The organism is Kitasatospora sp. NPDC002551, from assembly GCF_040296005.1.
In the GTDB taxonomy this organism is placed as follows: Bacteria; Actinomycetota; Actinomycetes; order Streptomycetales; family Streptomycetaceae; genus Kitasatospora.
In genome coordinates this window covers 56509-111386 of sequence record NZ_JBEOWI010000019.1, presented here as the reverse complement: position 1 = coordinate 111386, position 54878 = coordinate 56509, and the positions used below count along the sequence as shown (strand labels likewise).

The following is a 54878-nucleotide window of genomic DNA, read 5'->3' as shown; positions in this document are numbered from 1 at the left end:
CGTCGGGCTCGCCGGTGTCGACGGTGTCGGCCAGCTCGCGGGGCAGCCGTTCACGCAGTGAGCGGACCCGGGTGCCGAGGCCGGCCGCGGCACCGTCCCAGCCGAGCAGGGCGCCGAGCTTCCAGCGCACCGCGAACAGGAAACGGGTGGCCCGGGACTGCCGGGCCGAGCCCCCGCCCGCCCGCATCGCGGCGAGCATCACGTCGAAGTCCTCCGGCCCGGCGCCGGGGGTGCGGAAGGCCCAGACGTCCTCGGTGCGGAAGTCGGGCGCGAACTCGTGGACGCGCCACGGCCGACGGGTGTGGGCACTGCGCGGAAGTCGCATGCCGGGGACCGCCTCTCTGCGCGGGGCACCGCCTGCGGGCCCCGTCCGTGTGCCAGCGTATATGAGCAGATCAGGCGTCACACGGGGGTGGGTGTGCGGGGGCCGGGTGAGCCGGAGCATGGCCGCTCCGACCCGGCCCCCGGGCCTGCGCGAGGCCTCAGAAGTCCGGCAGGCACTCCTCGGCGAACCGGCCGCCGAACACCCGGTGCGCGTGGGTGAGCATCCGCCGGGCGTAGACGCCGTCCCGGGCCAGGCAGGAGTAGCCGTCCAGTTCGACGGTGATCACGCCGGAGGTGTCGGCCAGGTAGACGTCCAGCCCCGGGTACATCAGTTCGACGCTGGGGATGTCGTCGACGTCCAGGGCGAACACCGGGTACTCGCCGTGCTCGTCGCCCGCCCCGGTCGCCAGAACGCGGCGCGAGTCCGAGCCGCCCGGGAGCAGGAAGCACTCGTCGAAGCGGTCCGAGACGGTGGCGAAGCAGGAGCCCCACAGGTCGCCCAGCTCGTCCCGGGCGAGGTCGCCCAGCGACCGGGGGGTGAAGCGGCCCGCGCCGTCCAGCCAGCCGAACCGGCGCAGCAGGCCGGCGTCGAAGGCCAGCCAGCGGCGCAGGCTCGGCGGCAGCGGGCGCCCGCTCGGGAAGACGGCGCCGGCCAGCAGCCCGGCCGGCAGCGGCTCGGGCTCGCCGGTCAGCCACGGCCCGGCCCAGGGGCCGTAGTCCAGGATCGGCCGGTGCGGGTCGGCCGCGACGGCGGCGATGGCGCGCTCGGTGAGCGCGACGCCGTGCGCGTCGCTCGGCGGGATCGGGGAGGCGGGGTTCATCGGGCTCGGTGTCCTGTCCGGGAATCGCGCGGCTGGTGCTCGGTCGCGCCGAATCTACGGCCCGTCACCGACACCCGCGCCACCGCCCGCGCGCGGCGGGTGGCGGGGCGGGTGGCGGGGCGGGTGGCGGGGCGGGTGCCGGGTGCCCGAGGTGTGGTGCGGGTCAGCTCCCGGTCGGGGTGGGGGTGGGGACTCCGGGGCCGGTCGGGGGCGTGGTCGGCCGGGGCAGGCAGGGCTGGGTCGAGGTCGGCGCGGGCACACCCGGGGTGGGGGTCGCGGTGGCGCACTCGTTGGGGTACATCGGCCCGATCATCGAGACGCGGCTCACCCGGTAGGGGGCCTGTCCGTACCAGCCGTGGAAGGTGACGGTCACCTCGTGGACGTTGCCGATGGTGAGGGTCGTGGCCAGGGACTTCGTCTCCGGTCCGTCGGCCCAGAGGGTCACCTCGCCGGTGCCCGTTCCGGTGCCGGAGATGGTGGCGAAGGTGTACGCGCCGGACACGTAGGCCGAGAACGCGTAGGCGGTGCCCGGCACGACCGTGACCGACTGCGAGCAGCCGGCGTAGTCCTGCCCGCTGGGACGGCCCTCCACCCCGAGGTCGGTCTGGACGAACTCGCCGTCGCAGGACCAGCCCAGGGCGAGCGGGTAGCGGAAGTCGCCGTTCTTGATCCAGTCCAGCGGCGCGGGCTGGGCGGTGGCGGAGCCGTTCGCGGCGAGGGCGGCCGTGCCGGCCAGGGCGAGGGCGCCGAGGACGGCGCCGAGCCGGCCGCCGCCGTAGGCATGGCGGGGGCGGGGGCGGGATGAGCGCATGGCGATCTCCGATGTGGGGGAGTGCGGCCGGAGCGGGGGCCGTCAGGGGATGTACGTGCGCTGGCAGGACGGGGACGGCGTGGGGGACGCGGGGCCGTCGGTCGCCGTCGGCGACGGGGTGGCCGATTCGCCGCACGGGTGCGGTTGGTAACCGGGCCCGGTGAAGGACACCCACCGCACGTCGTAGGCGGTCTGCTCGTACCAGCCGTGGAAGTACACGGTGAGCTCGGTGGTGTCCGGCCCGGTGGTGACCGGCACCGACAGGCTGTTCCAGCTGGTCTGGCTCGACCAGGTGGAGGCGTTCTCCCCGCCCGCGCCGCTGACGCCGACGAAGGCGAACGGGCCGCGCACCGTGGCGTGGAGCAGGTAGCTCGAATTCGGCAGGACCCGCACCCGCTGGGAGCATCTCGCGTTGCTCTCGGCGGTCGGACGGCCGGACACGTAGTGGTCGTGCGGGATGCTGCTGGGCCAGACGTTCCCCTCGCACGACCAGATCCACGGGTACGAGTCGAAGCCCCCGTTGAGGATCAGATTGACGTACGGAAGCGGTTCCGCCGCCGAGGTGGCCATGCCGACGGTGGAGGCGGCGGCCGCGGTGAGCGCGGCGACCGCGAGGGCGGCGGACGGACCGCCGCGTCCGCGCCGGCGGGTGGGGCGGGGGTGGATGGGTGCACGCATGCCGTCTCCGGGTGGGGGAGTACCGATGGGGCAGCGGTGCGAGGGAGTGCGCCACACCATGGTGGATCCGGACCGCCGCCGTCAAGGGGTGGCAGCATCCTTCAACCATCCTTGTCGGGGCATTCGTTGACGATCCGTCACGGAATGCGATCGGGCGTTCTCAGCGCGCCGGGCGCAGCCACCGGTGGAAGGCCAGGCGGAGGCGGCCGGTGGCGGGGCGGCCGGCCAGGACGGCTTCGAAGCGGCGGTGGTCGCGGACCGCCCGCAGCACCGCGACGTCCCGGGTCCCGGGGAGGGGAGGCGCCGGCTCGGCGTGCTGGGCGGCCCGGTAGCCGTCGAGGAGGTGCTGCTGCAGTGCGCTCATGCGCCCACCCTGCCCGCGGGCCGCCCCGCAGGTCCCGTCGATTGACGGCCCTGGTCAAATGACGTGCGAGCGCCTCGGGCCGCTCCGGCACCATGGGGGGATGAGCGTGACCATCGACATCACCGGACTGCCCCACGAGCGGATCACCTTCTGCCCCTCGCCGCTGGCCGAGCTCGGCAACGCGCTGCACGCGCTCGCCGAGCCCGCCCACCACGCCCGGCTGCACGCGTGGACGACGGCGACCTCCGCCGCACTCGCGCCGGAACTGGCCGACCGGTTGCTCGAGGCCGACTTCATGTGGCGCTCGACACGCTCCGACTTCCTCATGCCGCCCCGGCCCCGGGAGACCCTCGCCGAGGAACTGGACGACCTCGACCGCATGGACGACGAGACGTTCGTCGGCGCGGCCCTGGAGATCTCCTGCAGCACCAGCCACTACCCCAAGGGCCTGCCCTCACCCCTGGTCGACGCCCGGTCGCGGCGCCGCGCGCTCGACCTCGCGGCGGCGCGCGGCCCGCGCCAGGCGGCCTTCGTCGAGCGGATGCTCGCCGAACCCGCCGCCACCCGCGCCTGGATACGACGCCTTCTGGAGGACTGCGAGCAGGCGTTCTTCGCCGACACCTGGCGCCGGGTGCGCGTCCAGCTCACCGCCGACGCCCAGCACAAGACCGACCTGCTGCGCCGCAAGGGCCTGGCGCAGGCGCTCACGGCGGCGTCCCGGGCGCTGAGCCTGGAGGAGGACGAGCACGGCAGCCGCATCGTCGCCGACAAGCTGGTGCACGGCCGCACCGAGGCCCGCGACACCGCCGTCACCCTGCTGCCGAGCGTCTTCGGCTGGCCGCACCTCTTCGCCATCTACGCGCCGGGCTGGCAGCCCGTCATCCAGTACCCGGTCGCCGACCGCGAGGTCGGCGGCACCGAGTCGGTGGAAACGGTCACGCTGCGCCTCGACGCGCTGACCCATCCGATGCGGATGATGCTGTGCCGCAACCTCGCGCGCGGCGTCTACTCGACGAGCGAGCTGGCCGACGCGTACGGCATCACCGCCCCGGAGGTCTCCCGCCACCTCACCGTGCTGCGAAAGGCCGGGCTGCTGCGCACCCGGCGCCGGGGGCGCTACGTCCTCCACCAGCTCGACCTCTCGGTCGTGGCCCGGCTCGGCAGCGACTTCCTGGAGTCCGTGCTGCGGTAGGCCGTGTCAGGCGCTCAGCTCGGCGGGCCCGTCGGGGCGGGGAGGTCGAGGTGGCCGCGGAGGGTGTCGGACCGGTAGGCGGTGCGGAAGGCGCCGCGGCGCTGCAGTTCGGGGACGAGGGCGCGGGTGATCGCCCGGAGGTCGTGGGGGAGGCGGGCGGGGCGCAGGCGGAAGCCGTCCAGGCGCAGGCCCGCCGTGTCCACGGTGCGCCAGGCGAGCAGGAGGTCGGCGAGTTCGGCGGGGGTGCCGGTGAAGATCTCGGCGTCGGAGGCGAGCGGGGCTCCGTCGAGCTCGTCGAGCCGCTCCTTCCACCGGGCCGCCTCGCCGGGGCGGTCGTCGAGGAGGACCAGCAGGTCGGCGAAGACCTTGAGCGGGCGCTCGGCGGGCCGGCCGACGGCGCGGGCGGCGGCCGCGACCTCGGTGAGGACGGCCGCGGTGTCCTCGGGGGAGTGCGGGGTGACGAAGACGACGTCACCGCCCTTGGCGGCCAGCTCGTAGGGGATGCGGGCGTGGGCGAGCACGGTGACGGGGAGGTCGGGCGCGCGGCCGGACCAGAGCCCGCGGACGGCGGCCAGCGACTCGGCCGCGTCGTCGAAGAGCGCGGCAAGGCGGCCGGAGATCGTCTCGGGGGAGGCGAGGTCCGCCTCGGCGAGCGTCGCCGGGGCGCGGCGGCCGAAGTGGGCGGCGTCGTCCGCGCGGGCGGAGATCTGCGGCCGCCAGCCGGCCCGGCCGAGGCTGGCGTGGTCGAGGGTGGCGAGCGCGGCGGAGAGGTGGAACGGCTCGGTGTGGGTGACGTTGGTGGTGGGGACCAGCCCGATCCGGGAGGTCAGCGGGGCGACCCGGCCGGCGATCAGGACGGCGTCCAGCCGGCCGCGCACCTGGTCGGTGCGGTCGTCGGGTCCGCGCAGGCTCACCGACTGCACGGCGAGGGCGTCCTCGAAGGTGACCAGGTCGAGCAGGCCGCGCTCGGCCTCGGTCACCAGGTCTCCCCAGTACCCGGCGGTGAACAGCTCGCCGGGTCGGGCGCCCTCGGCGCGCCAGGCGGCCGGGTGCCAGCCGGCCCCGTCCAGGGCGACGGCGAGGTGCAGCGGCGGCAGGGACCGGTCCGAGGGGGCCGGCGGTGCGGCGGGGCTGGTCATGCGGCGGTCTCCCGGCTCGCTCGGCGGGCCCGGTCGAGCCCGAGGTGGTCGCGGAGGGTGGTGCCGGTGTACTCGGCGCGGTACAGGCCTTCCGCCCGGAGCAGCGGCACGACGTGGTCGACGAACGCGTCCAGAGCTCCGGCGGCGGGGTGCGGGGTGAGCAGGAAGCCGTCCGAGCCGCCGCCCCGCACGTACCCGGCGAGCGCGTCGGCGACCTGGCGCGCGGTGCCGACGACGTGCGCCGCGGGCACGCGCGCGGCGGCGCGCTCCCGCGCCTGCTCCGGGGTGTCGCCGAGCACGGGGACGAGGGAGACGAGGACCCTCAGCTCCCCGGGGGCGCGGCCGTGGGCGGCGAGCCGCTCGGCGAGGTCGGCGCGCAGTGCCCGGGCCTCGGCCAGAGCGGTGTGGGGCACGACCACCACGTCGGCGTCGGCGGCCGCCGCGGCGAGGTCCCGCGGGGAGGCGACGGTCCGGACGATCACCGGGTGGCCCTGCGGCGCGCGGGGTGTGGTGAACCGGCCGGAGAGGTCGAAGTGCGCCCCGTGATGGGTGAACGCGCCCGCGCCGGGGCGCACGAACACGCCGCCGGCCTGGTCGGCGGGGACGTCGTCCTCCGCCCAGCTGTCCCACAGCGCCCGGGCGGCGCGCAGGAATTCGGTGGCGTGGGCGGGCCGCTCGGCCTCCGGCGGCGGACCGCCGTGGCGCAGCCGCCCGCCGGCGCCGCCGTCGGGGCCGGCCGTCAGGCTCCAGGCCGCGCGGCCGCCGCTGAGGTGGTCGAGCGAGGCCAGCCGGCGCGCCAGCTCGTAGGGCTGGTGGACGGCGGGGTCCAGGCCGGCGGCGAGGCCCAGCCGGGTGGTGGCCGCGGACAGGGCGCCGAGGGCGGTGAGGACCTCGGGTCCGGGCGGAGCGGTCTCGGGGAGCAGGAGGAAGTCGAACCCGCCCCGCTCGGCGGTGCGGGCGACCCCGGCGAGCCCGTCGAGGCCGGAGGGGCCGCCGGGATCGGCGGGGCGGGTGGGGTCGGCGGGGCCGGGGGCCCCGGGTGGGAGTACGGCGAGGTGGAGCTGCTGCGCGGACACGACGACGATCGCCTCCTGTCGGCCGCCCGTCCGCCGCGCGTTCGTCGGCGCGGCCGGGCCCGTTCATCCTGCGCGGCGGCCGAGCGCCCGGGCAACGCCCGCAACCAACTGTTCACGGACGGAAACCGGGCGTCATGAAGCGCAAGCCATCGATGCGATTCAGTCATCGGAAGGCCGAAATTGTCATCAGGCTTCAAAAGTGGGGGTGGAATTAGGAATTCCGCCAGAATCGATGCCAGCATGCGAGGTGTGAAGCGTGAAATGTCACATGGCTTCACGTTGCCGTCCCTACCCATGAACGGGAATCACCCGATGAACCGGCTCCTTGCCATCCTCGCCACCAGTGCCGTCCTGACCGCCGGCGGCGCCGCCGCCCAGGGCACCGCCTTCGCCGCCGACGTCTCCGTCGGCCCGTCCGGTCCCGGCCTCTGCGTCACCGGCTACCGCGGCGTGGTGGTCAACGAGATCTGCGCCACCGTCAGCGGCGACCAGGTCACCTTCTACGGCCAGTCCTCGCCCGGCAGCGTCGGCTGGACGGCCCGTACCGTCCCCTACCGGATGACCGCCACGGTCGTCGGCGGTGCCACGCTCGCCACCATCACGCCCTCGGTCCTCATCGACCACTCCAGCACCCCGGTGGGCCGGATCACCGCCACCGCGCCGTGCGGTTCGACCGTCACGGGCAAGCTGGAGACCACCGAGTGGGGCTGGCCGCCCGCCACCGCCACCCTGACCGTGCCGGTCGGCTGCTGAGGCACCCGTCCCGACCGCACGACAGGGGCCCTGCCCGCTCACCCGGGCAGGGCCCTGCGGCTTGTCCCGCTCGGCCGGCTGCCTCGGTGCCTTCTCGGCGGTCGCCGCCCTCTCGGCCTCGGCCCCGCCGCGACCGGCTCCCGCTCGGCGCGTTCGAACCGCCGCCGGCTCGTCCCGGCCCTGGCCGGCATGATCCCCGTCGGGCGGGTCGGGACCTACTCCTTCGCGTTCGCCGCCCCCGCCGTGCGCTCCCGGTGGGGCCTGTCCCCGGGGGGCATCGCCGCCACCCCGGGGATCTGACGCACCGTCAGGACGGCGGCGAGGGCGAGGAACAGCGCCCCCACCAGGGGGAGCGTCCAGGAGGGGGCGAAGGAGAGCGCGGCCCCGCCGATGCCGCCGCCGAGTGCGACGCCCAGGTAGGAGGAGGCGCTGCTGACGGAGACGGCGATGGTGGGTGCGGTCGGCGCCCGGTCCATGACGCGCTGGACCTGGGCGCCCGGCACGATCCAGTACAGGACGCCCCAGGCGGCGGTCGCGGTCAGGAAGACCACGGTGGCCGGACCCTGGGCGACCCGGGCGAGGAGCGCGGCCAGCGCCAGAGCGGCGAATGCCGCGATGACGCCGAGCACACCCGTGAGGTACGCCCGGTCCGGACCGCGGCGGCCGCTGATCCGGCCTCCCATCGCCGTACCGACGGACGCGGCCACGCCCCAGGCGAACAGCACCGCGCTGACCCCCGCCGCACTGAGGCCCGTCACATCACGGGCGAACACGGCGAGGTAGGTATAGACGGTGAAGCTGCCGGCCACCGCGCAGGCGTTGGCCAGCACGGCGAGCAGCACGGCCGGCTCGGCGGCGACCCGCAGCCGGGCCACCATCGTGATCGGCGGCGGGGACGGCGTGGCGGGCAGTGTCAGGGCGAGCCCGACGATCCCCAGGCCCGCGAGCCCGGCAATCAATCCCAGTGTGGTGCGCCAGCTGCCCAGGGCGCCGATCAGGGTACCGACCGGCACTCCCAGCGCCGTGGCCACCGACAGGCCCCCCATGACCAGGGCCAGCGCGCGGCTGCGGTGGCGCTCGCCGGTCATGGCCGTCGCCGCGGCCACCGCGGTGTTCATGAACACCGCGGCGGCCGCGCCCGTGAGCACCCGGGCCACGAGCAGCGTCGGGTAGTCGGGAGCGAGCGCGCCGAGCAGATTGGCGAGGAGGAAGGACCCGAGGGAGCCGTACAGCATGACCCGCCGGTTGACGTTCGCGGTCAGCGTCATCAGCACCGGCGCGCTGACGGCGTAGCTGAGGGCGAAGACCGTGACCAGTTGGCCCGCGACCGAGACGGAGACGTGGAAGTCGTCCGCGATCGATCGCAGGATGCCGGTGGTGACGTACCCGTCCGTGCCGATGGCGAAGGCGCCGAGTGCGAGGACCAGGACCGCCGACCGGTGTGTCATGCCCCCCTGCTTCTGCGGGTGTTGCTGGTTCACTGAGCGCTGTTGCCTTCCATGAGGCCCTTGTCGGCCAGGCAGCCGGTCATCAATTCCGTGGTGACGAGCAGGGCGCGCGAGCGGAGCGGGTCGGCCTCGAAGCGGTCGGCGAAGACCCCGCGGGCCAGGTCGCGGCCGGTGAGGCCGGCCGGGCCCGCGTCCGCCACGGCGGCCAGCAGGGCCGGGAGCCGCTGCTCGGTCACCGCCACGTCGTCGCCGGTGCCGATCTCCCAGAAGCCGTCGGGCAGGTCCAGTGCCCGGCCGCGGTAGAGCCGCACGGCGGCGTCCACCGCCTCGCCCCGCGCGCCGGGGACGGCGGTGAGCACGTCCCCGAGCGAGAGCGTGCCGGAGAGGTCCGTGAAGGTGACCCGGCCCGTGCCGCCGGAGCGGCTGACCATCCCGCAGGCGAAGTAGTGCGGCTGCTCGAAGCGGCGCATGTGGGCGTCGACGGTCTCCAGTACCTCGGCGGGCCGCAGCTCCGGGTTGTGCCGCTGTGCGTGCAGGGCCGTCAGGGCGGCCCGCACCTCCGGGACCGTGCGGCCGTCGGCGACGACGCTGACGTCGTGGCCGGCCTCCTTGGCGAAGGCCTCGATCTCGGGCAGCAGCAGGGGGCCGGAGGCGTCGCCGAGGCTCTGGAACCGGGTGATCAGCAGCCCGTCGCGGGGGTCGAGCAGGCCGACCGCGCGGCGCAGCAGCCGGCGGTTGAGGTCCAGACCGTCGGGCCCTCCATCGCCGGCCGCGGAGTACCGCAGGGAGGGCGGCACGGGCACGTAGGGGAGATTGGCCACGACGCAGTTGAGCGTGTCGCCGGGGCTGTGGCTCTGGAAGAAGTCGCCCTGCCGCGTGCGCACGCGGTCACCGAGGCCGTTGAGGGCGGCCGTCAGGGCGGTGGCGTCCAGGCAGTCCTGCTGGAGGTCGGCGCCGGTGACCTCCGTGCAGGTCAGGGCGAGGGCGCAGGTGGTGATGCCGGACCCGCAGCCCACGTCCAGGGCGCGTCCGGTGGGGCGGGCCCGCAGGATGGTGTCGACGAACCGCAGCGAGTCCTCGCCGATGTAGACGTTGCCGGCGCCCTGTCGCCCGGCCCGGTCGCGGGCGGCGAGCAGGCCGCGGAAGGCGGTGACCTCCCAGCGTCCCGGCCCGCCGGTGTCGTCGGTGAGACCGAGCGCGGTGAGGCGTTCGGCGAGGGAGGTGTCGAGGCCGCGACCGGGCCGCCGGCCGTGGTGGAGCAGGTTCCACAGGGCCGTGCCGGTGTCGTGGGACGGGGGAGCGGTGGCCTCGGGAGGCCAGGGCTCCCAGGGCAGCCCCGAGCGGCGCCGGGCGTGCTCCACCCGGTCGGCGAAGGCGGTCCGGCGCAGCAGGTCGGTGAGGGGGCCGGGGTCGGGTGCGGTCATGCGGCGGTGACACCGTCCCGCTCGCGGGTGGCCCGGCGGGCGGCCGCCGCCGCCACGAACGCCTCGAACACCGGCCGGGAGGGGCCGACTTCGGGGTGGCCCTGGATACCGAGGGCGAAGCGGTGACCGGTCAGGCTGATCGTCTCGACCACGGCGTCGGCGCTCCAGCCGGTGGCGACGACGCCGGCGCCGAGGGTGTCGACGGCCTGGTGGTGGAAGCAGGGGAGGTCGCTCTCGGCGCCGAGGAGCGAGCCCGGCAGGGCATCGGTGCGCAAGGTGAGCCGACTGGGGGCGAACACCGGTTCGGCGGGCATGTGGTCGTCGTTGCCGACCACGTCGGGCAGGTGGGGCATGAGGGTGCCGCCGCGCAGCACGTTCATCAACTGCATGCCGCGGCACACGCCGAGGACGGCCCGGTCGTCCTGCAAGGCCAGGCGCAGCAGGGCGCTCTCCCAGATGTCGCGCTCCGGCGCCGACTTGCCGGCATGCGGGCCGGGCTCGGCCCGGTAGAGGGCGGGGTCGATGTCGGCACCGCCGACGAGCACCAGCCCGTCGAGGTCGGCCATGACGGTCGCGGCCTCGGGCTCGGCGCCGGAGGGCGGTAACAGGACGGGGACCCCGCCGGCCGCGGTCACCGCGGCGACGAAGTCCGTCGGGACCAAGGAGGCGTGGCGGTGCCACCCGCGCCAGGAGGCGTCCTCCTGGTAGGTGGTGATGCCCACCACCGGCTTGCCGCTGGTCTCTCCCGTCACCGCGCCGCGTCCAGGACCCAGGCGGAGCCGTGCTGGGTGAACCCGATGTGCGGGTAGTACTCGGTGGCCGCCGGCGCCGACAGCAGAACGATCTTCGCCCGGGGCGCGGCCTCCTGGACCCGTCGGATGAGGTCCACACCGATACCGCGCCGCTGGTGGGCCCGGTCGACCGCGATGTCGCTGAGGTAGGTGACGTAGGAGCCGTCGCTCACGCAGCGCGCGATGCCGACCAGGCGCTCGTTGACGCGGGCCACGACGACCAGGTTGGCGTTGCGGACCATCGCGGTGAACCGCTCGGTGTCCTCCACCGGGCGTCGCTCGGCCAGGCCGGAGGAGCGGTACAGGTCGGCGACCTCGGCCACGTCGAGGTCGGCCGCGTCGATGACTTCACACTTCCACATGGAGCAGTTCCTCCAGTCGTTGCCGCATGACGTGCCGAGAGCGCAGGAAGCGGCTCGGGTCGTACACGTCGTCGTCAGTGACGATGCCACGGTCGCGCAGGGTCTCGCGCAGGTGCCGGCCGGTCTCCCAGGTCTCGGTGGCCGCGTCCTGCACCGTACGGTACGCCTTTTCCCGTTCGGATCCGGCGGACATCAGGTGCAGCATCACCGTCGAGCTGTAGATCAGGCCGTCGGTCTGTTCGAGGTTGGCACGCATCCGGTCGGGGAAGACGCGCAGCCCCTCGATGAGCTCGGCGGCGCTGGTGACCTGGTAGTGCGCCGCGATGAGGCTGTCGGGCAGGACGACGCGCTCGACGGAGGAGTGGGACAGGTCCCGCTCGTGCCACAGCGCGACGTCCTCCAGGGCGGCGCCGAGGCCGGCGCGCAGCACCCGGGCCAGGCCGCACAGCCGTTCGCTGGTGGTGGGGTTGCGCTTGTGCGGCATGGCGCTGGAGCCCTGGTAGGCGCTGGACCGGGGCTCCTCCACCTCACGGACCTCGGTCCGCTGCAACAGGCGCATCTCCAGGCCGATCTGTTCGACCACCGCGCCCAGGACGGCCACGGCGCCGAGCAGTTCCGCGTGCCGGTCACGCGCCACGACCTGGGTGGGCACCGGCTCGACGCCCAGCCCGAGGGCCTCGCACACATAGGCCTCGACGAACGGGTCCACGCTCCCGTAGGTGCCCACCGGGCCGGAGACGGTGCCGACGGCGACCGCGGCGCGGGCGGCCCGCAGGCGTTCGACGGACCGGTGGACGCTGAAGGCGAAGCCGGCCATCTTCTGTCCGAAGGTGGTGGGCTCGGCGTGGATGCCGTGGGTGCGTGCCACGCAGATGGTGTCCCAGTGCTCGACGGCCCGCGTGGTGAGGGCCCGCAGCAGCCGCCCGGCCGCGCCCAGCAGGAGGTCGCAGGAGGCGGCGAGGGTGTGGCCCAGCGCGGTGTCGACCAGGTCGTAGCTGGTCATGCCGAAGTGGACCCAGCGTGCCGCATCGTCGGGGATCGAGGCGGTGTACGCGGCGAGGAAGGCGAGGACCTCGTGATCGCGGGTGCGCTCCTGGTCGCGCACCTCCTCGGGGGTGGGCACACGGCCGGCCCGCACCGCGGCGAGTTCGGCCTCGGACACCGTGCCCAGCCGTGCCTGTGCCTCGCAAGCGAGCACTTCGACGCGGACCCACGAGGCGTACTTCGCCTCGTCGGTCCACAGCCGGGCCATCTCCGGGCGTGAGTAGCGCGGGATCACTCGGGCCTCCGCGCCAGGACGGCGCACGTGCGGTTGTTGGCCCGGATGGGGCCCCTGGCGAGCTCGGCGGTGAGCGCGGCGAGGCCCGATTCGAACTCCTCATCCGGGATGAGGTGGAGGGAGGAGAAGGCCTTCTCGCGATACTTGGTGGCGTCGGTGAGCTCGTAGGTGCTCTCGAAGACCCGGCTGCCGCCGTCGGTGAAGCCGGCGGCCCGCCCTTCGGCCCGCAGGACGTCGATCGCGTGGTGGCGGCCGAGTTCGACCTCGACGGTGGAGGGGAAGTACCGCGCCACGGGGACGCGGGAGCGGATGATCTCCTCCGAGTCCGTCGCGGTGCACAGCACACCGCCCGGCTTGAGCGCGCGCAGCGCGCCCTCGAAGTAGCGGCGGGGCTCCCGGACGTAGTGGATCACGTCGACCGAGAAGATCAGGTCGAGGGACGCCTCGGGCAGGTCGAGGAGGTCCATCTCCTCGGCGCGTCCGGTGCGCAGTTCGAGCTCGGCCTCGTGGGTCGCCGCGGCCTTGAGCATCTCCGGGAAGGGGTCGACGCCCAGCGCGCGGGCGCCGGTCAGCCGCTGGAGCGCGGCGACGTGGTTGGCGGTGCCGCAGCCCATCTCCAGGACCGTCGAGTCGCCGCTCAGGCCGGCGAATTCCGCCAGGAACTCCACCAGTCCGGGGTAGGGGCGGCGGTGCCTGGCGTACTCGGCGGCCAGTCGGTCGTAGTCCAACTCGGTCAAGCGAACTCCTTGGCGGTGTACTGCTCGTGGACGGTGCGGGCCTGCCACAGGTACCAGACGCTGTAGGCGTAGGTCGCCGCCCACGCCTGGGGGGTGCGCAGGGTGTTCTCGTACTTCAGCCATCCGGCCAGCGAGCAGGCCGCGCCGATGTACAGGCGGCAGCGCACGACGGGCTCCGGCTCGCTGCCGGGGGCGGTCCGGACCAGCCGGCGCTCGATCGACCGCAGCCGGTCGGAGAACCGCAGGGGCAACCGCAGGGAGCCGACGTCGTGCGGCCGGGCGGGGTCGAAGGCGTCGCCGAAGAGAGCCTCCGGTTCGCCCTCCCGGGCGGCGTGCAGGATGGCGGGCATCGGCAGCAGGCCGTGCAGCAGCGTGGCGAGGTCGAAGACGGGGTCGCCGTAGCCGATGTCGGGGCGTTGTCGGTGCTCCCAGACGGTGCGCGGGTCGATGAAGACCGGGCCGCCCCCGGAGCGCCGGAGCATGTTGGTCGGGTAGATGTCGCCGTGCACCTGGCTGCCGGTACGCGGGAGCAGGGCGGGGGCGTGTTCGTGGAGCCAGGAGGTCGCCGCCGTGTAGCCGGGGATGCGGATGCCCTCCGGCAGGGTCAGTTCGGCGGCCAAGTGCTCGTCGAGGTCGCGGTCACCGAAGCAGAGGCGGAAGGTGGAGCGGAAGGCGGGCTGCTCGCGCAGGGCGTCGAAGCGCTCGCGGTAGAGGTAGTCGGCGCTGGTGGGGCGCTGTTCGCCGGCGGTCAGCCGGTACCAGCCCGCCAGTTGGTCGAGGTAGGGGGCGAGGATGTCGGCCGCGTCGGGTGCCAGTTCCGTGCGGGCCTCGTCCTCGAAGAGACGCTTCTCCAGGTCGGCTGCCTCGACGGCCTCCATGAGGCTGGTGCCCTGCCGGCCCTGGATCTGCACGCCGTGCAGCCGGGGGAAGAGCGCGTCCCGGCCGATGCGGGCCAGGTCGTCGTTGGTGCGTGAGGTGAAGCCGGTCTCGGAACGGATCATTCCCGCCTCGCCGGTCTTGGCGACGAGTTCGCTCGCGCCTCCGGCGTCGAACTGGACCACGCCGACGGAGTCGGAGCCCGGCCGGTGGAAGCGGGTGACGGTGGGGGCCGGGCGGGTGGCGGCGGCCCAGGCGCGCAGCCTGGCGGCGACCACCGCGGAGGCGATCACCTCGGCCTCGTCGGTCTCCCCGTCGGACTCCAGGCACCAGCCGTGCAGTTCTCCGCCGAGGAGGAACGTGGTGCGTGCCGGTCGTCCGGTAGGAGGTTCGGCGCCGCGCGGGGGCGCCTCGGCCGGGAGGGCGGCCACGCTGACGCCGAACGGTTCCAGCCGCTCGGCCAGCGCGGGCGCCAGGCCGGTGCTGCCGGGTGCTTCCACGACGATCACGGAGGGGGCCACGGTGTCCGGCAGGAGACCGTGGCCGTCGAGAACGGAATAAAGGTTCGCCAGCTCGGCCGCGGTGGCGGGCCGTGCCGACTCGGTGAGTAATTCGCTCACGTCCAGATATACCTTACCCGTGAAATTGCCCGGCCGGCGGCCGGGATCGATGCGGCCGGAAAGCGGAACCCCGCCCTTCGCTCTTGGCTCCGATCGAGGGCGGCTGTGCGCACTCTTTTGCGGCGTTGCTTCACAGCTGCTGACGGCTCGGCCGGCAGCCGCCCGGCGTCGATGACGCCAATGACGAGCCAGAGGCTCCCCTTGCTCCTGGGGCAGAAAACCACCCGAGAGTGTGACCTTGGTCACAAGATGGTGCCCTGGTTCGCCTGCTGTTCACGGTGCTAGCATCCAAATTTAATGGAATTTGAAGTTGCAACGACCTCGGTGCGGTCCCAGGCGGCGCTGAATAGGGGTGGGTGATTTCAATTCGATCCGACGGTTTCCCCCATTTACTTGAATCGACGGTCGGGCGGGCCCGGCGGTGCGGCACCACGAAGCAGGCCTTGCACGTGGTCCTCACGCTGGACGGACGCCTCCCCGAGGACGTCGGACGCGCGGCTCTCACCGCCGCCGACCTTTGGCTCGCCCAAGAGATTGTCGCCCGGGAATTACGCGTCGACCCGGCGGCGACCGGCTCCGACCTGCTGATCCTCGACCGTACCGGACGCATGCTCTTCTTATGGGAAGCGTCCCGCGCCCCGGTCGGCTCTCATATCGTGGGTTCGCTGGTGACCGACGCGGAAACGCGAACGGATTTGCATCGCCGGTATCTGGAAAGTGAAGCCGCGGAAGAGGCGGGCCGTACCGAACTCCACACGTACATGACGGGCCGTCCTTCCGAACGGAACCGGGAGGACCTGGAGCGCATCGGTCATGTATTACTGCACATGGCCCCGGTCCAGGTCTACGTGGGCCACCAGTTGTTCTCGAATCTCGGCAGTTCCGGAAACCTCCCCGGAAAATCGATCGCACCCACCGCTCCCGAGAACGTCCTCGCCCGGCTCGCCGCCGTCCCGGCCGAGGAATGGTCGAAAGAGGAAGCCGCTTTCGTCGCACTGGCGACCGTCCTGCTGAGCAGCGGCACCCAGGCCCGGCTCGAGGAAGCCAACGGCACTCACCTCACCTCCGCCGGTGTCGCCGCATTGCTGACCGGACACATCCGCGGATACGGCGCCGAGCCACCCGACATCGAGGGGGCCTCCACCGTTGCCGGGCTCGAAGCCCTCGCCCGCCGCTGCGCCGCCGAACGGCAGGCCCGCCTCGGCGACGGAACCGTCTTCTACCGGGTCATCCACGGGGTCAACCTCAACAAGACGGAGCACCTGCTGCGGCCGGCCGTCGGCTACACCGACGTACCCCTCCCGCTGCGCGCCCTGCTGGAACGCGAGGCGGGCATCGGGGCGGTCACCACGACCATCGAGGAGACGGCGTCGGCCTTCGAGGTACTGAGCGACGCGCTCCACGCCGCTCCCGCCCCCGAACGCTTCAGCAGCGCCTACGAGGCCCTGCTCACCCGCTTCATGACGACCCTCGCCGAGGCGACCGCGTCGGACGTCGCCATGGGCCGCGGGCCCCGCTCCTTCGCGCCCCTCGAACCCGGCAGCACCGGCGAGGACGATCCGCTCGCCCTCAGGAGCAACGCCTTCTTCTGCTGCGTCGCGCCCAGTGCCGCCTTCGCCGAGTCCTTCGGAGAGGACCGTGCCGCGCTGGTGAAGACCCTGAGCGCCTACAGCGCCCGCATGCGCTTCAACACCTGGCACTACCTTCCGCACGCCCTCGGCATCCACGACCGCGTGCCCGGGCGCGACGACTGGTTCTTCGCCCCCACCATGCCGGACCTCACGCACCACTCCGACCAGCACCACACCGGACACGTCGCCTTCGACGTGCGCCACGCCATCCGCGTCCCGCTCGGCATCGACCACGCCGGCCGCCACCTGCCCGGACTGTACGACCTGCGCCTGATGCGCAGCGCCGGCGAGCGGTACACCACGGACGACCTGCGGGCGGCCGTCGCCTCCGGCAGAGTCCTCGCCGTGCTGCACCAGGCGATGGGTCGACACCGCGCGACCGTCCGCGACTTCGGCAACGACTGGTTCCGTGCCTTCCATGGATGACGCGCTCCGCTATCTCGACAGCGCCGGGCTGCGCCGTCTGTACGCGGCCCGGCAGCTGTCCCCGGTCGAGTACACCGAGGACACCCTGCGACTGATCGAAGCACTCGGCCCGGTTCTGGGCGCCTTCGTCACCGTGGCCGCCGACCGGGCACTGGCACGGGCGGCCCGCGCCGAGAAGCGCATCCTGCGCCTCGGCGAGGCGGCCTGGGACGACCGGCCGCTGCTCGGCGTACCGCTGAGCGTGAAGGACCTGACCGCGACCGAGGGCATCCGCACCACGCGCGGTTCCCTGGCCCTGCGCGACACGGTGCCGGCCGGGGACGCGCCCGCCGTGGCCCGGCTGCGCCGGGCCGGCGCGATCGTCCTGGGCAAGACCACCACGTCCGAACACGGCTGGAGCGCCGGAACCGTCAACCGTCTCGGGCCGCCGGCGGCGAACCCCTGGGACCTCTCCCGCAGTGCCGGCGGATCCAGCGGCGGCGCGGCGGCCGCGGTGGCCGCCGGCCTGGGCATCGCGGCGACCGGCACCGACGGCGCCGGGTCGATCCGCATCCCCGCCGCCTTCTGTGGCGTCGTCGGCTTCAAACCCAGCCATGGCCGCGTCCCCTACGTGCCGCACTGCCCGGACCGGTTGGCACACCTGGGACCACTCACCCGCACGGTCGCCGACGCGGAGCTGCTGCTGCGCGTGATGGCGGGGCCGGACCCGGGCGACCCGGACTCCCTGCTCCCGCCCCCGCCGCCCGTCCCGCCCACCGCCGCCGACGGGCCGCTGCGCATCGCCTGGATCGAGGGGCTCCGCGCACCGGGCCCCGCCGTGCCGGCGGACCCCCAGCGGGCGGCGGTCGAACGGCTCGCGGCGGCCGGCCACCAGGTGGAGACGATTCCGCCGCCGTTCGACGACGCCTACCCCGCGCTGGTCACCCTGCTGGCCGCCGCCGAGGCGGCGGCGTCCCCCGGCGAGGACGACGTGTCGGCCGACCCGGCGCGGCTGGCGGTCGTCCGGCACGGCAGGACGCTGACCGCCGTCCAGTTGGTGCGCGCCGAGGCCGAGCGGGCCGAGCTGACCCGGAGGCTGGCGTCATGCCTGCAACGGTTCGACGTGCTGGCCATGCCGACCGTGCCGGTGACACCGTTCGCCGTGGACGCCTGGCATCCCGACGAGCCCGCCTACGACGCCCCCCTGGCGTGGCTCTCCTGGGCCCCCGCAGCCTTCCCGTTCAACATGGCGGGCCTGCCGGCCGTCTCCGTCCCGGCCGGCTTCGGCCCTGACGGACTGCCCGTGGGCCTCCAGATCGCCGCCGCCCGGCACCACGACGCCCTGGTGCTGCGCGTCGCCGCAGAAGTCGAACGTGCGAACCCCCGGCGCGACGCACACCCTGGAAAGGACCGGCACCCGACGTGACCGACACCCCCCACCCGGTGGACCACCGCGCCTACGGCGACGTGAGCACCGGCAGCCGGGACTTCATCGCGCGCCACGGCCTGTGGGACGACCACCGGCGCGACGCGGCCGCCGAACTGGAGGCCTCCCTGGAGTCGTTGGACTTCGTGCGACTGGTGTTCGCCGACCCGCACGGTCTGCCGCGTTCCAAGACGCTGACGGCCGACGCGTTCCGCACGGTGCTGCGCAACGGTATGGACCACAGCCCGGGGCCGTTCGTCTTCGACACCGGGCACGCCACAGCCGTCGACTTCACCGTTCCCGGGGGCGGCATCGGCGTCGACGAACTGCTCGGCGCGGGCGACTTCGTCCTGGTGCCCGATCCGCTGACCTTCCGGGAGCTCCCGTACACGGGGCCGCGCACCGGCTGGGTGATCGGCGACGAGTACCTGCGCTCCGGTGCCCCCCACCCGCTGTCCAGCCGGGGAGTACTGCGCCGGCTCTGCGCCGGGCTGCGGGAGCAGGACCTGGACTACGTCGTGGGTCTGGAGGTCGAGTGGTACCTGACCCGGCTCGTGGACCAGCACTACTCCGGCCGGCCCGGCGGCTTCGGGGTGCAGGGCCGGCCACCGGCCGTCCAACCGGTCAACGGCGGTTACCAGTTCAACCTGGAGGGCCTGACCGACGCACTGGAGCCGGTACTCGCTCCGCTGACCCGGGCGCTGATGGACATGGGCCTGCCCCTGCGGTCGGTCGAGCACGAATCCGGCCCCGGGCAGCTGGAGTTCACCTTCGCGCCGCAGAGCGCGCTGGACGCGGCGGACACCATGCTGCTGTTCCGCGCCACGACCAAGCAGGTCTGCGCCCGGCTGGGCCACCACGCCTCGTTCATGGCGCTCCCCGGCCTTCCCGGTTTCGACGCGAGCGGCTGGCACCTGCACCAGTCCCTGGCCCGCGCCAGCACGCGCGAGAACCTGTTCACCTCGCCCGACGGCGAGCACGCCCTGTCCGAGACCGGTGAACGCTTCCTGGCCGGGCTGCTCGGACACGCGGCCGACGCGGCCCTGCTGTGCGTGCCGACCGTCAACGGCTATCGCCGAATGGCCGACCGGTTCTCGCTCGCGCCCACCCGCGCCGCCTGGTCGGTCGAGAGCCGCGGCGCGTTCCTGCGGGTCCTGGGCGCCTACGGTGATCCGGCCGCCCATATCGAGAACCGCATGGGCGAGCCCTGCGCCAATCCCTATCTGTACCTGGCGGGGCAGCTCGCGGCCGGGCTGGACGGCATCGAGCGCGAACTCGCCCCGGGAGGCCCGGCCGCCGACCCGCACGACACCGCGCTGCCCCCGCTGCCGCGCGACCTGCGGGAAGCGCTCGGCGCCCTGGCCGCCAGCGACTTCTACCGCGAGGTGCTCGGCGCGTCGCTGACAGAATGTCTGCTCCGGCTGAAGAGTAGCGAGTTGCGGCGGTACACGGCGTGGCAGGCTGGTGCCGCGGCGGACGACGCACATCAATCCGAATGGGAGCACCGTGAGTACTTTGCGACGTACTGAGACCTACCGCACCCGCGTTGTCCGCACGGTCGAGGACCTGGCCCCGGAGACCGACGGACTCGCCGCCGCCGCCGGCGCCTCCGAGTTCTACTACGGCCACGAGTTCCTGCGCGCCTACGAGCGCGAGCCCATCCAGCCGGTGCACGCCGTGCACTACATCGAGGTGCTGGACGAGGACGACCGGGTCATCGCGCTGACGCCCTGCTACGTGCAGGGCGACCCACTGCGGGCCCTGGGAATGGGCCCTGACGAGAAGGCGCTGCTCAGTCACGTCTGGCACTGCAGCGACACCCGGCTTGCCAGCACCCGCACCGACCCCGTCGTCGCGAGGGCGATCGTGACGCGCATGCGGGAGATCGCCGCTTCCGCCGGCCTCGGCCGCTGCGGCTTCATCAACGTGGCCACCGGTTCGCCCACCGCGCTCGCGCTGGAGGGCGCGGGGCTGACCGGCAGCGATCTGGACACCCGCTACACCGTCGACCTGGCCGCCGCGGGCGACTGGCAGGGCTATCTGTCCTCGCTGAGCTACAACGCCCGACGCGAGTACGCCCGGCAGCTGCGCCGCGCCGACGACTGCGGCGTGAAGATCACCGAGCGGGTGCCGGACGGCGAGGAGGACCCGCAGAGCCTGCAGATCTTCGAAGTGCTGATGGCCAACGTCGGGTCGGCGGGCTACTACAGCAAGGAACGCATCGCGGCGTTCCTGCACTACACCCGCAAGGGCGCCCGCATCATCGAGGTGACGATGGACGGCGAGATCATCGCCAAGGCGGTGGTCTTCCTGGAGGCGAAGAAGATCCACGCGTGGGCGGGCGGGTACGACCGCAACGCCGACGCGGCGAAGGAGCGCCCCTTCAGCTCCTACTACGTGCTGATGTCGGCCATCATCAAGCTCGGTCTGCGGGCCGGCGTGCCCACGCTGGAGGGCGGCCGGCGCAACGGCGCCTTCAAGGTCCGCTACGGGATGCGGCCCCAGCCGCTCCAGGCCTTCATGACCGATGTGTGACAGGGGGAAGTGACGCGTCACGGGTGTGCCCGGCGGAAGGGGGCACGCGAGTCGGCCGAGGCCGGCGCCCAGGACCCAGGACCTCGTCGCCGCCGTCCGGCCCGATCCCGGGGACGAGCGACCCGCCGCCCCGATCGGTCGAAGCGGAGCGGGAACGATCCCTGTCGGGTCGGAGAGCCGGCGTGTGTCGGACCGTCGAAGGGCCTGCCAGCCGCAGCCGCAGCCGTCGTCCCGGGGCGGGTGGTGACGACCGCGAGCGGGAGCCACCTGAACGCCCGGTGGCGCCCGCAGCGCGCTGACGCCCGCCCCTGGACCATCCGGCATGACGGTGCCCATGCCGGCACCCTGGTTCCGCCACCGGCCGACGGCCGAGTTGCTCGTGCTCGCCGTGCGGCACCGGCACCGCGGTGGCCTGCCGGGGTCCAGGGGCGGTGCCCCGTTCGTCCGTTCGGAGGCGCACGTGGTTGCGGCCGGCACACGCGAGGTGTGCCGGCCGCAGCGTCGTGCGGTGGTTCAGTGCCGACGGCGGGCGCGGCGGGCGGTGAGGAGGAGCGGGGTCCCCGCCGCGATCAGGGCGGCGGCGCCGACCGCCGCGAGGAGCGGGAGGGTTCCGGCCCCGGTGGCGGGGAGCGGGGGCCCGGCGGGGGGCTTGCCGGGCGTTCCGTGGCCGTGGCCGTGGGTCGGACCGTGCGAGTGCGAGTGCGGGTGTGTGGGTGTGTGGGTGGGCTGCTGGGTCGGCTGGTGCGAGGGGGTGGGGGAGGGCGACGGCGAGGGTGACGGCGACGGTGAGGCGGACGGTTGGGTGACGGTCACCGTGACGCTCGCCGACGCCGGGTTGGAGGTGACGGTGGTTCCACCGGGTGCCGTGCCGGTGGCCTCGGCGGTGTTGTTGATCCGTGCGGAGTGGAGGTCGTGCGTCTGGACGATGTACGTCGCGGTGCAGGTCATCGAGGCACCCGCGTCGAGTGCGGTGGACGGGCAGGAGACCGCGGGCACGGTGCCCTCGCCGTCGAACGCGGTCTCCCGCACGGCGATGGCGGTGAGCGGGACGTTCCCGGTGTTGGTGACCTGCAGGGTGTACGTCACGAGCTGCCCGGAGGAGGTCACCTCGGCCGGTGCCGCCGACTTGGTCAGCGCCAGAGCCGGCCTCGCCGCGGCGACGGTCGCGGTGGCGGGTGGCGTCGTCACGTCGGGGCCGCTGGGCGGGGTGCCCGTGGCGGTCGCGGTGTTGGTGACGCGTCCGGCGTCCACGTCGGCCTGGGTCACCGTGTAGGTCGCGGTGCACGTCATCGCCGCGCCCGGGGCGAGGCTGGTCGACGGGCAGGAGATCGCCGGCGGCGTGCCCGTCCCGGAGAACGCGGTGTCCGTGACCTTCAGGTCCGTGAGGGTGACGGCACCGGTGTTGGTCACCACGAAGGTGTAGGCGAGGGTCTGTCCGGGCGTCAGGGTGGTGATCACGGTGTTGCGGCGGTTGTTGCCGCCTCCGCCGCCGGTCGAGACCGTCTTGTCCAGGGTGAGGGACGCCTGCGGGCCGGTGACGGTCGCGGTGGTGGGCGGGGAGGTGACGGGCGGGCCGCTGGGCGGGGTGCCGGTGGCGGTCGCCGTGTTGGTGATGACCCCGGCGTCCACGTCCGCCTGCGTCACCGTGTACGCCGCGGTGCAGGTCATCGACGCCCCCGCGGGCAGGTCCGTGAACGGGCAGGAGATCACCGGCGGCGTGCCGGTCCCGGAGAAGGCGGTGTCGGTCACGGTGACGTCCGTGAGGTCGACGTTGCCGCTGTTGGTCACCACGAAGGCGTAGCCGAGCGGCTGACCGGCCACCAGGGTGGTGACCAGGGTGTTGCGGCGGTTGTTGCCGCCACCGCCGCCCTGGGCGACGATCTTGTCGAGGACCAGCGCGGGCTGCGCCTGTGGGCCGGTCACCGTCGCGGTGGAGGGCGGGGAGGTCACGGGCCCGCCGCTGGGCGGGTTGCCGGTCGCGGCGGCGGTGTTGGTGATCGACCCGGTGGCCGCGTCGGCCTGCGTCACGGTGTAGGCGCCCGTGCAGACCATCGCCTCACCGGGGGCGAGGACGGTCTGCGGGCAGGTGATGATCGGTGGCGCGCCCGTGCCGGAGAACGCGGTGTCCGCGACGGCGACGCCGCTGAGGGTGACGTTCCCGGTGTTGCGGACGACGTAGAAGTAGCCCACCGTCTGTCCGGGCGTCAGGGTGGTGATCACGGTGTTGCGGCGGTTGTTGCCGCCTCCGCCGCCGGTCGCGGCCACCTTCTCCAGCGAGAGGGCGGCGCTCTGCACGGCGATGACGGGGAACTCGGCCTGGGCCGTGACCGCGGCGCCGGTCGGCGGGGTGCCGGTGGCGGTCACGGCGGTGGCGAATCCCCCGGCGTCGATGTCGCCCTGCGTCGCCGTGTACGGCCCGCTGCACGTGGTCGCCGCTCCGACGGCGAGGGAGGTGTCCGAGCACGTGAGGACCGGGGCCGTGCCGGAGCCGCCGAAGGTCTGGAAGCCCGCGGTGACCCCGGTCAGCGGCTCGTCACCGGTATTGGTGACCTGGACGGAGAACGTGACCACCTCGCCCGCACGGCTGAGGGTCGCCGGGCTGAGGGACGGGGCCACCGACACCGAGGGCGTCTGCGCGCTGGCCACCCCGCCCAGCGGGAGACCGGTGGCGAGCAGCGCCGCCACCCCCGCCCCCGGGACCAGCCGGCGCAGGACGGAGCGGATCATCGTCGGCTTCAGGCGTCTCCACCCTTCCGGGGGACCACTCGGTGGCTTCGCCTTGCGGACTCTCATACAGGTCTCTCCCCAACTCGGTCGGAGCGCCGGAGCCTCCGGGGAACGGCGCCCAGGTGCGGGTGACGATCGGCTCCCGCCGGCGGACCGGTGCGGCGCCCGTCCGCACGGGGACACGGAACGCCGGCCGAGCCCGGTCATGCGGGCTGTGCACCATCACGGTGATCGCCACCCCTGGATGACCGCAGGGCCGCCGACGCGTGCGTGCCCCGCAAGTCTCGCCACCCGACGCGAGGGCCGGCTTCCCCGCAACGTCGAGTCGCACCTGATCAGGTGCGAATTTCACTGGCTTGGGCTGCTGGTATCGCACCGCGGCCACTGAGGCCCGGCCGTCCGCCGGGACCGGGCCGCTGACCGGTGCGTGAACCCTCCGCCGAAGTCGGCGGTGGCCGCCGCGCCTGACGGCGTCGGCGCCGGAGGCCTTGCAGGATGAGCCAACGTCACCACAAGGCGAGGAGGGCATGATCAGAAGAATCGCCGTCATCGCTGCGGCCGTCGGCACCCTGCCGGTCACGGGTGCTGGTGCGGGTGCGGCCGGCGCGGACTCCGCTGTCTACCGGGGACACCACGACAACCACCACGGGCACCAGGGCCACCAGGACGGGCAGCCCGTGGCCCTCTGCGCCGCCGGGCCCGGGCACGACGGTGTCGTGGCGAACTGCGGCAAGACGTACGTCCGCACCCCCGACATCCTGGGCGGGCCGCCGAATCCCCTCTCCCTGCCGCCGACCACCTCGTTGAAGGCCGGCTCGGCCTTGAACGGCACGGCGGCCGCGCCGTCGCAGGCGTCGGCGCGCGGGCCGGCCGGCGGCTCCTGGCGATGACCCGCGCGATCCGGCACGACCGCACGACAGGGGCCCTGCCCGCTCACCCGGGCAGGGCCCCGCAGTTGTCCGCTGTGGACGATCGTCGCCGGCCGTCGCCGCCCGCACGCGGCCTGGCCGGAGACCTCCGGTGTGGTCAGTGCACCCAGTGCGCGGGGCCGGAGCGGCTCAGCCGGGCCAGCCGGACCAGGGCGATCGGATGGTGTCCGGCCTTGCGGGGGGACGGGGAGATCCGGACGGTGGCCGGGGCCGGTCCGTCCGTCGCCTGGATGGCGGGCGCGCTCGGCGCGTGATGACGTGCACTCATCTCTCGGGATCCCTCCTGGTCGGGGAGCGGCTGCCCCGCTCGCTCGCCGGTGCCACCAGGGAACCGGCCGGGACCGGCCGGATCAATGCGGGTGACTACCTAACGCTCCCCGGGAACCCTGCGGGCCCGGCCGTACACCCCGTACCCGGACCCGCCCGGACCCGCCCGGCGCCGCGCCGATCAGTCGGCCCCGCCGTCCGCCGCGTCCTCGGCGTCGGCCCGGGCGAGCGCCTCCGCCGTCCCGGCCCGGCTGGTGGCCAGCTTGTGCAGCACGTTCGCCACATGGTGCTCCACCGTGCGCGGCGAGAGGAAGAGCGCCTGGGCGATGTCCTGGTTCGCGGCGCCCTGCGCGAGCAGCTCCGCCACCTGCCGCTCACGCGGCGACAGCTGCTTGCCGTAGCCGCGGCGCCCCGGGGACCCGATCCCGCCGAGGTCGAGGTCCCGGCGCAGCTTGCGGCACCGGGCGGTGTCGGTGGTCGCCCCCAGCGCGAGGTACACCCGCTCGGCCGCCGCCATCCGCTCCGCCGCCCGGGCCCGGTCGACCGGCGCCAGCGCGGCCGCGATCCGCTCGTCGGCCCGCGCGGCCTCGTACGGCCGCCCGATGTCCTGCCAGCGGTCCCGGGCCCGGATGAAGGCCTCCGCCGCCTCCGGCCCGGCGTCCGCCGCCAGCAGCAGCCCCCGGGCCTGGTCCAGCGCCGCCGACACCGCGGGCGCGCCCCGGTCGGTGAGCGCCTCGGCCGCCTCCGTGGTGACCGCCTCGGCCTCGGCCCGCCCGCCCGTCGCCAGCAGCGCCTCCACCGCCACCGGCAGCAGCTCGGCGGTGCGCGCCCAGGCACCCGCCTGCCGTGCGGTGGCCAGCGCCGGGCCGGCCGTCGCGACGGCCCCGGCGGTGTCGCCCTCCAGCAGCTGCAGGCCCCCGAGCCCGGCGGCCGCCCGCAGCGCGACGGTCACCTGCGACTCCCGCTGCCCGAACCGGGCGGCGATCTCGAACTCCTCCCGGGCCAGCGCCAGCCGGCCCCGCCCCGCCGCGAGCCGCCCGAACAGCAGCGAACGCTCCGCGCCGGCCATCGCCAGGTCGTCGAACTCCGCGCCCAGGGCGGCGAACCGCTGCTCCACGCCCTCCCAGCGCCCGGCCAGCATGTCCAGCCGGATCAGCGCCAGCCGGCTGTAGCACTCCAGGTACGGGATGGCCGTCAGCCTGGCAAGCCGCCGGCTCTCCGTCAGCAGGTGCGCGGCCCGCGTGTCGTAGCCCAGCTCGATGGCGATCTCGCCCGTGTTGTACAGCGCCCGGGTGGTCTGCCGCATCACCTCGGGGCGCTCGGAGGCGCGCGGCAGCTCGTCCAGCCGGTCCCAGACCGCCGGATCGCCGTCCCTGGCCTGGAAGGTCAGCGAGGTGGCCCGCACCGCGGCGGCCACGTCCTCGTCGGGGTTGGCCGCCAAGAGCCGGTCGGCCCGGGCGAGCCACTCCGCGGCGTGGCGGCCGGCACCGTCGCGCTCGTCCATCGAGATCGCCACCATGGCCCGGGCCGCCCGGACGGGGCGCTCCTCCAGCTCCTCCAGGGCCTCGCGGATCCGGTCGAACCCGGCCCGGTTGCCGCTGTGAACGGCGGTCAGGAAGCCCAGCGCGAGCCGGATCTCGCCGCGGTCGGCGACGGGCAGCCGGGGGTCGGCGACCATGCCGCTGAGCACCTGGACGCTGGCCGCCGGGTCGACGTCGTCGGCCGCGAGCCGGGCCAGCGCCAGGGCGGCCCGGCCGCGCCGGTGCGGGTCGAGGTCGGGCTCGTCCAGCAGGCTGCGCAGCATCCGGCGGGCGTCGCCCGGGTCGCCGAGCGCGACGGCCTGGTCGGCGGCCGCCTGGGCGAGGTCCTGCCAGGCCCGGCGGTCGCCCATGGCCAGGGTGTGCTCGGCGATCCGGGTGAGCGGCCGGGGGTCGTGGGCCTCCAGCGCGGCGACCGCCCGCCGGTGCAGCAGCCGGCGCCCGGGCCCGGGGATCCGCCGGTGGGCGACCCGCCGGGCCGCGGGGTGGCGGAAGGCGTACCGGTCGGGCGAGGTCTCCCGCAGGACGCCCGCGCGCAGCGCCTCGGCCAGGCCACCGCCGCCCGCCTCGGGGGCCAGGCCGGCGACGGTGCTGAGCAGGTCCTCGTCGGCGGGCACCCCGAGCACCGCCGCCGCGTCGACGACGGCCGCCGCGTGCGCGCCGAGCCGGGCGAGCCGCCCGGCCAGGGCGTCGGCCAGGCCGCGCGGGACCTCGGCCCGCGCCAGCCAGGCCGCCAGGTCGGCCGCCCGCCGGGGCGCCGGGCGCTCCGCCAGAGCCTTGAGGTCCTCCTCGACGGTCAGCGGCAGGCCGAGGCTGCGTTCGTACAGCACCCGGGCGAGGTCGGGGGTGACCGCCGCACCGAGCGCGGTCCGGGCCAGCTCCGTCACCTCCGCCTCCTCCAGCGGCCCCAGGCGCAGGAGACCGAGGCCCGCGCCGGGCCCGGAGGGCGCGCCGCGGTAGGCGGCCGCGGGCGCCGGGGCGCCGGGCGGCAGGTCCTCGGGGCGGTAGGTGACCACCAGGACCAGCCGGGGCGGCAGGTCGCGGGCCAGCCGCAGCAGCAGGTCGAGGGTCGCGTCGTCGGCCCACTGCACGTCCTCGACCACCAGCACCGGATCGTCGAGCGCCGTCAGCAGCGCCCGTATCCCCTGGGCCAGCAGCCGCCGGGCGGACAGCAGCTCCCCGCCGTCCGGCGGCGCGGGGGGCAGCCGGTCGGCGAGGTCCGGCAGCACCCGGCGCAGCGCCCCCGTGCTGGGCGGCAGCGTGCCGGGCGGGGGCAGCAGGGCGGTGGCGTCCCGCAGCGCGTCCACCACGGGGCCGAGCGGCTCCGGTTCGCGCAGCGGGTGGCAGCGGCCGACCAGCACGGCCCGTCCCGGCGCGGTGGCGCCCGGCCCGGCGGCGTCCGTCGCGGTGGTGTCCGGCCCGCCGGCTTCCGACCCGGGCAGGCCCCGCAGCGCCCGCAGGGCCTCGGTGACCAGCCGCGACTTGCCGGCGCCGGCCTCGCCCTCGACGAGCAGCACGGCCGGCGGCCGGGCCAGCCCGTCGGCCAGCCGGGCGAGTTCGCGGACCCGCCCCACGAAGCCGGGTCCCTCGGGTACGGACGGAGTCTCAACGGGCATGCGTCCCATCATGCCCGCGTCCGTCCCCTCCGGGTCGGTCGGGTCGGGCACGGCCGTTCAGAGCACCCCGGACACCACCCCGGACACGACCCCGGACACCACCGCGGCGCCGTCGGGCAGCGGCGCCGTCGCGGCGGGCACGGCGAGGTGCCGGCGGACCGGGGCGTCCCGGAGCGGGCCGGTCGGGCGGACGACCCGGCCCGGCGCCTCGACGACCTCGCAGCCCGCCCGGGCGAGGCGCCGTACGATGTCCGCCGCCGCCCGGTCGTCGAGCGAGAACACGAACGGTCCGGGCACCAGCACCGCGTCCACCCAGCCGCGCTCGGCGGCCGTCAGCAGGCTCGCCAGCGCAGGCAGCGGGCCCCGGGTGCTCAGGCCGTGGTCGGCGTACACGTCGGGGTGCGGCAGCGCGAGGCGGTGGGCCAGGTGCTCCATGGCGGAGCGGACGTACTCGGCCTCCTGCGGGTCGTACGGGCGGCACCGCAGGTACATCGCGGACCGCCGGGCCGACCGGTACACCGGTTCGTGGACGTCGTGCATGCCGTTCACCTGGCCTTGCTCACTGTGACGGGTGGGGGAGTGGGGCTGCGGGCCGGTGTCCAGCGGACCTCCGGAACGGTGCGGGGATCAATGGGGGCGACTACCCATTGATCCCCGCGGTTCCCGCGCGGGCTCAGCCGCGGGTGGGGCACGGCGGGTACGGAAGGACCTGGACGTCGTCCGGCACCGGGCCCGCGTGGCTGCCGGTGGCGGCCCCGCTCCCGGCGAGGAGGAGGGCGACGGCGGCGAGGGGCGCGGCGGCGGTGGTGCGTAGGCGCGGGATCGGCAAGGGGTTCTCCGGGGGCGGTGCGGCGGCCGTGAGCGGCCGGACACCAGAGATCGTGCGGATCCCCGGGACCGGGGCCAAGGGTGGGGCACCGGCGCCCCGTGGTGCGAGGGGTGGTCGGCCGGGCTTCCGCACGCGGGTTTGCCGGAGCGCTGCGCGGTCCCGGGCCCGCCCACCTGCGGATATCCCCGTCCCTCGCCCGTCCCGCCCGGGGCTGCCGCGCCCCGGACGCCGCGGGCCGCCGCGCTTGGCCGTGGTGCACGAAGCACCGCGCGCCCCCGGTGCGCTTCGTACACGCCCCGGGGGCCGCCGTGCCCGGACGGGGCGGGATCGGGAGACGGGCTCAGGAGGCGGGGACGGTGTCCGTGAAGGACGTCCCGGCGGCGCGGTAGCCGGCGACGGCGGCGCCGACCTGGGCGGGGCTCAGTACCCGGTCCTTGACGTGCAGCACGTAGTCCACCTGCTCCTCGTAGGTGCGCGCCTCGGTGCCGGTGTGGCCGGCCAGGTCGGTGAGCCACTGGTTGAAGGCGATCACCATCGGCCGCTCGGGGAGGTAGCGGGCGTCGTGGCGGGCGAACTCGACCCCGTCGACGTAGTAGACGATGGCGCTGTCGTCGATGGTCAGGACGAGGTCGTGCCAGCCGGCGAACGAGGTCCGGGAGGTCGTGTACTGGTTGACCGAGCCGTCCGGGCCGTAGGTCTCCCACGAGGTGGCGAAGAAGATGTTCGAGGTCTCGCCCCAGCCGCCGTTGGGCAGGTACTCGAAGTCGTACTCGGCGTAGTCGTCGGCGTTCGGCGCCTTGAGGTCGTTGATCGTGAAGAAGCTCTGCACCAGATGGTCGCCGTCGGGGCCGGTCACCGGGGCGTCGGCGAAGCGGACCCGGGCCGCGTAGGTGCCGTTGCGGAACTTCATCGCCTGGCTGTGGAACTCGCTCTGCCGGGTGGATTCGGCGGTGCCGGCGGTCGAGGTCCGCAGGGTCATCACCGAGTTGCCGGCCTCCTTGGCGAAGGTGACGTTCTCGGGCGCCCAGGTGGCCCCGCCCACGCCGGGGCCGCCGCCGCCGGAGCGGGCGTTCCAGCCGTGCGCGGCGAGCGCCGGGTCGTCGTGTCCGGTGTAATCGAGGTCGTCGAACAGCACCGGACCGGCCGGGACGGTCGGGGCGGTGCCCCAGACCTGGACGCCGGCGACGCTCGCGGTGACCTTGGCCCAGTCCGCGTAGCCGCTCTGCGTGGCGCCGAAGGAGTAGTCGTCGCCCTGGACCATGGACTGCCAGTCGGTGCGGTGGATGCGCAGGTGCAGGTCGCCGCTGTCGGCCCCGGGGGCGAGCGTGCCGGCGCCCGCGGTGAACCCGATCTCCAGGTAGCGGTCGGCGGCCGCGCCCGACTCCTGGATGGTGCCGATGGTTCCGGTGACGTTGGCGCAGCCCCGGACGGCCCAGTCGCAGGCGAAGCGGTACGCGGCCAGGGGCGAGTCGGACCGGAAGTAGTAGCGCAGCTTGATCTGCTCCAGGGCCACGGGCGCGGAGCCGGTGTTGACGACCTTCAGCCACGGCGAGGCCTGCGCGGAGCCGCTGCCGCCGTTGCGGTACTGCACGGCGAGCGACTCGCCGGCGGCCGCGGCGGGCAGCGCGCCGAGCACTCCGGCGCCGAGCCCGGCGGCGGTGACGGCGGCGACGAGCGCCGCGCGGACGCGGGGGCGCCGGCGGCTGGTGCGGACGGTCATGGGGGTTCCTCTCCTGGAGTGGGGGCGGCGCGGCACTGGTGGAGGGGAGCCCGGTGCCACCTCGGGTTCGTCGTGGGGGAGGAGGCGGCGGGCCGCGCGATCAGAAAGTGGCATAGACCAATTTGGCGGTCAACCCCGCGGCGGGCGATCGGCCGGAACGCGGACGTCCGCCGCCCGGAGTGGCTGATTGTGCCTGTTGACGGCAGGCGTCCCGCCCGCGCCGCCCGCGCCGCGGTGGTGCGCCCGGCAGGCCGGCGGTGCACGGCGTTTGACGGTGCGACGGCCTGGGAACGAGAGTTCGACAGTGCGCCGGACGGGCCCGCGGGTCCGCCCCGGCGCAGCCGTCGCATGCCGACCCACGGGGTCCGAGGAGGCCCGATGCCCGAACTCCCCCCGCCGCGTCGCGTGACCCTCCGCCTGCCCGTCGACCTCGCCGAGTGGCTCAACGGCTTCGCCGAGATCTCCCACCGAACCGTCGACGACGTGGTCCGGCAGCTCGTCGAGATCGAGCGGGCCCGCGTCGAGGCGAACTGGGAGCGGAGGGCACCGGAGTCCGAGGAGAACCGGAACACCGCCATGCACCGTCCCTCGCCGCCGTCGGCGGACGACCTCCAGAAGGGCCCGCACCGTTGAGTCTCCCGTCGTACCGGCAGCCCCCGACCCCGGCCGACGCCGGACCGCCCGCGGGCCGGGTCGATCCCGCCCTGGCCGACCGCCTCACCGACGCGCTGCTGCTCGCCGGTCTGCCGGTCGCCTTCGGCGACCACGGACCCGGCGTGCGGATCCGCCCCGCGCGCCCTGTCGACGACGGCGACCGCTGTGCGGGCGTCGCCGCCCTCGACTGGCTGCCCTCCCCGCGCCTGACCGACGCCGCCGCCATGGCGGAACCGGGGCAGTCGGCCGGGCCGGCCCGGGAGGCGGTGGAGACGGCCATGACGAACGCGCTCGCCGAGTTCCTGCCCGCCTTCGGGCTGGAGACCACCCGGGACCGCACCGGCGGGGAGCTGCGGGTCGACGGCCGGGGCGCGGTCGACGGCGGCCTGCGCGTCCCGCCCGGGGCCCTGGTCGCCCGGCAGCCCGGGCCCGTCCCCGCCGAACCCGGGCTCCCGGCGGGCCTCGTCGGCACCGTCCGCCGCAGCGCCGCCCTCGCCGGCCTGCCGCTGGCCGTCCGCCCCGGCGCCGCCGGCATCACCCTCGCCCCCGGCGCCCCGACCGGCGGCGCGGACGACCGCGACGGGGCGGCGGACCTCGGCTGGAACCCGTCCCGCCGGCTCGCCGACCTCGCCGACAGCGCCCTGCCCGAGGCGGCCCGCGCCACCGCCGCCCGCACCGCGGTCGACGGCGCGATGCGGCACGCCCTCGGCATGGCGCTGCGCGCCTGCGGCACGGAGCTGCGCTGGCTGCACGCCCACCAACTGCTGCGCGCCTACGGCGAGTCCACCCCGACCATCCGCCGCTGACCGCGACCCGTACGCAGGGTCGCCCGGCGGGCGGGCGGAGTCGCTCACGCTCCCGACAGGCCGATGACCCGGGCGCGGCCGGCACCGTCGCCCGGGTCACGCACCTCGACAGTGTTGTTCTCCCGCAGGAGGGGCGTGCGGCCGGCTCGCGGCGGCTGTGTCTGATTCAGTCGACCCGCTCGGATGCTTCGGAGCGCTCACCGCCGTCGGACGAGACGGTTCCGGGTTCCGCGGCGATTGCCCCCACGCCGCCTGCGGCACCGCGACGGAACGGCAGGAACCAACGCCGGGAAGTACCTCCCCTCGCCCGCAATCGGGCGTACCGCACCAGGGACTTCGGGCTCGCGGTTCGCGCCCACACCGGTGCGCCGATGAGGATTCGCTCCGGGCTGTTCAGGCCCTCGCCCCGAAGCAGCGGCGCCCATCGGTCGTGGTCCAGTACGACGTCCGCGTAGATCTCTGCGAACCATTCGCAGTCCTCGGCGCGGCCAAGGGTGAATCCGCGGGTCCATGGCCGGCCGGCGTGCTCGCTGTCACGGCCGGTGCAGCCCTGGTGCAGAGCGATCTTCAGGGCTTCGAACGCGACGGACTCGGTGTCACCCCAGAAGGAGTCGCTCTCGGGCTGGATTCCTTCCAGCAACCGCGAGACGGCGAGCCATGCCGAGGAGGTCCACCCGACCTCTGCCGCATCGGTCGCCCGGAAGCCGGGGGTGTTGTCGAGGCTCCCGAACAGGATCACGTCGACCCGTCGCCCGTCGCCGCTGTGGGTGTGCGTGTGCAACAGCACTCCCCTGTCCCGCGCGGGGCCGCCGATGAATCTTGCGAACTCGACCCGGCCGACTCCTTCGGCGAAGTCGGTCGGGGGCGGCGAGTCGAACCCGACTTCGGTCCGTGACCTGAGCTCCTTGCGGACGCGGATCGTCATGTCCCGTCGGTCCGCCTCTCTGGCGGGCGCGCTGAAGGACGCCTGGGGGAGCGGCAGCGGGCCGACCGCGGTCGGTGGACTCACTGAGGTGAGCCTCCAGCCCCCGAGGGAAATGCCGTTGTCGCCGGCGATGCTGCGGATTCGACGCTCCGACCAGTAGAGAAACCGGCCGACGTCGTCGTTTCTGCGGGCCAAATCGGATTCTCCTTCACACCGACGAACTGCGCTGCAGGAGCGTTCCGATGACGGCCAAGCAGCCCTTCAGGGGGCCCACCGGGTTGCTGCGCACGGTGAACCCGGTACCGCCGCCCGCGGCGCGTACGCACGTGCCGCCCCCCTCGTGCGTGCGCACGGTCAGCCTGACGGCGGCGTCGAGGTGCCTCGCGTCGATTGCCCCGTCCCGCATGTCACCGAGTCTGCCAGAGCGCACGGCGAGTCGACCCCGGATCCGACTGGCGAGCCGGCCATGGTGGCTTGTCCGTCGTGGCTCTCGGGGCTATGGGCCGCCGTCCACGAGCTTCCGCTCGACAAGGACGGCGACCTGTGCGGATCGGGGTGATGAAGGACCTCGGGAAGTGATGGCCTCCGTCGCAGAGTCCGTGATCGCGTGGCGAGTCGCTCAGGGCGAGGCCGGCGACTCCTCGGGCGCCGGGGCCGTGCGGCTCGGGTTCCCGCGGCCGTCGGCCCCGGCGTCGCGCGGTTCGGCGCGCAGGGCCGTTCGCAGGGGAGCGGCGAGGAGGAGGGCGAGGGCGGTGAGGAGGGCGGCGAGCCAGACGGGGCCGAGGTCGCCTGCCGGGGTGGTGAGGGCGCGCGCGCCGGCGAGCGGGCCGGCGGCGGCGCCGAGGTTGAGTGCGGCGGTCGCGCAGGCGCCGGCCAGGGTCGGGGCGCCCGCGGCCGCGTAGAGGACCCGGGTGATCAGGGTGCCGCCCACCGCGAAGGAGAGCGCGCCCAGCGCGAACACCAGGGCGAGCAGGGCGGCGGGCCGGGTGGCGAGCAGGGCCAGGGCGGGCCAGCCGGCGAGCAGCAGGGCGCCGCCGGTGGCGAGCACCGGGACGGGGTGCCGGTCGGAGAGCCGCCCGGCGGCGGTGACGCCGGCGAAGGAGCCGGCGCCGAACAGCACCAGGGTGACCGGGACCCACGACGCGTCCAGCCCGGCGGTGCCGGTCACCACGGGCGCGAGGTAGGTGAGCCCGGTGAAGGTCGCCGCGTTGACCAGGGCGGCGAGCAGCATCACGGTGAGCAGCCGGGGGCTGCTCAGGCGCGCGAGTTCCGTGCGCACAGTAGGCCGGTCGGCGGCGTCGCGCGGCGGGCGTCCGGCCGGGACGCCGGTGAGGACGCCGAGGGCGGCGGGCAGGCAGAGCGCGGCGACGGCCCAGAAGACGGCCCGCCAGCCGAGCGCCGAGCCGAGCGCCGCACCGGCGGGGACGCCGGCGACCGTGGCCACCGTGGTGCCCGACAGCAGGACGGCGAGCGCGCGTCCCTTCCGGTCGGCGGGCACCAGCGCGGCGGCGGTGGTCAGCGCGACGGCGAGGAACCCCGCGGCGGCGAGCGCCGCGACGACCCGGGTGGCGAGCAGCAGCGGGAGGTTCGGGGCGGCGGCCCCCGCGGTGTGGGCCGCCGTGAAGAGCAGGAGGGCGCCGAGCAGGCTCCACCGGCGGGGCAGGGCGCGGGCGAGCACCGCCGTCAGGGGCGCGCCGACGACCATCCCGATCGCGAAGGCCGAGGTGAGCGTGCCGGCGGCGCCGAGCGTGACGCCGAGGTCCGAGGCGATGGCCGGCAGGAGGCCGGCGAGCATGAACTCCGAGGTGCCCATGGCGAAGACCGCCACGGCGAGCAGGTACAGCGGAAGAGGCATCGAGTGGCTCCGGGGTGAGGAGAGGCGCGGGAAGGGCGACTCGTCACACCGGCAGGCCCCCCCCGGGGGGCGCACGCGCGACCGGCCGCGCACGGCGGTCCGGCGCGGCGCGGTGGTGGCTACGGACTCAGGGGTTCAGGGGGCTGACGGCGTGACCGAAAGCCCCCACCTCGTCCGACTCGGGACTCGACATGGCCCGCACGCTACCGCACAGCCACCCGGTTCCGCACGGTGGTCGACGGAACGTCAAAGTGGTCCAGACCATTGACGGGTGGGCGTCCGCTCCCTACGGTATGGGCAATCGCCTGGCGCAGGCATGCCAAGATCTCCACGGCCGGCGCACCCCCACACGCGCCGCCCCTCGCGTCGGGCGCACATCTCCATCCCCCCACGGAGGAGCATCATGCGCAAACGCCACATCGTCGGCGCGGCCCTGGCCGCGGTCGCCGTCCCGCTCGCGATGGCCGTCCCGGCCAACTCGCACGGGTTCATCAACCTCCCGCCGAGCCGCTCGGCCCTGTGCGGCGCGGGTGTCGTCAAGAACTGCGGCGACATCCAGTGGGAGCCGCAGAGCGTCGAGGGCCCGAAGGGCTTCCCGAGCCGCGGCCCCGCCGACGGCACCATCTGCGCGGGCGCGGACGCCCGTTGGGCGCCGCTGGACAACCCGCGCAACGGCGCCTGGCCGACCACCAAGGTGACGGCCGGCGGCCAGCAGACCTTCACCTGGGAGATCGAGGCCCGGCACTCGACCACCAACTTCCGCTACTTCCTGACCAAGCAGGGCTACGACCCGGCCCAGAAGATCACCCGGGCCAGCCTGGACCTGACGCCGTTCCTGACGGTCCCCTACAACGGCCGCCAGCCCGCCGCCGTCACCACCCACACCGCGACCCTGCCCACCGGCCGCACCGGGCACCACGTGGTCGTGGCGGTCTGGGACGTCGCGGACACCGCGAACGCGTTCTACTCCTGCACCGACGTGCTCTTCTGAGCAATCGTCACCGCGCAACAACAGAACGACCGTCGGCCGGCCCCGTGTTCCGGGGCCGGCCGACGGCCTGCGGCCAGGGCCGAGGTCGGGGCCCGGGCCTCAGCCCTCGGTCCAGCCGTGGCTCTTCGCGCACTGCAGCATGGCGTTGCGCACCTTCAGGACCTGCTCGCCGGTGAGCGAGGGCGCGTGCTCCAGCAGCAGTTCCGTGACCTCCAGCAGGAGTTCGGCGGAGGTGAGGACGTCGCACTCGACGTCGTCGCCGTCGGCCACCGCCGCCCGTGCGGCGGCCGGCGCCGGTCCGGCCGGCCGGACCAGCGCCCCCTTGGGCAGGCGCACCGAGGAGGCCTTCAGCCCCCGATCGCCCTCCTCCATCTCGAACTCGACCACCAGACCCGAGTGCACCAGCGACTCGGGCATCAGCATGTCGTTGACGTGCAGGAAGACGTCCTCCCCGCCGTGGTCCGGAGCGATGAACCCGTACCCGCGCACACTGTCGTACCGCACCACTCGACCGGTGACCACACACACCCCCAAGACAACAACCCGGGCCCCCTGCCCGACACCTGACGTAGAGGATAGAGGAACGAACGCGCGGATCGGGGACCGGACGCCCGCGCACCCGCTCCGCGCCGGCCGTTCCGCCGCCGCGCGGCGCCCGCTCAGGGCGCGATGCCCTCGATCGCGGCCGGCAACCGCGCCAGCACGCCGCCGAGTTCGGCGCGCGGGGGCGGGGGCGGGGGCCGCCGGGGGCGCCGGGGCGCTGAGGGGGTCCGCCGGGGCGGCGGCTACCAGGGCACGACCCGCCCCAGGCGGTCGACGAAGTGCAGGCCGCGTGCGCCCCGGTGGCCTTCGATCGTGGCCACCACCCCCGGGACGCTCTGCTCCACGCTCAGCTCGGCGCCGGGCCCGCCGAGGCCGGTGCGAACCCAGCCCGGGTCCATCAGCAGCAGCGTCCGGCCGTCCTCGGCGTACCGGGCCGCGTGGCAGCGCATCAGCTGGTTGAGCGCTGACTTGCTGGCCCGGTAGAGGTCCTGCCCGCCCTCGGTGTTGAGCGAGACGCTGCCCTGCTCGGAGGACATCACCCCGATCGTCCCGTCCGGTGCGACCAGCGGGCGCAGGGCCTCGACGACCCGCATCGGGCCGAGCGCGTTGGTCGCCATCACCTCGGTGAACATGTCCGTCGGCACCTCGCCGATCGGCAGGTCGCCGCGGGCGATCGCGGCGTTGACGAAGAGCAGGTCGAGGGTGCGACCGGCCAGCCGGTCGCGCAGCGCCGCGATCTGCTCCGGATCGGTCATCTCCAGCTGCTCGACAATCAGTCGGCCGCCGCTCGGGGCGTCGCGCAGCGCGTGCAGGCCGGTGGGCCGGCTGCCGCGCACGGTGCCGATGACGTGCCAGCCGCGGCGGAGGTACTCGGCGGTGATCCCGAGTCCGAGGGTCCGGGAGGCTCCGACGACGAGGGCGGTCGGACGGGACGTGGGCATGGGTGGTCCTGTTCGGGAGGAGGCGGGAGGGGGTGCGCCCGTGGTGGCGCGGACGATCGCCCGGCCAGTCTCCGAGCGCCCCGGCCCGGGCGTCCAATACCCTTGCGGGCGCATTGATACCGTGCGGGTATGGATCTGGACCTGCGCAAGCTCCGGTACTTCGTCGCGGTCGCCGAACACCGCCACTTCGGCCGGGCGGCCGCCGCGCTGTTCATCGCCCAGCCGGTCCTCAGCCGCCAGATCCGCGCGTTCGAACGGGAACTCGGCTGCCCGCTGCTCACCCGGACCACCCGCAGCGTCGAACTCACCGATGCCGGGCGGCAGTTGTACGAGGAGGCGGGCCGGATCGCCGGCCTGGTGGAGGGCGCCCTGGGCCGGGTCCGGGAGGCCGGCCGCGGCGAGCGGCGGATCGTCGTCGCCTTCTCCGCCGGTCTGCACGTCGCGGAGGCGATCCGGGCGTTCACGGCCCGCCACCCGGGGATCGCCGTCGACGTGCTGCCGCAGCGCTGGTGGGAGCGGGACGCGCCGCTGCGCGAGGGCCGGGCGCAGGTGGGATTCCTGCGGCACCCCTTCGACGACACGGGCCTGCGCACCGTGCCGATCGGGCAGGAGACCAAGGTCGCCTGCCTGCCCGTGACCCATCCGCTCGCCGGACGCGCCACCCTCACCCTCGCCGACCTCGACGGCGAGCCGCTGCTCGACGTCCGGAGCCGGCGGACCTCCTCCCTGGACGAGAAGTTCGAGCTGGTCGCCTCCGGGCAGGGCGTCGCGCTGGTGCCGCTCAGCATCACCCGTTCGTACGCCCGTCCGGACCTGGTCTACCTGCCGGTCACCGACCACCCGCCGGTCGCGACCTGCCTGGCGGTGCTGGAGGAGCACGGGGGCCCGGGCCCGGTGGCGGACTTCCTGGAGACCGCCACCGCCGTGCTGCGCCCGGCCGGCGACGGGCGGGCCGCCGACCGGTAGCGCCCCGCCCGGCGCACGCCCGAGGGGTGGCCGGACACCCCGCCGGGCCCCGCGCCGCCGGAGCCGTCCACGGACGGCGGGAACCGGCCGACTCGCGTGAGCGGGCCCGGCCGGGCGAGCGCCGGGGGACACGGCTCCCACCTCCTGCCCGGCCTCCCGTGCCCGGGACCCAGAACGTCCGATTATCGATCCCACGGGGAAGAGCGACTGATCGTCCGTCAGTTGTGGGCGACGGATGGACCGCCCCCGCGCGATCCCATGACGCGCGATCCCATGACGACCGACCCGAGAACGACCAGGAGACAGTTGTGCGCATTCTCTTCACCGGCCCGGGCGCACCGAGCCACCTGTTCCCGATGGTGCCGACCGCCCAGGCCATGCGGGCCGCCGGGCACGAGGTGCTGTTCGCCAGTCCGCGGCCGTGGGAGCAACTCCGCGAGGCCGGGTTCCCGATCGTCGAGATCGGCGACGGCAGGCCGGTCCGGGACGCCTTCGAGGAGGTGGCCGGCACTCAGGCGCACTACGCCCAGCCGGACCTGACGCAGGACGAGATCATGGACATCGGCGCCGCGGCCTTCGCCCTCGCCTCGCGCGCCACCGTGGACGACCTGCTCGCCGTGGCCGGGGGCTGGGACGCCCAGCTGATCGTCCACGACTCCTGTCTGGCCTCCGCCCAGCTGGTCGCGGCGAAGCTGGACATCCCGGCGGCCCTGCAGAACTTCGGCCTCAGCTCCGGCCTCGACATGGCCGACCGGCTGGCCGCCAGGTTCACCGATGTCTACGAGAAGCACGGCGTGGCCGGGCCCGCCGCCACCACCCCGCTGAACATCGTGCCGGCCTCGCTCGGCGGCGACGAGGGCGGCCTGCGGATGCGCTACGTCCCGTACAACGGCGGCGGCATCGTCCCCGCCGCGCTGCTGCACCGGGGCGTGCGGCCGAGGGTCGCCGTCACCCTCGGCACGGTGCTCACCGGGATAGACGGCCTGGACGCCATCGCCCCGCTGACCGGCGCCGCCGCCGGGGTCGACGCCGAGTTCCTGCTCGCCGTCGGCGACGCCGACCTCGCCGAGCTGGGCAGCCTGCCGGCCAACGTGCACCCGCTGCCGTGGGTGCCGCTCGCCGAACTGCTGCGGGTCTGCGACGCGGTCGTCCACCACGGCGGCTCCGGCAGCACCCTCACCGGGATGCAGGCCGGACTGCCGCAGCTGCTGCTGCCCCAGGGCGCCGACAACTTCGCGGTGGCCGACGCGCTGGTCGCCACCGGGGCCGCGCTGAGCTCCTCCTCGGCGGACGTGGACACCGCGCTGCTCACCCGTCTGGTCGGCGACCCCGAGCTGCGGGAGGGTGCCGAGCGGCTGCGCGCCGAGAACGACGCCCTGCCGAGCCCGGCGGCGGTCGTCCCCGACATCGAGGCCCTGGTCACCGCCCGCCGCTGACCTGCCCGCCCTGCCGGCCGCCCGCCGATGCCCCGGACCGCCCGTACGGCGGTCCGGTACATCGGCGCCGGCCTGCCCGGCCATCCGGAGTCCGTGAAGGCCGGCCACCCGCCGGTCCATCAGCGTGTCGACTTCACCGACCGGGCCGCACTCCGCCTCCCCGGCGGCGGGCCGCCGTTCGAACCCATCCGCGAAATTCGCTCCCGTGTGTCGGTGCCGGGCCCTAGGGTGCTCCCAACACGACCGGGGAGAAGAATCCGTGAGCCAAACGTTTCGCGTCGATCTGCGCGGAATCGTCGATCTGCTGAGCCATCACCTCTACACCAGCCCGCAGGTGTACGTCCGCGAACTGCTGCAGAACGCCGTCGACGCCATCACCGCCCTGCACCAGGCCGACGGACCGGAGCCCCGCACACCCCGGATCGCCATCACCTCCGGCGAGGCGACCGGCGACGGTTCGCTGACGATCAGCGACAACGGCATCGGGCTGAGCGAGGCCCAGGTGCACGAACTGCTCGCGACCATCGGCCGCAGCTCCAAGCGCGACGACCTGGGCTTCGCCCGGCACGAGTTCATGGGACAGTTCGGCATCGGACTGCTCTCCTGCTTCATGGTCTCCGACGCCATCGAGGTGGCCACCCGCCGCGAGGGCGAGCCCACCGTGCTGTGGCACGGCCGCTCCGACGGCAGCTACGCCCTGGAGCCCGCCCCCGCCGACCGGCAGCGCCCCGGGGCCGGCACCACGGTCACCCTGCGCCCGCGCCCCGGCTGCGAGCACCTGCTGACCCACCGCGCCGTCACCGAACTGGTCACCCACTACGGCGCGCGGCTCCCGCACCCGGTCACCGTCGACGGCGAGCCGGTCACCGGCGGACCGGCCCCCTGGGACCGCCCCGAGGGCGAGGGCGCCGCCGAGCGCCGGGCCCGCCTGGAGGCCCACTGCGAGGAGGTGTTCGGCTTCACGCCGTTCGACGTCGTCGACCTCGCCGCCGCCGAGGCCGGCCTGCGCGGCGTCGCCTTCGTCCTGCCGATGCCGGCCAATCCGGCCGTCCCGGCCGCGCACCGCGTCTACCTCAAGCAGATGCTGCTGTCCGAGGGCGCCGAACGGCTGCTGCCCGACTGGGCGTTCTTCGTGCGCTGCGTCGTCGACACCACGGAACTGCGGCCCACCGCCAGCCGTGAGGCGCTCTACGAGGACTCCCTGCTGGAGGCCACCCGCGAGGCGCTGGGCGACCGGCTGCGCGGCTGGCTGGTGCGCCTCAGCGCGCAGGAGCCCGCCCGGCTGCGCGCCTTCCTGCGGGTCCACCACCTGGGCGTCAAGGCGCTCGCCCTGCACGACGACGAGATGCTCGCACTGGTCGCCGAGTACTGGCCGATGGAGACCAACGCCGGCCCGCTCACCCTCGCCGAGTTCACCGCCCGCTACGGGCTGCTGCGCTACACCCCGCAGCTGGACGAGTTCCGCCGGCTGGCACCGGTCGCCGCCGCCCAGGGACTCGCCGTCGTCAACGCCGGCTACGTCTACGACGCCGAGCTGATCGACCGCCTCGCCACCGTGGACCGCGCCCTGGAGACCGAACAGCTGCGCGCGGCCGACCTCACCACCCACCTGGCACGCCTGGAGGCGGCGGACGAGCGGGCGATCGCGCCCTTCCTCGCGGCCGCCGACCCGGTACTCGCCCGGCTCGGCTGCGACCTGCTGGTCCGTTCCTTCGAACCCTCCGGCCTGCCCGCCCTCTACCTGCTCGACGAGGACACCGCCTTCCAGCTGGACGTGCGCGGCGCCCGCGAACAGGTCGACGACACCTGGGCGGCGATCCTCGGCAGCTTCCAGAGCGAGACCGAACCCCGCCCCCGCCTGGTCCTCAACCACCGCAACCCGCTGGCCCGGCAGGTGCTGACGCTCACCGAACCCGAGCTGCGGGCGATGTGCCTGGAGGGCCTCTACGTCCAGGCGCTGCTGCTCGGCCACCACCCGCTGCGCCCGGCCGACACCGCGGCGCTCAACCAGTCCTTCCTCGGCCTGATCGGCCGGGCCGTCGCCGGAGGCGCGCAGTGAGCCGCACCGAGCAGGAGCTGCGCGAGCTCTTCCGCAGCACCCTGGGCATGCCCAACGGGGCGGCGAAGTTCGCCGCCCTGGAGGAGGTGGTCCGGCACGCGGACGCCCTCGGGCTGGTCGAGTTCGCCTTCTCCGTGCGGATGTCGGCCACGTCGGTGTTCCAGCACAGCTGGGCACCGGCCAAGGCCTTCCTCACCTTCTCCTGGTGCCTGGCGGCCTACGACCGCGAGCCGGAGCGCTTCGGCGGCGGACACGAGCACACCCTGCTCTGGCAGTTCAAGTGGATGATCTCCAACGTCCACCAGTTCCCGGAGATCCCGCTGCGACGGGCCGCCGACCTGCTCGACGACATGGAGCGGCGCTACCGGCGCGGCGGCCACAGCCTGCACGCCGTCCTCCAGCACCGCGGGCTGGTCGCCGAGGCCACCGGCGACCTCGCCCGGGCCCAGGAGTACTACGAGCAGATGGCGCGCACCCGGCGCGACGGCCTCTCGGACTGCTCCGGCTGCGTGCCGAGCAGCCAGGTGCGCACCCTCGTCGCGCTCGGCCGGGACGAGGAGGCGATCCGGATCGGCGAGCCGGCCCGGCGCTCGGGCTGCACCGAGCAGCCGCAGTGGATCAACTCCGAACTGCTGCTGCCGTACCTGCGGACCGGCCGCGGCGCGGAGGCCGCCGAGGCGCACCGCGTCGCGTACCGGCGGATCCGCGACACTCCGGCGCACCTCGGCGCGCTCGCCTCCAACCTGCTGTTCTGCGCCCGGAGCGGCAACCCGGGGCGCGGGATCGACCTGATCGAGCGCCACCTGTCCTGGCTGGACCGGGCGCGGACCCCGCTGGCCGAGCTGGAGTTCGCCGCGGCGGCCGTCGCCGTGCTGTCGGCCGTGGAGGCGGGCGGCGACGGGGCGCTGCCGCTGCGCTTCCCGACCGTCGAGGGCCGGCGCCGCCCGGACACCACGGTCGTCGAACTCGCCGCCGAGCTGCGCGAGCGCGTGCGCGGCCTCGCGGCCCGGTTCGACGCGCGCAACGGCAACGGCTACGAGAGCACCCGGATGGCGCAGTGGATGGCCGCCGGTCCGATCGGCGGGCCCGTCGCGCTGCCGGGATCCGGCACGGACCTCCGCTCGCGCAGCGGCGAGCGGGTCCACCGCCTCACCGACCGGGTCGCGGCCCTCGTCGCGGCCGGTGACCCGGTCGGCGCGGCCCGCGCCCGCGCCGAGCTGGCCGAGACCCTGCTGGCCGCCGACCGCTTCGCCGAGGCGGCGGAGGCCGCGGAGGAGGCGGTGCGCGAACTGGACCGGCACGGCGCCCCGGAGGAGGCCGCCGCCTGCCGCTGGCTGCTGGTGGGCATCGGCCAGCAGCGCGGCGAGCGCGGCGACGCCGCCGAGCGGGTGCGCCAGCTCCTGGACGACACGGAGGACGCCGACCGCCCCGCCTCCCTGCCGGCCCGCCCCGACCTGGAGGTGCGGCTGGGCGGCCTGCTCGGCCACGGCGAGGAGTCAGCCGCCCGCTACCTCGCGGCCTCCCGCGGCTTCGCCGCCGCCGGCCGCCAGGCCGACCGGCTCCGCGCACTCGTCCAGGCGATGTGGCGCCACCCCTACAGCGGGACCGAGGCCGAGACCGGCCTCCTGGGGGACATCCTGACGGAGGCCCGGACCGTCTTCGACGGTGCCCTCGACCCCGCCCACACCACGGAGGTGGTCGCCGTCCTGCGCGGCTACGTCGACCAGATCCGCGCGACCGGCCGCCACCGCGAGGCCGCCGACCGCCTCGCCACCGCCCGCACCCTCCTCGAACACCACCCCGCCCCCGACACCACCGAGGACCTCACCGACGTCCTGACCGAACTGGGCGAGGCCCACCTGCGCCTCGGCGACCCGGCCGCCGCCGAGGAGGCGGCCCGCGCCGCCCTGGCCGCGGCCGACGACCCCGGCACCACCTGGGACGCCGCCCTCCTCCTGGTCCGCGCCCTCCGCACCCACGGCGCCACCGCCGAGGCCGCCGCCCTGATGGCCACCCACGACATCACCGAGGACGACCTCCTGGACGCCGAGGAGAACTGAGGAGGAGTGCCGGCGGCCCCGGCCCGGACGGGGCCGCCGGTCAGCGGCAGGGGAGCAGGGCGAAGGTGTAGCCGCGGGACTTGAGGGTGCGCAGGATTCCGGGGAGGGCGGCGACGGTCTGGCCGCGGTCGCCGCCGCCGTCGTGGAAGAGCACCACGGAGCCCGGCTTGACGGCGTTGAGGACGCGGCGCTCGATCGCGGCCCGGCCGGGGCGGGCCCAGTCCTGCGGGTCGACGCTCCACAGCTGGATGCTCTTGCCCAGGCCCGAGGCGCCCGAGCGCACGGCGCCGTTCACCCCGCCGTACGGCGGGCGCAGGCAGCCCGGGGTGGTGCCGGTCTGCGCCCGGATGCGCGCGTCGGTGGCCGTCACCTGGTACTGGAACGCGGACTTGGAGACGTTGCGCAGGTCCGGGTGCGACCAGCTGTGGTTCTGCACGCTGTGCCCCTGGGCGGCCACCCGCCGGGTGACGTCGGGGTACGCGGCGACGTTCTGGCCGATCTCGAAGAAGGTGGCGCGCACCCCGAACTGGGAGAGCACCGCGAGGACCTGCGGGGTGTAGCGCGGGCTCGGTCCGTCGTCGAAGGTGAGGTAGACGACCTTGGCCCCGGCGGCCTGCGCCGGGACGGCCGGCAGGGCGACGACGGCGGTGGCGGCCGCGACCAGGGTTCCGAGAGCGAGCCGGGCGGCGCGGCGCCCCCGGGGCCGGTCCGCTCCACGAGGCGAAGACACACGTCCTCCCAACGGCCGCGGCACGGGAACGAACCCGGTGCCCGCCCCCTCCCCGGCACTGTGCCCAATGTAGCGCCGCGTCCCCGCACCGTCCCGGGTGCCGGGCACCCGGGGGTCGCACTTCGGCCAGCCCCGACGGGGCGTCAGGAGGCCTCAGGGGGAGATGAGGGCGTCGGCGAACTCGATCTGCGGGTCCTCGGCGAGGAGCCGGGGGAAGCGGGCGAGCAGGTCGGCCACGTAGGGGGAGCCGAAGTGGGCGTCGCGGGCCGCCTGGTCGGTGTACCGCTCCACCACCAGGAAGCGGTCGCCCTCCTGGCGGCCGACCGTGTACGCCAGCGCGCCCGGTTCGTGCCGCGTCGCCGAGGCCACCTCGCGCAGCGCCGCCTCCAGCGCGTCCGCGTGCTCCGGCCGTGCCCGCAGGATCGCCAGCACCATGGTCATGGGAACTCCTTCCGTGTCGGTGGGGGGCCAGCCTCGCCGCCGGCGGTGAGCGGCGGATAGTAGAAATGCGACAGGCCCCGCCCGAGCAGCGCGGTCGGCCGCTCGCCGGTGAGCCGGCGGAACTCGCGGACGAAGTGGGCCTGGTCGTAGTAGCCGGCCGCCAGCGCCGCCGGCAGGTAGTCGCGTTCGTCCTCCCGCAGCAGCTGCCGGGCGAGCCGCTGGAACCTCGCCAGGCGCTGGAACTCCTTCGGCCCGGCCCCCACCGCCGCCGGGAACGCCCGCTGCAGCCGGCGCGTGCCGATTCCGGACGAGGCGGCGAGGCGGTCGATCCGCAGGCCGTTCGGCCGGCGGTAGACCTCCCCGACGGCGGCCTCCAGCCAGGACCGCGGGCGGTGGTGCTCGGCGAGCCGCGCGGTGAGGAACCCGTCGAGCACCGCGAGCCGCCGGGCCGGGCCGGTGGCCGTGCGGAGCCGTTCGAGGAGCCGCCGGCCGGGCGCGCCCCAGAGGTCCTCGGCGGCCACGATCCGGTCGGCCAGTTCGTCGAGCCCGACCGGGACGAGGTGGCGCAGCGCGCCCGCGCGCAGCCGCACCGCCAGGAAGCCGCTCGCCCCGGTGCGCCGGTCCAACTGCCAGGCGGTGCGCCGCAGGCAGACCAGGTGCGCCCCCGGCAGCGGCGTCGGCGCCCCGGTGCCGGCGGCGGCCCGCAGGTCCACCCCGCCGGCCCAGTGCACCCACAGCTCCGCACCGGTCCCCGGCAGCAGCCGGGGCAGTGCGCCCGAGCCGTCCTCGCACCACCAGTACCGCTCGACGAAGGCCCGCAGCGCGGGCGCGGGCGGTGCGTGGCCCCATCGCGGGCACGTCGGCGGGATCGGAGTCATGACGGCGATGCTAGAAGACCGCAACCGGCCGTCCGCACATGGTCATCCGGCTCCGGGAAGCCTATGCGGCGCGCCACCAGGGCGCTAAGCTGCGGACTTCTGAGCCAGTACCTGACAGGCCGTGCCACGGCCGGTGCTCCGGGCCGCCCCTCACCCGGATCCCATCGGCCGCCGTACGCCCCGTCGCTGTCCGGGTGCTGGGAACTCTGACCGATCCGAAGGAGGGGCAGATGGAGTCGTTTCCCGCACGGGTGGTGCGGTCGTCCAGACATCGTGCCGAGGTGTTCGCCCGCGCCTACCGGCGGGTGGCCCCCGGTGCGCTGCGGATCAGCGTGGGGGTGTTGTACCTCTGGTTCGGGCTGCCGAAGTTCTTCCCCGGCGCCAGTCCCGCCGAGGACCTCGCGACCCGCTGCATGAGTCTGATGACCTTCGACACGGTGCCGCCCGGCGTCTCCCGGTTCCTGCTGGCGCTGATGGAGGTCGCGATCGGGATCGGCCTGGTCACCGGGCTGCTGCTCCGGCTGACCCTCGCCGTGTTCTTCGTCCACATGGCCGGGGTGTTCGCGACCCTCGTCCTGCTGCCGGACGACGTGTGGACCGGCGGCGTCCCGCCCGTTCCCACACTGGAGGGGCAGTACATCCTGAAGAACCTCGTGCTGGTGGTGGCCTGTCTGACCGTCGCCACCCGGGAACGGCGGCCCGGACCAGGCCCCGACTCCGATCCCGGCCCGGAGCCCGCCCCCGAAGCCGGGCCCGCCCCGTACCTCGGCGGACGCCCCCGCCGGCCCCGCCTGCCCCGCCGCGCCGGGCACGTCCGGCGCCGCAACGCACTGGCCGGGCACGGTTCCTGACGCCCGGCAGGTCCGCCGGCCCCGGCTCGCCGGCGCCCCGGTGCCCCGGCCCCGGGGAGCCCCGACCGCCGCGGCGAGCGCCCGAACTGCCACCGCGCGCCCCGGGGATGTGACGCGGGAGCCTTGACGGGCGTCCCCGGGCTGCCGATAGTCGTCGGGGCGGACGGCCACCCGAGTTGCCACCCGGACCGGGGCGGGGCCGCCGAAGGGGGAGGTCGCGTTGAGTGCCATGGGCTGGATACTGGTGACCGTTCTGCTCGCCGCGGCCGCGGTGGTCCTGCGGCGGCGGCGCTATCCGGGCGCCTGGCGGCACACCTTCGGCCCCGAGCACCGACCGGCCCGCCGGGACGTCGGCCTGCGCCGGGCCGCGGTGCGGTTCCTGTGGCTGCGCCGGCAGTGGGAGCTGTTCCGCGCGCGGGGCGGCGTCCGGTCGGCGACCGCGGCGCACCGCCGCCGGGTGCGGGAGCGGGAACGGCGCGTCGCCGAACTGCGGGAGCCGGGCCGGGGCGAACTGCGCGACGAGCTCGGCCCGTTGCGCCTGCACGCGCACGTGCTCGCGGTCCAGGACGGCGACTGGAAGGCCGAGCTGCCGCTGCACGAGATAACGGTCTACGAGGAGGCGGCCGGCCGGGTGTCCGTGGTCGACGCGCAGGGGCGCAGGCACCGCCTGGCCTACCCGGCCGGGGAGACGAGCGCGGAGCGCGTCCGGGAGTTCGTGGCGGGCGCCAACGACGTCATCGCCGACGCCCGGGCGTCCCGGCTCCTGCGGGCGTCACTGCTCGGCGAGGCCGAGGCCGAACTGCGCGGTGCCCTGGAGGACACCTCCGAGCAGGCGCTGGCCCAGCGGCGCCTGGACGAGACCGTCGCCCGCTGGGACGCCGACCCCCGCGTTCCGAAGGCGCGCCAGGCGCGGGAGGACTCCTACGACCGCTGGGAGGCGCTGACCGGCAAGCGCCCCCGCTGAGCGGGGGCGCCCACCGGTCGGCCGGGGACGCTACGCCCGGTGGTACGGCGCCGGGGTGGAGACCTCGCCGCCGAGGGCGGTCGCGGCCTGGCGGGCCCAGTACGGGTTGCGCAGCAGCTCGCGGCCGAGCAGGACGGCGTCGGCCCGGCCCTCGGCGAGGATCCGCCGGGCCTGCTCGGGGTCGGTGATCAGGCCGACGGCCGCCACCGGCATGCCGGTCTCGTTGCGGACCGCCTCGGCGAACGGCACCTGGAAGCCGGGGCCGGCCTCGATCCGGGCGTCGGGCACCAGGCCGCCGGTGGAGACGTCGAGCAGGTCGACGCCGTGCGCGTGCAGCTCCTTGGCGAGCCGGACGGTCTGCTCCGACGTCCAGCCCTCGCGCTCGTCCTCGGGGTTCTCGGTGAGCCAGTCGGTCGCCGAGACGCGGAAGAAGACCGGCAGCTCCTCGGGCCACACCGCGCGCACGGCGTCGACGACCTCCAGGGCGAAGCGGATCCGGCCCTCGAAGGAGCCGCCGTACGCGTCGGTGCGGCGGTTGGTGTGCGGGGAGAGGAACTCGTGGACGAGGTAGCCGTGCGCGCCGTGCACCTCGACGACCTGGAAGCCGGCGTCGAGCGCGCGCCGGGCGGCGTCGGCGAACTGGCGGACGATCTCGCCGATCTGCTCGACGGTCAGCTCCTGCGGCGTGACCCGTGCCGAGTCGAAGGGCACGGCGCTGGGGGCGAGCGGCGTCCAGCCGTGCGCCTCGTCCGGGCCGATGGCGCGGCCGCGGTCGACCCAGGTGCGCTCGGTGGAGGCCTTGCGCCCGGCGTGGGCGAGCTGGATCGCGGGCACGGTGCCCTGCGCCTTCAGGAAGGCGGTGATCCGCCGGAACGCCTCCGTCTGGGTGTCGTTCCACAGCCCGAGGTCGTACGGGGAGATCCGGCCCTCGGGGCTGACGGCGGTGGCCTCGGTGATGATCAGCCCGGTGCCGCCGGCGGCGCGCGCCGCGAGGTGGGTGAAGTGCCAGTCCGTCGGGACTCCCGCGGCCTCGCCGTCCGGTGCGGCGCTGTACTGGCACATCGGCGGCATCCAGACCCGGTTGGGCACGGTCAGCGACCGCAGGGTGAAGGGGCTGAAGAGGTCGGTGCTCATGTCGGACTCCTGGTCGGGTCGGCAGGCTGGGAGGAGACGTGCCCATAAGTGATTGCAGCTGCAATCACTGTCGCTACAATAGTTGCACGCGCTGCCTAAGTGCAAGCCTGGGCCGACCCGTGGGAGGCGACCGGCCCCGGCGGAGCACACCGCTCCGCCGGGGCCGGGCCCGCCGCGGTCCGCACCTCGGTGTTCGTCCGGATGTCCGCCCGAGTCACGGGCGCCGGACATGCCGGGGTCAGCCCTCGGCGGCGGGGGCCGGTGCGGGGGCGGGGACGATGCCCAGGCCGTCCGCGCCGACCCGCACGGCCGACTCGTCCAGGGCCGCCGAGACCACCGGCCGCGGCCGGCCGTCGAGGTCCAGCACCGGGACCGCCTCCTTGTACCAGGACTCGATCACGGCGTTGCCCCAGAAGTCCCGGCGCCGGTCGTCGTGCACGTTCCAGCGGAAGGTCTCGTGGTCCGGGTCGCCGGTGTAGTAGTCGGAGGTGTAGATCTCCACCCGGTGGCCGTCCGGGTCGCGCAGGTAGAGTTAGAAGGCGTTGGACACGCCGTGCCGCCCCGGCCCGCGCTCGATGTGGTGCTCGGCCCGCAGCGAGCCGAAGATGTCGGCGGTGCGCAGCACCTGGTGCGCCTCGGGGGCGAACACCCCGACGTGGTGCAGCCGGGGCCCGGCGCCGCTGGTGAACGCGACGTCGTGCACGGTCTGCTTGCGGAACATCCAGGCCGCGTACAGCTCGTGCTCGTCGCCCTCGATCTTCTCCGGGCAGCCGAAGCCCAGCGAGCGGTAGTGCTCGTAGGCGGCCGGGATGTCCCGCACCACGATGTCGAAGTGGTCCATCCGCGCCACCTCCGCCCCCCCGGCGCAGGTCGTAGCGCTGGATGAGCCGCTCGGCGCGGTCGATCGCGTGGAAGAACTCGACCGGGAAGCCGAGCGGGTCCACCACGCGCACCGCGTCGCCGACGCCGCGCGTGCCGGTGCCGGCCGGCACCCGGCGCACCGGGCAGCCGAGCGCGGTGAAGAACTCCTCGGCGCGGTCCACGTCCCCGGGGGTGCGCACCCGGTAGGCGAGGTGGTCCAGGGCGGGCGCCTCGCCCGTGCGCAGCACCAGGCTGTGGTGGGTCAGCTCGTCGGTGCCGCGCAGGTACAGCGCGCGGTCGTCCTCGTACTGGACGTGGAAGCCCGGCATGTCGACCCAATCCGGCGAACTGCCGCGAGGTGAAGCCGAGTTCTGGCATCATCGGCGTCGTTCCAGGGGAGGTGGGGGCATGGATGTGAAGCGCACGGGTCGGTCCCGGAAGGTTCTGCTCGCGGTGGCGGCGGCCGCGGCCGTGGGGGTGGCGGGCTGCTCCTCGGGAGGCTCGGACCGGGCGGCCGCGCCGCCGGTGCCGTCCGACCCGGTGAGCGCCTCGGCCGGTGCCTCGGCCGGCGCCTCCGGCACGGCCTCGCCGGAGCCGACGGAGGCGCCCACACCGACCGGGGCCCCTGCACCCAGCGCGACCTGCGCCGACACCACGCTGCTCGGCGACACGGAGCTGAGCGGCTACCTGGTCCGCCTGCCGGGCTCGCTGCGCATCATCGACCTGGGCGTCTACATGTCCCTGGACGGCCTGCACCTCGACACCCAGGAGTCGAAGCGGTTCTGCGCCCCGGTACCGGTCAAGATCACCCGCTTCGCGGTGCGGATGTCCCAGGTCGGCCCCGGCGCGACGGGCCGGCCGTCCTACTCCTACCGCCCGCTGGACACCGTCGAGGTGCCGCTCGGCCCGGCCAACGGCGTCGCCCCGGGCAGCGCGCCCCCGGAGACCTCCCAGTGCTCCGGCGTGCTGTCCGTGGTGCACACCGGTGCGCCGGTCGAGGACACCGAGCTGCCGGAGCGGCTCAACCTGGTCACCCCGAACCCGGCGCCCACCGGTCCGTACAGCCAGCAGGTCAAGGTGACCGGCGCCCGCCTGGTGACGGCCGGCCTGGTGCTGCCCGCCGACACCAGGGGCTGCTGATCCCCGGACGACCGACTTTTCCGGATTACCGGGGCGGGGACGGATTTTGTGGGACATGATCGGCCTGTGCCGAATGACGACATGAGTACCGCCCCCACAGCCCTGCCCGCCTCGTGGACCGCCTGGTGGTTCCGGCGCTGCGAGGCGCACCTGCACGACGTCACCTCCGAACTGTCCTGGTGGGGCCACGACTTCACCGAGGGCCCGCCGGACGCCGAGGACGCGCTGATCCTCCTGCGCCGGACGGCGTCCGGCCTCCAGGCGTCCGGCCCCGGCCCGCAGGGCGCGCAGACGGCCGCGATGCTGCTGCGCGCCACCGCCCCGCTCGAGGCGGCCCGGGCCTTCACCCGCAGACTCGACCCGCAGGTCCTGCCGCTGGTCTCCCACCACTTCGGCGCGGCCGCCCGCCACCTGGCGGCCGCCCGCGAACACCTCGGCGCGGCCGGGCAGGATCGCGGAAGGCGCCCGCTCGGGACTACCGGAACCAGCCGGTCCAGCCACCGTTGACGTCACGGTTGTTGAACCAGAACCGACCGTCCGTGCCCTTCCCCGTCAGCTGGACGAACCCGGAGGTGTTCCAGGCGTTGATGTAGACGTCGCCCGTCAGACGGCCGCCCAGCGAGACCCAGTCGCTCATGACGCCGTACTCCTTCCAGCGGGTCCACACCGCGTAGTCCGACCCCACGAAGAAGGCCTGCATCCCGTTGTTCTTGAAGAGGAGCGACGTGATGTCCACCCCGAATCCGCCTCCGCAGGGGATCTGACCTCCCCACAACTCGGTCGTCTCGATCGTGATCGCCGGCTTTTCGCAGTACGGGTTGCGCACCGTCATCGACTGCCGGATCTCGATCGCGTCGGCGGTTCCCGCCGTTCCGACGACGGTGCCCGTCAGGGTGGCGAGGACCACGGCCGCCGAGGCGGCCGTCCTCCTGAGCCGATTCGCCTTCATCACTGACCTCCGATGCGCACACCGCCCGCCCGCCGGGCGGCGGGCGGTGCGGCGGGTACTGGCCCCCTGCCCTCCAGCTTCACGGAATCGGTGACGGAGCGTCGGCCTCAACCGGCCGGTAACGGCCGGGCGCCCCTGGGGCGTTGCCCCGAAGGACGCCCGCGGCTGCCCGAACCTCCCCGCGTGGTCGTAGCCGCCGACCGAGGCCGCGGACGGACCGGTCGGGCGAGCCGCCCGCGAACGGGCTGGAGAAGGGTACGGCGGCCGCGCCGAACAACGGATTCGACTGCGTCACCCTCAACCCACTGCTCCTGGCCGAGCCAGCGCGCCGAGGCGTGGAAGGCGCAGGCCCGCATGTCGTGCCGGAAGCGGCCCGGAAGGCCATGGGGCGGCCTTCGCCACCGCCGCGGCCCAGGCGGTGGGTCCGGTGGTCCTCCGGATCGGGGTGCTTGATCCGGTGTCCGGCTGCGCGTCATCAGCACCCTGAACCCGCCGACAGTTCGCCGTGGCGCGTCGGGCGCCGACGCGCGCGGCACGAGCGCGTCAGGGGATCAGGACGACCTTGCCGCTGACGGTGCCGGACTCGGCCAGCCGCAGCGCCTCGGCGGCGCTGGTGAGCGGGAGTTCGGCGGCCACCCGGGCCGAGACCTCGCCGCGTCCGACGGCGCCGAACACCTCGGTGAGATCGGCCCGCAGCCGGGCGCGGAAGCCGTCCTCGCCGAGCGCCCGGCCGGCCCAGATGTTGTAGAAGCGGGCGCGGCGCCCGTTGGGCAGCGCGTTCCAGAGCCAGGTGCGGGCGAGGATCCTCAGCACGGGCCACTGCTTGGAGCCGGTGTCGTCCCGGGTGGAGGCGCTGCCGTAGGCGACCAGGGTGCCACCGGGGGCCAGCAGCCCCCAGGAGTCGACGACGCTGCGCCCGCCGACGTGGTCGAACACCGCGTCCACCCCGCCGGGGGCCAGTTCCCGGACCCGGGCCGGCACGTCACCGGCCCGGTAGTCGACCGGGGCGGCGCCCAGCTCCCGCAGCGCCCCGTGATGCCGGGCGGAGGCGGTGCCGATCACCGACACGCCTGCCGCGCGGGCGAGTTGGACCAGCACCGAGCCGACGCCGCCGCTCGCCCCGTGGACCAGGACGGTCTGCCCGGCGCGCACCCGCGCCAGCCGGTGCAGCATCTGCCAGGCGGTGATGCCGTTGACCACCACGGTCTCCGCCTCGGCCGGGGTGAGGCCGTCCGGCACGGGCACCACGTCGGCGGCGGCGAGCGCCACGTGGCTGGCCCAGCCGCCGACCTTGACCAGCGCGGCGACCCGCCGGCCGGCCAGCGCCGGATCCACGCCCTCGCCGGTGGCCAGCACCCGGCCGACCAGGTCGTAGCCGGGGACGAACGGGAACGGCGGCTGGTCGTAGTACCGTCCGCGCCGCATCTGCTGCTCGGCGAACGACACTCCGGTCGCCTCCACCCCGATCACGACCTGCCCCCGGCCGGCCTCCGGCACGGTCCCGTACCGGATCTCCAGCCCCTCCGGGGCCACCACGCCGGGCAGGACGACTTCGAGCAGGCGCTGCTCACTCATGGCTGCGCCCTCCATTTCCCTAGAGGATTTCGCGTTCGTTATAAGTTGTAACTCCTTGCCGTTGTGAGTGTCAACAATTTAAGTGAGACCCTCTAACTCCCCTGTGCGGCCCCGGCGCCCCGTGGTACCGTCCACGTCGCCGTGCGCCGCTGCGACCCGAGGAGGTGGGACCGATCAACGCTGTGACAGGTCGGGCACCCCTCCCTCGCATGGCCCGGGGAGTGCCCGCGACAGGCACCCCGAAAGGCCCGTACCGCAATGCGCTTCACTTCCGACACGTCGTCCGACGGCATCCGTGAGCAGCTCTTCGCCCTGGGGGACGTCCCCGGCGCGCTCTGGACGCCGGCCGGCTCCACCGGCCCCCGCCCGCTGATCCTGCTCGGACACGGCGGTGGCGAGCACAAGAAGGCCCCCGCCGTCCTGGCCCTCGCCCACCGCCTCGTCACCGGGTGCGGCTTCGCGGTCGTCACGCCGGACGTCCCCGGCCACGGCGACCGGCCGCTGCACGAGGAGTACGACCGGATCGCCACGGCGAACCGGGCCCGCATCGAGGCCGGGGCCGAACCCGGGCCCCTGCTCGCCGAGTTCCACGCCCTGGTCGCCCGGCGCACCGTACCCGAATGGCGGGCGGTGCTGGACGCCGTCCAGCGGCTCGACCACGTCGGCGCCGCCCCGGTGGGCTACTGGGGGATCTCGCTCGGCTGCGGACTCGGCGTCCCGTTCGTCGCGGCCGAACCCCGCGTCCGCGCCGCAGTCCTCGGCCTCGGCGGGGCCCTCGCCTCGGCCGCCGAGGCCGCCCGGATCACCGCCCCCGTGCGCTTCCTGCTCCAGTGGGACGACGAGCGCGTGCCGCGGACGGCGGGCCTCGCCCTGTTCGAGGCGCTCGGCTCCGCCGAGAAGACGCTGCACGCCAACCCCGGCCGCCACGGCGACCTCCCGCCCCACGAACGGGACGCCGCCCTCCCCTTCTTCACCCGCCACCTCGCCTGAGCGGATCCGGCGGTGTCGCCTTCCGAAACCGCTCCGGGACACCGGCTGCTGACGGAGTCCCTGACCGCCCTGGCGGCCGGCGCGGAGGGCCGGCGCGCCTGGCTCGACCGGCACGGCGTCCCGGCGGACGAACGCGCCCCGGACCACGGCCACGCCCACCGGCTGGTCGATCACCGGACGGGGGTGGGGCGCCTCGACGGAGAGGTCCTCGCGGAGCTGCGGGCGATCGACGCGGTGCTGTCCCGGACGAGCGGTCCTGACGACGCCGGACGCCGGTCGAAGGACGCGCCGTCCACCGACCCGGGCCGGCGCGGGGTCCGGGAGCGGGCCCGCCGCGTTCTGCTCCGCCCGGTCGGTGCCCGACGGCCGCCGATGCCGGAGATCCGCGTGGTGCGGTGACCGGCCCGCCCCCGGTGCGCGGCCGAGCGCGTACCGGGGGCGTCGGCGGGTGTCAGCCCATGGTCTTGGCGCCGTCCAGCGACTCGCGCAGGATGTCGGCGTGGCCGGCGTGCTGGGCCGTCTCGGCGATGATGTGCAGCACCACCCGGCGGGCGGACCAGCGGGTGCCGGGCTCGGTCCACGGGGCCGGGGGCAGCGGGTGGGAGATGTCGAGGTCCGGCAGGGCGGCGATCACCGTGTCGGTACGGGCGGCCACCTCCTCGTAGGCGGCGAGCACGCCGGTCAGGGTCTCGCCCGGCAGCAGGCGGAACTCGTTGGTCCGCTGCTCCAGGTCGGCCTCGGTCAGCTTGGTGAAGTCGGGCATCGCCGACGTGCCTTCGAGGATGAAGGCGACCCAGGCCCGCTCGGCGGA

At 74.8% G+C, this 54878-nt stretch carries 54 protein-coding genes (2 of these 54 only partly in view); 21 read left to right on the top strand and 33 right to left on the bottom strand.

From position 1 onward, the window contains the following. The 5 genes from ABT093_RS18505 to ABT093_RS18485 all read right to left on the bottom strand — a co-directional run. On the bottom strand, positions 1-325 hold the 5' portion of the coding sequence (locus tag ABT093_RS18505) for a DUF2867 domain-containing protein (protein WP_350565453.1). It extends 320 nt beyond the left edge of the window; only the first 325 of its 645 coding nucleotides appear in the window; it begins with the start codon at positions 323-325; the stop codon falls past the left edge of the window. A gap of 157 nt (positions 326-482) precedes the next feature. Then, positions 483-1145 carry a hypothetical protein gene (locus ABT093_RS18500; RefSeq protein ID WP_350565451.1) on the bottom strand — a complete coding sequence of 221 codons (663 nt, stop codon included), beginning with the start codon at positions 1143-1145 and terminating at the stop codon, positions 483-485. 163 nt (positions 1146-1308) lie between these two features. Continuing rightward, positions 1309-1956, bottom strand: coding sequence for a carbohydrate binding domain-containing protein (locus tag ABT093_RS18495; protein WP_350565450.1), 648 nt, complete (start codon positions 1954-1956; stop codon positions 1309-1311). Positions 1957-1998: 42 nt separating this feature from the next. Beyond that, positions 1999-2634, bottom strand: a complete 636-nt coding sequence (locus tag ABT093_RS18490) for a carbohydrate binding domain-containing protein (RefSeq protein ID WP_350565448.1) — start codon at positions 2632-2634, stop codon at positions 1999-2001. Between the two features lie 160 nt (positions 2635-2794). Further along, positions 2795-2998, bottom strand: a complete 204-nt coding sequence (locus ABT093_RS18485) for a hypothetical protein (RefSeq protein ID WP_350565446.1) — start codon at positions 2996-2998, stop codon at positions 2795-2797. A 100-nt stretch (positions 2999-3098) separates the two neighbouring features. On the opposite strand from ABT093_RS18485, the gene ABT093_RS18480 reads away from it, so the two are divergent. Next, complete coding sequence (locus ABT093_RS18480) at positions 3099-4190, top strand: DUF5937 family protein (protein WP_350565445.1); 1092 nt, start codon at positions 3099-3101, stop codon at positions 4188-4190. A gap of 14 nt (positions 4191-4204) precedes the next feature. Here ABT093_RS18480 and ABT093_RS18475 read toward each other — a convergent pair whose 3' ends face one another. After that, positions 4205-5329: an LLM class flavin-dependent oxidoreductase gene (locus ABT093_RS18475; protein WP_350565443.1), complete on the bottom strand. Its 1125-nt coding sequence runs from the start codon at positions 5327-5329 to the stop codon at positions 4205-4207. Continuing rightward, complete coding sequence (locus ABT093_RS18470) at positions 5326-6405, bottom strand: LLM class flavin-dependent oxidoreductase (RefSeq protein ID WP_350565441.1); 1080 nt, start codon at positions 6403-6405, stop codon at positions 5326-5328. Before ABT093_RS18470 ends, ABT093_RS18475 begins: the two co-directional genes overlap by 4 nt. A gap of 312 nt (positions 6406-6717) precedes the next feature. On the opposite strand from ABT093_RS18470, the gene ABT093_RS18465 reads away from it, so the two are divergent. Further along, entirely contained in the window at positions 6718-7158 is a 441-nt protein-coding gene (locus ABT093_RS18465; protein ID WP_350565439.1) for a hypothetical protein, read from the top strand. A gap of 215 nt (positions 7159-7373) precedes the next feature. Here ABT093_RS18465 and ABT093_RS18460 read toward each other — a convergent pair whose 3' ends face one another. The 7 genes from ABT093_RS18460 to ABT093_RS18430 are packed head-to-tail and all read right to left on the bottom strand — an operon-like array spanning position 7374 to position 14695. After that, positions 7374-8606 (bottom strand): MFS transporter, encoded by a 1233-nt coding sequence (locus tag ABT093_RS18460; RefSeq protein WP_350565437.1) that lies wholly within the window; start codon positions 8604-8606, stop codon positions 7374-7376. Between the two features lie 29 nt (positions 8607-8635). Further along, entirely contained in the window at positions 8636-10030 is a 1395-nt protein-coding gene (locus ABT093_RS18455) for a methyltransferase domain-containing protein (protein WP_350565435.1), read from the bottom strand. Beyond that, positions 10027-10782 (bottom strand): gamma-glutamyl-gamma-aminobutyrate hydrolase family protein, encoded by a 756-nt coding sequence (locus tag ABT093_RS18450; protein ID WP_350565433.1) that lies wholly within the window; start codon positions 10780-10782, stop codon positions 10027-10029. The genes ABT093_RS18455 and ABT093_RS18450 overlap by 4 nt, the downstream gene beginning before the upstream one ends. Then, entirely contained in the window at positions 10779-11183 is a 405-nt protein-coding gene (locus ABT093_RS18445; RefSeq protein ID WP_350565432.1) for a GNAT family N-acetyltransferase, read from the bottom strand. The genes ABT093_RS18450 and ABT093_RS18445 overlap by 4 nt, the downstream gene beginning before the upstream one ends. Then, a complete protein-coding gene (gene purB, locus ABT093_RS18440) occupies positions 11170-12462 on the bottom strand; it encodes an adenylosuccinate lyase (RefSeq protein ID WP_350565430.1) in 1293 nt (430 codons plus the stop codon). The genes ABT093_RS18445 and purB overlap by 14 nt, the downstream gene beginning before the upstream one ends. Beyond that, a complete protein-coding gene (locus ABT093_RS18435) occupies positions 12459-13199 on the bottom strand; it encodes a class I SAM-dependent methyltransferase (RefSeq protein ID WP_350565428.1) in 741 nt (246 codons plus the stop codon). The genes purB and ABT093_RS18435 overlap by 4 nt, the downstream gene beginning before the upstream one ends. Then, positions 13196-14695, bottom strand: coding sequence for a phosphotransferase (locus tag ABT093_RS18430; RefSeq protein WP_350565426.1), 1500 nt, complete (start codon positions 14693-14695; stop codon positions 13196-13198). Before ABT093_RS18430 ends, ABT093_RS18435 begins: the two co-directional genes overlap by 4 nt. A gap of 449 nt (positions 14696-15144) precedes the next feature. Here ABT093_RS18430 and ABT093_RS18425 point away from each other — a divergent pair, with 449 nt between their 5' ends. Genes ABT093_RS18425 through ABT093_RS18410 form a run of 4 tightly spaced genes read left to right on the top strand, consistent with a single transcriptional unit; the run spans position 15145 to position 20692 of the window. Continuing rightward, positions 15145-16752 (top strand): hypothetical protein, encoded by a 1608-nt coding sequence (locus tag ABT093_RS18425; RefSeq protein ID WP_350565424.1) that lies wholly within the window; start codon positions 15145-15147, stop codon positions 16750-16752. Continuing rightward, positions 16745-18157: an amidase gene (locus ABT093_RS18420; protein WP_350565422.1), complete on the top strand. Its 1413-nt coding sequence runs from the start codon at positions 16745-16747 to the stop codon at positions 18155-18157. Before ABT093_RS18425 ends, ABT093_RS18420 begins: the two co-directional genes overlap by 8 nt. After that, a complete protein-coding gene (locus ABT093_RS18415; protein WP_350565420.1) occupies positions 18154-19686 on the top strand; it encodes a glutamine synthetase family protein in 1533 nt (510 codons plus the stop codon). Before ABT093_RS18420 ends, ABT093_RS18415 begins: the two co-directional genes overlap by 4 nt. Then, a complete protein-coding gene (locus ABT093_RS18410) occupies positions 19673-20692 on the top strand; it encodes a GNAT family N-acetyltransferase (RefSeq protein ID WP_350565418.1) in 1020 nt (339 codons plus the stop codon). Before ABT093_RS18415 ends, ABT093_RS18410 begins: the two co-directional genes overlap by 14 nt. Positions 20693-21205: 513 nt before the next feature. On the opposite strand, the gene ABT093_RS18405 is transcribed toward ABT093_RS18410, so the two are convergent. Continuing rightward, entirely contained in the window at positions 21206-23419 is a 2214-nt protein-coding gene (locus ABT093_RS18405) for a CLIPPER-2 domain-containing protein (protein ID WP_350565417.1), read from the bottom strand. A gap of 527 nt (positions 23420-23946) precedes the next feature. On the opposite strand from ABT093_RS18405, the gene ABT093_RS18400 reads away from it, so the two are divergent. Beyond that, on the top strand, positions 23947-24309 hold the full coding sequence (locus tag ABT093_RS18400) for a hypothetical protein (RefSeq protein WP_350565415.1): 363 nt from the start codon (positions 23947-23949) through the stop codon (positions 24307-24309). Positions 24310-24445: 136 nt separating this feature from the next. Here the strand turns inward: ABT093_RS18400 and ABT093_RS18395 are convergent, their stop codons facing one another. The 5 genes from ABT093_RS18395 to ABT093_RS18375 all read right to left on the bottom strand — a co-directional run bounded on the left by ABT093_RS18395 (position 24446) and on the right by ABT093_RS18375 (position 30318). Continuing rightward, on the bottom strand, positions 24446-24616 hold the full coding sequence (locus ABT093_RS18395; RefSeq protein WP_350565413.1) for a hypothetical protein: 171 nt from the start codon (positions 24614-24616) through the stop codon (positions 24446-24448). A gap of 180 nt (positions 24617-24796) precedes the next feature. Beyond that, positions 24797-27769 (bottom strand): helix-turn-helix transcriptional regulator, encoded by a 2973-nt coding sequence (locus ABT093_RS18390; RefSeq protein ID WP_350565411.1) that lies wholly within the window; start codon positions 27767-27769, stop codon positions 24797-24799. A gap of 57 nt (positions 27770-27826) precedes the next feature. Beyond that, a complete protein-coding gene (locus ABT093_RS18385) occupies positions 27827-28309 on the bottom strand; it encodes a recombinase family protein (protein WP_350565409.1) in 483 nt (160 codons plus the stop codon). A 133-nt stretch (positions 28310-28442) separates the two neighbouring features. Beyond that, on the bottom strand, positions 28443-28598 hold the full coding sequence (locus ABT093_RS18380) for a hypothetical protein (RefSeq protein WP_350565407.1): 156 nt from the start codon (positions 28596-28598) through the stop codon (positions 28443-28445). A gap of 340 nt (positions 28599-28938) precedes the next feature. Then, a complete protein-coding gene (locus ABT093_RS18375) occupies positions 28939-30318 on the bottom strand; it encodes a cellulose binding domain-containing protein (RefSeq protein ID WP_350565405.1) in 1380 nt (459 codons plus the stop codon). A gap of 378 nt (positions 30319-30696) precedes the next feature. Here ABT093_RS18375 and ABT093_RS18370 point away from each other — a divergent pair, with 378 nt between their 5' ends. Continuing rightward, the gene (locus ABT093_RS18370) at positions 30697-30951 is read left to right on the top strand and encodes a hypothetical protein (protein WP_350565404.1); all 255 of its coding nucleotides are present in this window, start codon (positions 30697-30699) and stop codon (positions 30949-30951) included. Then, positions 30948-31778, top strand: coding sequence for a hypothetical protein (locus tag ABT093_RS18365; protein WP_350565402.1), 831 nt, complete (start codon positions 30948-30950; stop codon positions 31776-31778). The genes ABT093_RS18370 and ABT093_RS18365 overlap by 4 nt, the downstream gene beginning before the upstream one ends. A gap of 166 nt (positions 31779-31944) precedes the next feature. Here ABT093_RS18365 and ABT093_RS18360 read toward each other — a convergent pair whose 3' ends face one another. Both ABT093_RS18360 and ABT093_RS18355 read right to left on the bottom strand, forming a co-directional pair. Further along, positions 31945-32898: a hypothetical protein gene (locus ABT093_RS18360; protein ID WP_350565400.1), complete on the bottom strand. Its 954-nt coding sequence runs from the start codon at positions 32896-32898 to the stop codon at positions 31945-31947. A gap of 424 nt (positions 32899-33322) precedes the next feature. Further along, the gene (locus ABT093_RS18355) at positions 33323-34558 is read right to left on the bottom strand and encodes a Cmx/CmrA family chloramphenicol efflux MFS transporter (RefSeq protein ID WP_350565398.1); all 1236 of its coding nucleotides are present in this window, start codon (positions 34556-34558) and stop codon (positions 33323-33325) included. A 403-nt stretch (positions 34559-34961) separates the two neighbouring features. Between ABT093_RS18355 and ABT093_RS18350 the strand changes: the two genes are divergently transcribed. Then, entirely contained in the window at positions 34962-35549 is a 588-nt protein-coding gene (locus tag ABT093_RS18350; RefSeq protein ID WP_350565396.1) for a lytic polysaccharide monooxygenase, read from the top strand. 99 nt (positions 35550-35648) lie between these two features. Here ABT093_RS18350 and ABT093_RS18345 read toward each other — a convergent pair whose 3' ends face one another. Both ABT093_RS18345 and ABT093_RS18340 read right to left on the bottom strand, forming a co-directional pair. Further along, on the bottom strand, positions 35649-36071 hold the full coding sequence (locus ABT093_RS18345; protein WP_350565395.1) for a cold-shock protein: 423 nt from the start codon (positions 36069-36071) through the stop codon (positions 35649-35651). A gap of 263 nt (positions 36072-36334) precedes the next feature. Then, the gene (locus ABT093_RS18340) at positions 36335-37033 is read right to left on the bottom strand and encodes an SDR family NAD(P)-dependent oxidoreductase (protein ID WP_350565393.1); all 699 of its coding nucleotides are present in this window, start codon (positions 37031-37033) and stop codon (positions 36335-36337) included. A gap of 129 nt (positions 37034-37162) precedes the next feature. On the opposite strand from ABT093_RS18340, the gene ABT093_RS18335 reads away from it, so the two are divergent. From ABT093_RS18335 to ABT093_RS18320, 4 genes are all read left to right on the top strand, one after another. Next, positions 37163-37999, top strand: a complete 837-nt coding sequence (locus ABT093_RS18335) for a LysR family transcriptional regulator (protein ID WP_350565391.1) — start codon at positions 37163-37165, stop codon at positions 37997-37999. Positions 38000-38307: 308 nt separating this feature from the next. After that, positions 38308-39435, top strand: coding sequence for a nucleotide disphospho-sugar-binding domain-containing protein (locus ABT093_RS18330; RefSeq protein ID WP_350565389.1), 1128 nt, complete (start codon positions 38308-38310; stop codon positions 39433-39435). Between the two features lie 259 nt (positions 39436-39694). Beyond that, a complete protein-coding gene (locus ABT093_RS18325; protein WP_350565387.1) occupies positions 39695-41494 on the top strand; it encodes an HSP90 family protein in 1800 nt (599 codons plus the stop codon). Beyond that, the gene (locus tag ABT093_RS18320; protein ID WP_350565385.1) at positions 41491-43554 is read left to right on the top strand and encodes a hypothetical protein; all 2064 of its coding nucleotides are present in this window, start codon (positions 41491-41493) and stop codon (positions 43552-43554) included. The genes ABT093_RS18325 and ABT093_RS18320 overlap by 4 nt, the downstream gene beginning before the upstream one ends. Positions 43555-43594: 40 nt before the next feature. On the opposite strand, the gene ABT093_RS18315 is transcribed toward ABT093_RS18320, so the two are convergent. The 3 genes from ABT093_RS18315 to ABT093_RS18305 form a co-directional block, all read right to left on the bottom strand. Then, positions 43595-44284, bottom strand: a complete 690-nt coding sequence (locus tag ABT093_RS18315) for a polysaccharide deacetylase family protein (RefSeq protein ID WP_350565384.1) — start codon at positions 44282-44284, stop codon at positions 43595-43597. Positions 44285-44437: 153 nt separating this feature from the next. Further along, positions 44438-44725, bottom strand: coding sequence for a putative quinol monooxygenase (locus ABT093_RS18310; protein WP_350565382.1), 288 nt, complete (start codon positions 44723-44725; stop codon positions 44438-44440). Further along, on the bottom strand, positions 44722-45603 hold the full coding sequence (locus ABT093_RS18305) for a helix-turn-helix domain-containing protein (RefSeq protein WP_350565380.1): 882 nt from the start codon (positions 45601-45603) through the stop codon (positions 44722-44724). The genes ABT093_RS18310 and ABT093_RS18305 overlap by 4 nt, the downstream gene beginning before the upstream one ends. Positions 45604-45833: 230 nt before the next feature. On the opposite strand from ABT093_RS18305, the gene ABT093_RS18300 reads away from it, so the two are divergent. Together ABT093_RS18300 and ABT093_RS18295 are read left to right on the top strand one after the other, a co-directional pair. Next, positions 45834-46454 carry a DoxX family protein gene (locus ABT093_RS18300; RefSeq protein WP_350565378.1) on the top strand — a complete coding sequence of 207 codons (621 nt, stop codon included), beginning with the start codon at positions 45834-45836 and terminating at the stop codon, positions 46452-46454. 229 nt (positions 46455-46683) lie between these two features. Next, positions 46684-47418 carry a hypothetical protein gene (locus ABT093_RS18295; protein ID WP_350565376.1) on the top strand — a complete coding sequence of 245 codons (735 nt, stop codon included), beginning with the start codon at positions 46684-46686 and terminating at the stop codon, positions 47416-47418. A 30-nt stretch (positions 47419-47448) separates the two neighbouring features. Here the strand turns inward: ABT093_RS18295 and ABT093_RS18290 are convergent, their stop codons facing one another. The 3 genes from ABT093_RS18290 to ABT093_RS18280 form a co-directional block, all read right to left on the bottom strand. Then, positions 47449-48552, bottom strand: a complete 1104-nt coding sequence (locus ABT093_RS18290) for an NADH:flavin oxidoreductase/NADH oxidase (RefSeq protein WP_350565375.1) — start codon at positions 48550-48552, stop codon at positions 47449-47451. 238 nt (positions 48553-48790) lie between these two features. Then, positions 48791-49054 (bottom strand): VOC family protein, encoded by a 264-nt coding sequence (locus ABT093_RS18285; RefSeq protein WP_350565373.1) that lies wholly within the window; start codon positions 49052-49054, stop codon positions 48791-48793. Between the two features lie 30 nt (positions 49055-49084). Beyond that, entirely contained in the window at positions 49085-49393 is a 309-nt protein-coding gene (locus ABT093_RS18280; RefSeq protein ID WP_350565371.1) for a VOC family protein, read from the bottom strand. Here ABT093_RS18280 and ABT093_RS18275 point away from each other — a divergent pair. The 3 genes from ABT093_RS18275 (at position 49362) to ABT093_RS18265 (ending at position 51060) form a co-directional block, all read left to right on the top strand. Continuing rightward, positions 49362-49775, top strand: coding sequence for a hypothetical protein (locus tag ABT093_RS18275; protein ID WP_350565369.1), 414 nt, complete (start codon positions 49362-49364; stop codon positions 49773-49775). The two genes, ABT093_RS18280 and ABT093_RS18275, sit on opposite strands and share 32 nt — an antisense overlap. 46 nt (positions 49776-49821) lie before the next feature. Further along, a complete protein-coding gene (locus ABT093_RS18270; protein WP_350565368.1) occupies positions 49822-50553 on the top strand; it encodes a hypothetical protein in 732 nt (243 codons plus the stop codon). Positions 50554-50634: 81 nt separating this feature from the next. Next, the gene (locus tag ABT093_RS18265; RefSeq protein ID WP_350565366.1) at positions 50635-51060 is read left to right on the top strand and encodes a hypothetical protein; all 426 of its coding nucleotides are present in this window, start codon (positions 50635-50637) and stop codon (positions 51058-51060) included. Here ABT093_RS18265 and ABT093_RS18260 read toward each other — a convergent pair. Next, the gene (locus ABT093_RS18260; RefSeq protein WP_350565364.1) at positions 51029-51502 is read right to left on the bottom strand and encodes a PLL family lectin; all 474 of its coding nucleotides are present in this window, start codon (positions 51500-51502) and stop codon (positions 51029-51031) included. The two genes, ABT093_RS18265 and ABT093_RS18260, sit on opposite strands and share 32 nt — an antisense overlap. 543 nt (positions 51503-52045) lie before the next feature. Further along, entirely contained in the window at positions 52046-53077 is a 1032-nt protein-coding gene (locus ABT093_RS18255) for a medium chain dehydrogenase/reductase family protein (RefSeq protein WP_350565362.1), read from the bottom strand. Between the two features lie 258 nt (positions 53078-53335). Here ABT093_RS18255 and ABT093_RS18250 point away from each other — a divergent pair, with 258 nt between their 5' ends. Beyond that, entirely contained in the window at positions 53336-54067 is a 732-nt protein-coding gene (locus tag ABT093_RS18250; RefSeq protein ID WP_350565360.1) for a dienelactone hydrolase family protein, read from the top strand. Positions 54068-54079: 12 nt separating this feature from the next. Further along, positions 54080-54466 carry a hypothetical protein gene (locus ABT093_RS18245; RefSeq protein WP_350565359.1) on the top strand — a complete coding sequence of 129 codons (387 nt, stop codon included), beginning with the start codon at positions 54080-54082 and terminating at the stop codon, positions 54464-54466. A gap of 52 nt (positions 54467-54518) precedes the next feature. Here the strand turns inward: ABT093_RS18245 and ABT093_RS18240 are convergent, their stop codons facing one another. Further along, positions 54519-54878: the 3' portion of a DinB family protein gene (locus ABT093_RS18240; protein ID WP_350565358.1), read on the bottom strand. It continues 183 nt past the right edge of the window; 360 of the gene's 543 nt are visible here — the last part of the coding sequence; its start codon lies beyond the right edge, outside the window — the gene reads right to left on this strand; the stop codon is at positions 54519-54521.

Coding starts and splice junctions, on each gene's coding strand:
- ABT093_RS18500 (WP_350565451.1), bottom strand. CDS start 1,145: ATGAACCCCGCCTCCCCGATCCCGCCGAGCGACGCGCACGGCGTCGCG.
- ABT093_RS18495 (WP_350565450.1), bottom strand. CDS start 1,956: ATGCGCTCATCCCGCCCCCGCCCCCGCCATGCCTACGGCGGCGGCCGG.
- ABT093_RS18490 (WP_350565448.1), bottom strand. CDS start 2,634: ATGCGTGCACCCATCCACCCCCGCCCCACCCGCCGGCGCGGACGCGGC.
- ABT093_RS18485 (WP_350565446.1), bottom strand. CDS start 2,998: ATGAGCGCACTGCAGCAGCACCTCCTCGACGGCTACCGGGCCGCCCAG.
- ABT093_RS18480 (WP_350565445.1), top strand. CDS start 3,099: ATGAGCGTGACCATCGACATCACCGGACTGCCCCACGAGCGGATCACC.
- ABT093_RS18475 (WP_350565443.1), bottom strand. CDS start 5,329: ATGACCAGCCCCGCCGCACCGCCGGCCCCCTCGGACCGGTCCCTGCCG.
- ABT093_RS18465 (WP_350565439.1), top strand. CDS start 6,718: ATGAACCGGCTCCTTGCCATCCTCGCCACCAGTGCCGTCCTGACCGCC.
- ABT093_RS18460 (WP_350565437.1), bottom strand. CDS start 8,606: ATGACACACCGGTCGGCGGTCCTGGTCCTCGCACTCGGCGCCTTCGCC.
- ABT093_RS18455 (WP_350565435.1), bottom strand. CDS start 10,030: ATGACCGCACCCGACCCCGGCCCCCTCACCGACCTGCTGCGCCGGACC.
- ABT093_RS18445 (WP_350565432.1), bottom strand. CDS start 11,183: ATGTGGAAGTGTGAAGTCATCGACGCGGCCGACCTCGACGTGGCCGAG.
- ABT093_RS18420 (WP_350565422.1), top strand. CDS start 16,745: ATGGATGACGCGCTCCGCTATCTCGACAGCGCCGGGCTGCGCCGTCTG.
- ABT093_RS18405 (WP_350565417.1), bottom strand. CDS start 23,419: ATGATCCGCTCCGTCCTGCGCCGGCTGGTCCCGGGGGCGGGGGTGGCG.
- ABT093_RS18400 (WP_350565415.1), top strand. CDS start 23,947: ATGATCAGAAGAATCGCCGTCATCGCTGCGGCCGTCGGCACCCTGCCG.
- ABT093_RS18395 (WP_350565413.1), bottom strand. CDS start 24,616: ATGAGTGCACGTCATCACGCGCCGAGCGCGCCCGCCATCCAGGCGACG.
- ABT093_RS18390 (WP_350565411.1), bottom strand. CDS start 27,769: ATGCCCGTTGAGACTCCGTCCGTACCCGAGGGACCCGGCTTCGTGGGG.
- ABT093_RS18385 (WP_350565409.1), bottom strand. CDS start 28,309: ATGCACGACGTCCACGAACCGGTGTACCGGTCGGCCCGGCGGTCCGCG.
- ABT093_RS18375 (WP_350565405.1), bottom strand. CDS start 30,318: ATGACCGTCCGCACCAGCCGCCGGCGCCCCCGCGTCCGCGCGGCGCTC.
- ABT093_RS18370 (WP_350565404.1), top strand. CDS start 30,697: ATGCCCGAACTCCCCCCGCCGCGTCGCGTGACCCTCCGCCTGCCCGTC.
- ABT093_RS18355 (WP_350565398.1), bottom strand. CDS start 34,558: ATGCCTCTTCCGCTGTACCTGCTCGCCGTGGCGGTCTTCGCCATGGGC.
- ABT093_RS18350 (WP_350565396.1), top strand. CDS start 34,962: ATGCGCAAACGCCACATCGTCGGCGCGGCCCTGGCCGCGGTCGCCGTC.
- ABT093_RS18340 (WP_350565393.1), bottom strand. CDS start 37,033: ATGCCCACGTCCCGTCCGACCGCCCTCGTCGTCGGAGCCTCCCGGACC.
- ABT093_RS18335 (WP_350565391.1), top strand. CDS start 37,163: ATGGATCTGGACCTGCGCAAGCTCCGGTACTTCGTCGCGGTCGCCGAA.
- ABT093_RS18310 (WP_350565382.1), bottom strand. CDS start 44,725: ATGACCATGGTGCTGGCGATCCTGCGGGCACGGCCGGAGCACGCGGAC.
- ABT093_RS18305 (WP_350565380.1), bottom strand. CDS start 45,603: ATGACTCCGATCCCGCCGACGTGCCCGCGATGGGGCCACGCACCGCCC.
- ABT093_RS18300 (WP_350565378.1), top strand. CDS start 45,834: ATGGAGTCGTTTCCCGCACGGGTGGTGCGGTCGTCCAGACATCGTGCC.
- ABT093_RS18295 (WP_350565376.1), top strand. CDS start 46,684: ATGGGCTGGATACTGGTGACCGTTCTGCTCGCCGCGGCCGCGGTGGTC.
- ABT093_RS18290 (WP_350565375.1), bottom strand. CDS start 48,552: ATGAGCACCGACCTCTTCAGCCCCTTCACCCTGCGGTCGCTGACCGTG.
- ABT093_RS18275 (WP_350565369.1), top strand. CDS start 49,362: ATGTCCCGCACCACGATGTCGAAGTGGTCCATCCGCGCCACCTCCGCC.
- ABT093_RS18280 (WP_350565371.1), bottom strand. CDS start 49,393: ATGGACCACTTCGACATCGTGGTGCGGGACATCCCGGCCGCCTACGAG.
- ABT093_RS18270 (WP_350565368.1), top strand. CDS start 49,822: ATGGATGTGAAGCGCACGGGTCGGTCCCGGAAGGTTCTGCTCGCGGTG.
- ABT093_RS18265 (WP_350565366.1), top strand. CDS start 50,635: ATGAGTACCGCCCCCACAGCCCTGCCCGCCTCGTGGACCGCCTGGTGG.
- ABT093_RS18260 (WP_350565364.1), bottom strand. CDS start 51,502: ATGAAGGCGAATCGGCTCAGGAGGACGGCCGCCTCGGCGGCCGTGGTC.
- ABT093_RS18255 (WP_350565362.1), bottom strand. CDS start 53,077: ATGAGTGAGCAGCGCCTGCTCGAAGTCGTCCTGCCCGGCGTGGTGGCC.
- ABT093_RS18250 (WP_350565360.1), top strand. CDS start 53,336: ATGCGCTTCACTTCCGACACGTCGTCCGACGGCATCCGTGAGCAGCTC.